Origin of the sequence: Streptococcus sp. sy010 (assembly GCF_007859175.1) — a bacterium.
Lineage (GTDB): Bacteria > Bacillota > Bacilli > Lactobacillales > Streptococcaceae > Streptococcus.
Map to the genome: position 1 here is coordinate 68,998 of NZ_VOHO01000003.1, position 57,671 is coordinate 126,668.

Genomic DNA, 57,671 nt, shown 5'->3' on the forward strand with positions numbered 1-57,671 from the left:
GCTATGATGTTACCGATTCAGTACCAAGCAGCATTACAGCAGCAGACGGTAAGGTCTATGAACTTGTTCAAAAACGTTCAGGTGAATCAAGTGGTCTTCTTACAGAAGGTGAAACTCGAGTAGTTTATGACTATCGTTTGGTACCAGAGCCAACTCCGGAACCAACGCCAGAGCCAACTCCGGAACCAACACCAGAGCCAACTCCGGAACCAACGCCAGAGCCAACTCCGGAACCAACACCAGAGCCAACTCCGGAACCAACGCCAGAGCCAACTCCGGAACCAACACCAGAGCCAACTCCGGAACCAACACCAGAGCCGACTCCGGAACCAACGCCAGAGCCAACTCCGGAACCAACACCAGAGCCGACTCCGGAACCAACACCAGAGCCGACTCCGGAACCAACACCAGAGCCAACTCCGGAACCAACACCAGAGCCGACTCCGGAACCAACGCCAGAGCCAACTCCGGAACCAACACCAGAGCCGACTCCGGAACCAACTCCGGAACCGACACCAGAGCCAACTCCGGAACCAACGCCAGAGCCGACTCCGGAACCAACACCAGAGCCAACTCCGGAACCAACGCCAGAGCCAACTCCGGAACCAACACCAGAGCCAAGCAAATCAACTAAATCAGTTGAAGTTCCGAAGACAAGAACATCGAACTCAAAAACTCCAACAAGTAAAGAAACTCATAATACACAAGTACTACCAAATACAGGTGATACAAGTTCAGTTGCAACAACCTTGATGGGATTGAGTTCAGTGCTAGGATCATTGGGAATGGCTTTACGCAAACGTCGTAAATAACGATTAAAAACGAATTAACAATCTGTTAATTCGTTTTTTTTTGATGAAAAATTTAATTTTTTTCCTTAACCCCCTTGACAAAATGGGGGGGGGGGTGCATGTATAATAGAAATGATAAAAAATAATAAAGGAGATTGATGATGACAAGAGAAGAAAACTTGCCATTTGATAAAGGCTTTTGTCCGACAGGGGTTTATATTACAGCTCCAGATCGATACAGTGTTCATATCGGATTTGCCGAAACATTACCAGTTGACTTAAAAGAAGAACATTATGAGTGGTATAAAGGGAGCTTGGTTTGTCTAGATGGTTTTGACCCTTACGCTTTTCAAAGTCGTGACGAGGTAGATCAACATATTGCAGCAACAGGTGCAAAATTCTGGACGTTTGACACGCTTGAAGATTATCACGCTTATCTCAAAGATGAAGAAGAAAGAGTGAAAAAAGAGCGTAAAATTCTTGAATCAAAATATGGTGTGCCTGTTTCCAAAGTACAGGACAAACATGTAGATTAGAAAAAACACAGAGTGATGATAGCAATTATCATCACTTTTTGTTTTGATTTAGTTGAGAGAAGAACTCAAAATATCCTTAAGATGTTTTTTCTGTGTTAATAGGTACCTCCACCACTCGACGACCAATCTCCTGACTATTCACTTTACCGTGATAAAATTCCGTCAGGCTATCAAGAACATCTTGTATTTTATCCTTATCTAAGTAGAGATGAGTGGTGACATTGACGGAAAAATCTGGATCAAATTCTTGCAGTTCTTGACTTTCTAAAAAGTTGGCAAAGGTCTGATACTGGGGATAGGTCATCTCAATAGCTAACCCTTGTAATTCTTTGACTTCAACCACACCAATTTCTTTGATGGCATGTGCCACACTACCGGCATAAGCCCTAATCAAGCCCCCAGCTCCCAGTTTGATCCCACCAAAATAACGGGTAACAACGGCAACGACATTGGTCAGCCCTTGTTTTTCAAGAACAGTCAGCATGGGAACACCGGCAGTGCCACTTGGCTCACCGTCATCACTAGAACGTTTAATTTCGCTATTTTCCCCAATAATCATGGCAGAGCAGGAGTGGTTGGCCTTGTAGTGTTCCTTTTTGATTTGGCTGATAAACTGACGCCCCTCTTCTTCTGAGTTGATACGTTTCAGATGGCAAATGAAACGTGATTTTTTAATGACTTCTTCACAGATGCTGTCTGCTTTGATTGTTTTGTAATTCTTCATAGGAAAATTTTAACATATTTTACGAATAAATAGACATGAAAGATGTTGCAAATTACTACGGTCGCCTAGTGCCACAAGATGAGCTACCAGTGGAGTTTCTTGGTTTGGCAAAAAGTCTGCCCACTATGTTTAAGCAAAATGGAAAATGGTCGTGTCAACGTTGTCACAGTCGGATTAAAGACAGTTGGAGTTTGCCAGATAAGACCCTTTATTGCAGAGCTTGCCTTGTTTTTGGTCGTCTAGTTAGTGACCAGTTTCTTTATTACCTACCACAAGAGCCGTTTACTAAGGGAGATTTTTTGGTTTGGCAAGGTCAATTAACCCCATATCAAGCTCAGGTATCGGAGGAGCTGCAAAAAGCTATTGATAAAAAAGAAAATATTCTAGTTCATGCAGTGACAGGGGCAGGCAAGACCGAGATGATTTATCGCCCCTTGGCTAGTTTACTCAATCAAGGGAAATCTGTCGCTGTTGTTAGCCCACGGATTGATGTCTGCATTGAGCTTTACCACCGCTTAACACGTGATTTTTCTTGTCCTATTAGCTTACTTCATGGTGAATCAAAAGCCTATGAACGTTCTCCTTTAGTCATCGCAACCATTCATCAACTCTTTAAGTTTTATCAGGCTTTTGACGTGATTATTATCGATGAAGTGGACGCATTTCCTTTTGTTGATAATGATTTTCTTTATCGAGCTGTGGCATTAGCCTTAAAGCCTGATGGTAACAAGATTTTCTTGACAGCAACATCAACCGATAGATTAGATAGAGCAGTTAAAACTGGTCAATTAAGACGTGTTCAGTTAGCTAGACGTTTTCATGATAGTCCCTTGGTTGTACCAAGTCTAACTTGGCTAGACGACCTGCTAGAAAAAATGAAACAAAAGCGTTTACCAAAGAAATTACTTGAGATGATTGAACGACAACAACTAACAAGCTATCCCTTGTTGATTTTCTTTCCTCATATCCAACTAGGGCAAGAATTTTATCGTCTTTTGATAGATTTTTTACCTGATAAAAAAATTGGGTTTGTATCCAGTCAGACACCGGAACGAAAGGACTTGGTTGAGCAGTTTCGACAAGGAAACTTAAATGTTTTAATTTCCACAACCATTTTAGAACGTGGTGTAACCTTTCCTTGTGTCGATGTTTTTGTACTCTGGAGCAATCATAAACTTTATACACGTTCATCTCTTGTGCAGATTTCAGGGCGAGTAGGACGAAGTCAGGAACGTCCTACAGGTCAACTCATCTTTTTTCATAATGGCAAAACTAAAGCGATGGTAGCCGCTATTAAAGAAATTAAAGTCATGAATCAAGTGGGAGGTTTTTGATGCGATGTTTATTGTGTGACGAAGCGTTAAGTTCTTCATTTTCCTTTACAGACTTATTTTTATTAAGACCGTCAAAGACAAATTTGTGCTTCACTTGTAGCAAAGATTTTGTCAGCATTTCAGAAAAACATTGCCCTTCTTGTTATAAGTCAGATATTGCTGAGCTTTGCTCAGATTGCCATGCTTGGCAAGAACAAGGAAAACAAGTAAATCACGTTGCCCTTTATCGTTACAATGATGCCATGAAGGCTTATTTTAGTCAGTATAAGTTTGAGGGAGATTATCTATTGCGAAAGGTGTTTAGTCAAGATATCAAACAAGCTATCAAAAAATATAAGGGTTATGCCTTTCTACCAATTCCACTTAGTCCAGAAGGTCTGAACAAGCGTCGTTTTAATCAAGTGACAGGTTTTCTAGATGAGGCAGGTCTGCCTTATCTGGATCTTTTAGGTAAACATGATAGTATCAAGCAGTCCAGTAAGTCTAGACAGGAACGTTTAGCCAGTCAGCAAACCTTCTATCTCAAAAAAGATAAAGTCTTACCAGACAAGATACTCTTGATTGATGACATTTATACCACAGGAGCTACCTTAGTTTTAGCCAAGCAAGTGCTTTATCAAGCAGGTGTTAGAGACATTAAAACTTTCTCGTTAGCTCGCTAAATTCTTGCCAAAATATTCTGAAAGCGTTATAATAAAACTATAGAAAAGACTGACATAGAAAAGAGGTACTGCTTATGATTAAATATAATGTTCGTGGTGAAAACATTGAGGTTACTGAAGCCATTCAATCCTATGTAGAAAACAAATTAGCAAAGGTTGAAAAATATTTTCATGCAGACCAAGAGTTAACTGCCAAGGTCAATTTAAAGGTTTACCGTGAAAAAACAGCTAAGGTTGAAGTGACGATTCCCTTAGGTAACTTAACCCTTCGTGCTGAGGATATGTCACAAGACATGTACGGCTCGATTGATTTAGTTGTTGATAAGATTGAGCGTCAAATCCGTAAGAACAAAACTAAAATCATGAAAAAGCATCGTGAAAAAGTGGCGACAAGTCAAGTCTTTACACCTGAATTTGTGCAGGAAGTTTCAGAAGACACCACAGAGTTGAAAGTTGTGCGAACTAAAAACCTAGATTTGAAGCCAATGACTTTAGAAGAAGCGTTGTTACAAATGGAACTCTTGGGTCATGATTTCTTTATCTATGTTGATGCAGAAGATGGCAAGACCAATGTGCTTTATCAACGTGAAGATGGTGATGTTGGGTTGATTGAAGCAAAATAGTTGATGAAACAGGCTGTTAAATCAGTCTGTTTTTTCTTGTCCTACTCAGTATTCAAGGTAGGTTTTGCCTTTATTTTATGATATAATAGACTGATTATATTTGAGATGATAGCAAGGAGAAAACTAATGGCAAAGGAATCATTTTATATTACAACACCGATTTATTATCCTAGTGGTAAACTTCATATAGGGTCAGCCTACACGACGATTGCTTGTGATGTTTTAGCTCGCTATAAGCGTTTGATGGGCTACGATGTGTTTTATCTGACAGGTTTGGATGAGCATGGTCAGAAAATTCAAGATAAGGCAAAAGAAGCTGGCTTAGAGCCACAAGCCTATGTTGATCAGATGGCAGCAGGTGTCAAGGAATTATGGCAATTATTAGATATTTCTTATGATAAATTTATCCGAACAACAGATGCCTATCATGAAGAAGTCGTGGGTAAGATTTTTGAACGTTTGTTGGCCCAAGATGATATTTATTTGGGGGAATATTCTGGTTGGTATAGTGTGTCTGATGAAGAATTTTTCACAGAAAGCCAACTTGCAGAAGTCTTTCGTGATGACAATGGTCAGGTGACAGGTGGTATTGCACCGTCAGGCCATGAAGTTGAATGGGTGTCTGAAGAGTCTTATTTCTTACGTCTAAGCAAGTATGCAGATCGTTTGGTTGCTTTTTATCAAGAGCATCCAGAGTTTATGCAGCCAGCAGGTCGCATGAATGAAATGTTGAAAAACTTTATTGAACCAGGCTTGGAAGACTTGGCAGTTTCACGAACAACTTTTACTTGGGGAGTGCCGGTACCATCAAATCCTAAGCATGTTGTTTATGTTTGGATTGACGCCTTGGTCAACTATATCACGGCACTTGGTTATGGACAAGATGACACAAGCCAATTTGAACAATTCTGGCCGGCAGATGTGCACATGCTAGGCAAGGATATTTTACGTTTCCACTCGATTTATTGGCCAATTATCCTTATGGCACTTGATTTGCCAATGCCAAAAAAATTAGTGGCTCATGGTTGGTTTGTCATGCAAGATGGTAAAATGTCCAAGTCAAAAGGCAATGTCGTTTATCCAGAAATGTTGGTTGAGCGTTATGGCTTGGATTCTCTTCGTTACTATCTCATGAGAAGTTTACCCGTAGGCTCAGATGGGACCTTTACCCCTGAAGATTATGTTGGCCGTATTAACTATGAATTGGCTAATGACCTTGGTAATCTGCTCAATCGAACTGTGGCAATGATTAACAAATATTTTGATGGTCAGGTGCCGACCTTTGTCAGTCAAGTGACAGCCTTTGATGCTGACTTGGAAACTTGTGCAGCAGAAGCAATTAAGAACTTCCATGCCTATATGAATGGTGTAAATTATCCAAAGGCTTTGGAAGAAGTTTGGAGCTTGATTGCGCGTACCAATAAGTATATTGATGAAACAGCCCCTTGGGTATTGGCTAAGGAAACTAGTAAAGAAGATGAACTGGCGAGTGTCATGAGTCATTTAGCAGCTAGCTTGCGCGTGATTGCCCACTTGATTGAGCCGTTCATGATGGCGACTAGCCAAGCGGTGATGGAGCAGTTGGGCATGGAGAAAGTGACATCGTTGTCAACTATTAGCCTATCTGATTTGCCAAGTGGTTTGACTGTTGTTGCAAAAGGGACACCGATTTTCCCACGTCTAGACATGGACGATGAAATTGCTTATATTAAAGAACAGATGGCAGCTAACAAACCACAAGAAGAAATCGAGTGGGATCCAGAAAAAGTTGAATTGACATCAAGCAAGTCAACCATTAAATTTGACACCTTTGATGCGGTGGAAATCCGTGTGGCAGAAGTTAAGGCTGTTGAGAAGGTTGAAGGGTCTGATAAATTACTTAAGTTTAGGTTGGATGCAGGAGATGGCGAAGATCGTCAAATCCTATCAGGAATTGCTAAATATTATCCTAATGAACAAGAATTGTTAGGTAAAAAGTTGCAGATTGTAGCCAATCTAAAGCCAAGAAAAATGATGGGCTTGATTAGTCAGGGGATGATTTTGTCAGCCGAACATGATGGCAAATTAACCTTGTTGACTGTTGATGAACAAGTACCTAATGGTAGTGTAATTGGTTAAGGAGAAAAAGATGACCTTTGAAGAAATTTTACCAGGCCTTAAAGCCAAGAAAAAATATGTTCGTACAGGCTGGGCTGGGGCTGAAAATTACGTTCAACTGTTTGATACTATTGAGGTTAACGGTGAGAAATTGGAGGCAACACCTTATTTTCTCATCAATGTTTCAGGGGATGGCGAGGGATTTTCAATGTGGAGCCCTACCCCTTGTGATGTCTTGGCAACAGACTGGGTAGCAGTTGATGACTAAGACGGTATTGGTGACAGGAGTGTCAAGTGGTATCGGCCTTGCTCAAGCCTCTAGTTTTCTAGAACAAGGCTATCGAGTAGTCGGTGTGGATAGGGCCTATGCCCCCAACTTGACAGGAGATTTCCAATTTATCCAACTAGATTTACAAGAGGACTTAGCTCCTCTTTTTCAGCAACTGCCAAGCGTGGATATTCTCTGTAATACAGCAGGGATTTTGGATGACTATCAACCTTTGCTAGCTTGTTCAGAAGAAGTCTTTGAGCAGGTTTTTGCGGTAAATTTCTTTGCAACGCTGAAGTTGATTCGCCATTATCTACCAGACATGATTGAACGAAAAGAAGGCATCATCATCAATATGTGTTCGATTGCTAGTCAGCTAGCAGGTGGGGGTGGTGCAGCCTACACCTCTAGTAAGCATGCCTTGGCTGGCTTGACCAAGCAGTTGGCTTTGGACTATGCCTTGGAGGGAATTCAAGTCTTTGGGATTGCTCCTGGGGCTGTCCAGACAGGCATGACCCAAAGTGATTTTGAAGAGGGCGGCATGGCTGACTGGGTTGCCGAGCAGACGCCGATTGGACGATGGACGCAACCTCAAGAAATAGCAGATTTAACTATGTTTTTAGCCAGTGGCAAGGCACAATCTATGCAAGGACAGATTATTGGGATTGATGGTGGTTGGAGTTTGAAGTAGGAAAAGGAATTTGTTATGACAATAGAAGAAATGATAAGAACCTATCAAGCAATCAATCCTGATTGTGATAGCCACATAGAAGCTTGGCAATTTGGAGCTGAGCCAGATCAATTGGCCCAGTTGGTCTTGGATGGTAAAAAAACAGCAACAGCATCGGCTTATGATGAGTATCTACTTCATGATGAACCGCTTGTCAAGGTCGGCGATCATAGCATTATTTTGAATAGTCAAGATGATCCGGTGTGTATGATTAGAACGACCAAGGTGACCGTCGTTCCTTTTAAGGAGGTATCGGCAGAGCATGCCGACAAGGAAGGAGAAGGTGATCGTAGTCTAGCTTACTGGCGTCAAGTGCATTGGGACTTGTTTAGCCAATGGTTAAAAAATGGTCAGTTGACCTTTACTGAAAATAGTTTGGTCGTTTGTGAAGAATTTGAGGTGGTCTATCGACCAGAAGGAGTATAAATGAAACTAGGAATTTTAGGAACAGGCATGATTGTCAAGGAAGTCTTGCCTGTCTTGGCGGAGATTGAGGGGCTTGAGCTAGTAGGTATCTTATCTACCCCAAGGAGTTTGCCTTTGGCAAAGGAATTGGCACAGACCTATCAACTGCCACTTGCAACCAGTGACTATGAAGAATTTTTGGCAGATGAGCGACTTGATACCATCTATGTTGCCTTGCCTAATCACCTTCATTATGAGTATGCCAAAAAGGCCTTGTTGGCTGGCAAACATGTCATTTGTGAAAAGCCTTTTACCATGACAGCAGACGAATTAGAAGACTTGGTGGTCTTGGCTAAGGAGCGTCAACTCTTGCTCTTGGAAGCTATTACCAACCAATATTTGCCGAATTTCACCTACTTAAAAGAGAATTTACATCAGTTGGGTGAGATTAAGGTCGTGACTTGTAATTACTCTCAGTATTCATCACGTTATGATGCCTTCAAACGTGGCGAGATTGCCCCAGCTTTTGATCCTAAACAAGGTGGTGGGGCTCTTAGAGATTTGAACATTTACAACATTCACTTGGTAGTTGGTTTATTTGGTGCACCGCATAGCGTCCAGTATTTGCCCAACATGGATCAAGGGGTGGATACGTCAGGACTTTTGGTGATGGATTATCAAGACTTTAAGGTGGTGTGTATCGGCTCTAAAGATTCTAGTGCAGCCATTACCTCAACCATTCAAGGGAACAAAGGGTCTTTGGTTGTCAATGGTCCAACCAATAGTCTGCCACAAGTGTCGCTAGCCCTAAATGGTCAGGACATACAGGTGATTAACCAAAACGCAGCTCATCACCGTATGGCAGATGAATTTATCGCTTTCAATGAGATGATTACGACAAAAGATTATCAAAAAGCTCAAACCTATTTGGATCATAGCCGAGCAGTGATGCAGGTGCTAGACCAAGCTGCGTCATCAATGAAAGGTTAATAGATTATCATAAAAAACAGCTCTTATCTCTTATGGAAAGGGCTGTTTTTGCTTGCTTGAGGAAGTCATTTTTGACAAAAACTTAAAACGTTTTTTTCGACTTGTTTGGTGTAGAAAAGACACACGAATAAAAATATCTTGCCCAAAAAGGACAGAAGAGAATGATGAATAAGAGTTTCTTGCCCAAAAAGGGCAGAAGAGAATAACGAACGAAAGAACTTTGCCCAAAAAGGGCAGAAGAGAATGACGAACAAAAGAGCTTTGCCCAAAAAAGGCAGAAGAGAATAACGAACAAAAGTGTCTTGCCCAAAAAGGGCAGAAGAGAATGACGAACAAAAGAACTTTGCCCAAAAAAGGCAAAAGAGAATGACGAACGAAAGTGTCTTTCCCAAAAAAGGCAGAAAAGAATCACGAACAAAAGAACTTTACCCCCAAAAAAATGAACGAATCAATCAGAATCATGATAAGGACTTGTAGAGTAGTTGGTGTAATCGCTTTTATTTTTTTAGAAATTTCTTGGTAGCTATGCTATAATGAACTTGAGATTAGAAAGGCGCATTAGGAATGAAAAAGAAGCAAGTGATTTAACAATCTTTCTCTCCAGTTTTGGCAGTTCAACCTAAACCTTTAATCAATCTTCAAACGTTATTTAACCAAAAACATGAAGCGAGGTTTAATGATTAAAAAGACTTTACTTCTCATCGTTACTGTAAGTTTACTGTATGGCTTATCTAAGCTCTATATCGCCTATAACCTATCGCATTATGCCGGTTATTATGTTCAACAACTATCAAGGAAAAAAGGCACTAATCCAGAATTAGCTTTAGTAGTAGATTATGTTGGTCAGATTAAAGAACCCGATCAAGATAATATTTTCTTTAGATTTAAAGGTCGTGGAACAATCTATAATGTTATACAACAAAATCGAGAACTTGCATTGCTGGCTTATCAAGAAAATGATGATGAATATTATCTAATGTATAGTTTTAATTATAATCAAAAAGGTAACAGTATTTCTGATGATAGTTATTGGTTTAATGAGAAAGGTCAATTTACTTATTATGATCATAGTGAAGAAGGCAATTCATTTCAATCAAAAGATATAAAATATCGAGATAAAGCTAGTCAACTCTCATCAGAAATCATTTCTCCAGTTTTGGCAGTTCAACCTAAACCTTTAATCAATCTTCAAACGTTATTTAACAAACAACATGAAGCGAGGTTTAATGATTAGGTATGTTATGATAAGGCTTCCTAACGCCAGTTGGGAAGTTTTGTTATTAACGAGGAGCAATCTCATGGAAAAATGAGAAGATGACTGAAAATATGATATAATGTAAGAAGTATCTTGAAAGAATGGAAGACTAGTTAGTATGAGTAATTATGCAATCATTTTGGCAGCTGGCAAAGGCACACGCATGAAGTCAGATTTACCAAAAGTATTACATCAAGTGGCAGGAATCAGCATGCTAGAGCATGTGTTTCGTAGTGTATCAGCCATCAACCCTGAAAAAATGGTGACGGTTGTTGGTCATCAAGCAGAGTTGGTACAACAAGTTTTAGGAGAGCAAACCGAGTTTGTTCTTCAAACCGAGCAGTTGGGCACAGGTCATGCGGTTTTAATGGCTGAGGAACAGTTGGCAGCCTTGGAGGGCCAGACCTTAGTCATTGCCGGTGACACCCCCTTAATCACAGGAGAGAGCCTAACAGCTTTGATTGATTTTCATGTTAGTCATAAAAATGTTGCCACTATTCTCACAGCCCAAGCAGACAATCCGTTTGGTTATGGTCGTATTGTCCGTAATCAGATTGACGAAGTGGTTAAGATTGTTGAGCAAAAAGATGCCTCTGATTTTGAGCAACAAATCAAGGAAATCAACACAGGCACTTATGTTTTTGATAACAAACGCCTGTTTGAAGCCTTAAAAAATATCAATACAGACAATGCTCAAGGTGAGTACTATTTGACAGATGTTATTGGTATTTTCAAGGAGGCAGGAGAAAAGGTTGGTGCCTATAAGCTACGTGATTTCAATGAAAGTTTGGGTGTCAATGACCGCCTAGCCCTAGCAACTGCTGAAAAAGTCATGCGTCAGCGTATCAATCAAACCCACATGCTAAATGGGGTGACCTTTATCAATCCAGAAGCGACCTATATTGATATTGATGTGGAGATTGCTGCGGATGTGACACTTGAGGCTAATGTTGTCCTTAAAGGACAGACCAAGATTGCCAGTGAGGCCATTTTGACCAACGGAACGGTGGTAGTTGATTCTGTTATTGGTCAAGGGTCTGTCATCACAAGTTCAATGATTGAACAGTCTCAAGTTGGCTCTGATGTGACGATTGGCCCTTACGCTCATATTCGACCAGACTCAGTTTTGGAAAATAAGGTGCATATCGGTAATTTTGTCGAAGTTAAATCCTCATCAATTGGAGAAAATAGCAAGGCAGGTCATCTGACTTATATTGGCAATGCAGACGTTGGCTCTGATGTCAATATTGGTGCTGGTACTATCACCGTCAACTATGACGGTCAAGGAAAATATGCAACCCATGTCGGCAAGGGAGCCTTTATTGGTAGTCATTCAACTCTCATTGCACCCCTGTCAGTAGGAGATTATGCCTTAACAGCAGCAGGGTCGGTCATTACAGATGATGTGGCTACAGATGCCCTGGCCCTTGGACGTAGTCGTCAGGTAACTAAAGAAGGTTATGCGACTAAGTTCCCACATCATCCCCAACAAAAATAGGGTAACAAGATGGATTTTGAAGAAAAAACAATTAAACGTGAGAGCATTTTTCAAGGTAAGATTTTTGAAGTTGCAGTAGATCTAGTCGAACTTCCTAATGGTCTTGGAAGGAGTCAACGGGAGTTGGTTTTCCATAAGGGAGCAGTAGCCGTTTTAGCTGTGACAAAAGAAGATAAGATTATCTTGGTTAAGCAGTATCGAAAAGCGATTGAAAGGATCTCTTATGAAATCCCGGCAGGCAAGTTGGAACTTGGCGAGGCTCATTCAGAAGAAGCAGCGGCCTTGCGAGAATTGGAAGAAGAAACGGGTTATACAGGTGACTTGACCTTTCTTTATGAATTTTACACGTCTATTGGTTTTTGTGATGAAAAAATTAAACTCTATTTGGCTAATCAGTTGGTCAAAGTAGAAAATCCTCGTCCCATGGATGATGATGAGATGATTGAAGTTTTAGAATTAAGTTATGAAGAGTGCATGGAATTGGTTAAATCAGGGCAATTACAAGATGCCAAGACCTTGATTGCCCTACAATATTATGCCCTTCATCTATGATAAAAGAGGTGAGTAAAATGACTAAAACAAGGTTTTCAGATGATTTTTCAACCCCTAAACAAACAGGTCCAATCAAGAGTCGTCGTCAAGCACAACTTCAACGAAAGAAGTTTCAATCTAAACTCAATCTGATTTTAATGATTGCCTTAATTTTGCTAGGACTCTTGATTTATGCAATTTTGAAATGGTAGGAATAAAGCGATGAAAATAGGAATTATTGCGGCTATGCAAGAAGAATTAAAGGTCTTGGTAGAAGCACTAGATGAAAAGATTACCCAAGAGGTTTTAGGCCATACTTACTATCAAGGGAAACTAGGAAATCATGACGTTGTCTTGGTTCAAAGTGGTGTTGGTAAGGTCATGTCAGCCATGAGTGTTGCTATTTTAGCCGAGAATTTTGGGGTCAAAGCCATTATCAATACCGGCTCTGCTGGAGCGGTCGCTCATGGATTGGCGATTGGAGATGTAGTTGTGGCAACGCAGTTAGCTTATCATGATGTGGATCTTACAGCTTTTGGCTATACCTATGGTCAAATGTCTATGCAACCCTTGTATTTTGATTGTGATCCGTCTTTTGTTAAGACCTTTGAACAAGTTTTGGACAAGCATGAGACAAAGAGTCACCTTGGTTTAATTGTGACAGGAGATAGTTTTATTGCCGGTCAAGATAAAATTGACGTGATTAAGTCACATTTTCCCGAGGTTCTAGCAGTTGAAATGGAAGGAGCAGCTATCGCCCAAGCCGCTTATAGTTGTCACTTGCCTTTTATTGTGGTTAGAGCAATGAGTGACACAGCTGCTCATGATGCTAATATGACCTTTGATGAGTTCATTCAGATGGCAGGTAAACAATCCGCACAAATCTTACTCAGTTTTTTAGAAGTCTTAGCTGAATAAAGCATACCCCCTTTTCTTAAATAGAAAAGGGGGTTATTAACTTATTTATCACCCAAGAAAAAGAAGGGTGGAGTGTATTGGCTAATTTCTTTGAAGCAACGTTTGGCAGCGTCATTATCTTCACAAATAATCAAACAAGTATCATCGCCGCAAATGGTAGCGAGAACGTCAGAAAATTGCATGGCATCAATAATTGAACCGAAAGAAGGAGCTAGACCAGGCAAGGTTTTTAGAATAACCTGATGCTGAACGGGTCTGAGCATGATTAGAGCGTCTTCCATATAAAAACGCAAGCGTTGTTCCCAGTGAGCAGGAGACACGGTATGAATTTCGTAGTGGGAGTTTTCTGAAGCAACTTTGACGAGATTGAGTTCTTTCATATCTCGAGATAGTGTGGCTTGAGTGACCTCCACACCATTACGTTTTAAGGCACGTTGTAATTCCAGTTGGGTATGTATTTTCGTCTCAGAAATGAGGGATCGAATCAATTGGTGGCGGGCATCTTTTTTATTCATTTGAACTTCCTTTCTAAATAAAAGTCTCTCTCATTTTAAGTATAGCAAAGAAAAAATATAAAGTAAACAGAAAACAAAGTCTATACAAAGAAAATGTAAGCGTCAACAAAACTTATATTTTATCAAAAAATCATATTTTTTGTAAAAAATATAAAAATAATCTTGCAAAAAACGAGATGGTTTGGTATGATTATAAAAAAGTTAATTTAGGAGAATAACTATGTCGAAAGATTCTAAGAAATTAGGAGTTTTTGCACTGACAGCCTTAGTCATTTCTTCTTCCATTGGTTCAGGAATTTTTGCCATTCCGACAGATATGGCATCAGCAACTGCACCAGGAGGAGCATTGATTGGTTGGCTAGTAGCAGGTGTGGGGGTTTTGACCCTTTGTTTATCTATTGTTTATATCGGTCAGAAAAAACCAAACTTAGCTGGTATTGTTAGTTATGCTGAGGAGGGATTTGGTCCGTTTAACGGTTTTATCAGTGGATGGGGCTATTGGTTATCTGCTTGGTTGGGAACGGTGTCAGTTGTCATCATGATGATGAAAACTCTCTCTCGCTTACTTCCAGTTTTTGGTAATGGTGATAACTTCTTATCTATTGTGGTTGGTTCGTGTTTACTTTGGTTCTTATGCTACTTGGTTAATCGCGGTGTTGAGAGTGCCATTGTCTTAAATACGATTATTGCAGTTTGTAAGATTGTTCCTTTAGCGCTGTGTATCATTTTGGCCTTTGTCTTTTTTGATATGGATACTTTTATGACAAATTTCTGGGGAACTCAGTCAGGTCAATTTGAATTAGGTAGTGTGGCTAGTCAAGTTAAAAATTCAATGATGACGATTATGTGGGTTTTTGTCGGAATTGAGGGGGCAGCGATGATGTCCGATCGGGCTAAAAATCAATCAGTAGTTGGAAAATCAACAGTTTTTGGCTTGATTAGCTTGGCAATTATTTATGTATCAGCATCGATTTTGCCTTATGGTATTTTAACTCAAGATCAAATTGCCAACTTACCAAGTCCAGCCTTGGGCTATGTCTTTACTAAGGATGTTGGCAACTGGTTTCCTGTAATGGTTAATATCGCCTTGATTATCTCCCTATTTGGTTCATGGTTGTCTTGGATGATGTTGCCTGTTGAAACAACCGCGATTATGGCTCAACGTAAACTTTTATCAGCTAAATTTGCAGAGTTGAATGACAAAGGGGTACCAACCTTCTCGCTAGTCTTTATGACAGCTTTAATTCAAATTTTTATGTTGACGTTGTTGGTTACAGATCAAGCCTATCAATTTGCTTATACGCTTTGTACGGCCTCAATGTTTATTTCTTGGCTTTATGTGGTGCTTTACCAAGTTAAACTAGCTTACCAACATAAAAATATGCCACAGGTAATCCTTGGCTTACTAGGTTCTGCCTTCTTTATTTGGGTAATCTGGGTTGCAGGATTTGATTATGTGTTGCTTTGTTTGATTGCTTACTTAGTAGGTATTGTCTTTTATATTAAAGCACGTCAGGCAGCAGGTGAGAAGAAAATTTTCACAACAGGTGAGTGGTTATTAGTGGCTATTTTAGTCTTAGGTGCCCTTCTTGCCCTAGTTCGTTTGATGACTGGACAAATTATAATTTAATGAAAAAGAGTTTGGTTTTCAAGCCAAGCTCTTTCGCTTAAAATGAAAGGATAAGTTATGGAGATTCAAGCTTTTGGAGTGGAAGAATGGCTAAATGTTTGGGAGAATGATGCTCGCTATGACATTGCGGGTAGTTCGATTGCTTCTTTGACCCTAGATGACATCTTAACGCTTGGCAATCAAAAAGAAAGTCTATTGGAACAACTAGCAGCAAAAACCATGAATTATGGCTGGATTGAGGGATCGCAAGCTTTTAAGGAAGAAGTCGCTAGTTTGTACCGACAGGTCAAGCCTTCTCAAGTCTTACAGACCAATGGAGCGACAGGTGCCAATCACTTAGCTCTTTACGCCCTGATTGAGCCAGAAGACCATGTTGTTTCCCTTTACCCGACCTACCAACAGCTTTATGATATTCCAAAATCTTTAGGATCTGACGTTTCCTTTTGGCACATTAGGGAGGAGCAAGATTGGTTACCATCTTTGGATGAATTACGCCAGTTAATCCGTCCAAACACTAAGATGATTTGTATCAACAATGCCAACAATCCAACAGGGGCGGTTATGGATCGCTCTTTCTTAGAAGAATTGGTTAGTATTGCTAAAGAAGTGGGTGCCTATATCCTATCAGATGAAGTGTATCAACCTTTAGAGAAAGATTTAGACGTGCCTGCTATCGTTGATCTTTATGATAAGGGGATTTCTACCAACAGTTTATCCAAGACTTATTCTGTTCCTGGAGTTCGGATTGGCTGGGTGGTAGCCAATGAAGCAGTAACAGATATTTTTAGAAAATATCGTGACTATACTATGATTTGTAGCGGTGTCATTGATGATTTTTTGGCAGTTCATGTGTTGAAACATCGCGAAACGATTTTATCACGTAATCGTGCTTTGGTGGCTAAAAACTTAGCCATTGTCAAAGACTGGGTGGCAAAGGAAAAACGTGTGTCATTGATTTTTCCACGCCATGTGTCAACCTCGTTCATCAAACTTGATATTCCAGAAGAAACCGAAAAGTTCTGCATTCGTCTATTGAAAGAAAAAGGGGTCTTGCTTGTTCCAGGAAACCGTTTTGACATGCCAGGCTATGCAAGGCTAGGTTATTGTACTTCGACAGACACTCTAATCAAAGGATTAGCAGCCTTATCTGAATTTTTAAGGCAGTATGATTAAAACCAAGTAAGGACTTGGTTTTTCTTTAGCTTTTAAGCCAAAATTTGATATAATAAAATTTATGAGAGTTGTAGCAGGAGAATTTGGTGGCCGTCCCTTGAAAACCTTGTCTGGTCAAACAACACGACCTACCACAGACAAGGTCAAAGGAGCCATGTTTAATATGATTGGGCCTTATTTTGATGGGGGCAGGGTTTTAGATTTGTTTGCTGGTAGTGGTGGCTTGGCTATTGAAGCCATTTCACGTGGAATGAACCAAGCCGTCTTAGTTGAAAAAGACCGCAAGGCTCAGCAAATTATAGAAGCGAATATTCAGATGACTAAACGACAAGCTGCTTTTCAATTGTTAAAAATGGATGCCAATCAGGCTTTAAGTCAATTAACAGGTCAATTTGATCTGGTCTTGTTAGATCCTCCTTATGCTAAAGAAGAAATTGTTAAACAAGTCACGTTATTGGAAGAAAAAGGGCTTTTAACAGAAGAAGTGATGATTGTCTGTGAAACTGATAAGGCAGTAGCTTTGCCAGAAGAATTTAGTCAATTTGGTATTTGGAAACAAAAAATTTATGGAATTAGTAAGGTAACCGTCTATGTCCGCTAAAATAGGTCTTTTTACAGGAAGCTTTGATCCAATTACCAAGGGTCACCTTTCTATTATTGAACGAGCCAGTCAATTGTTTGATAAACTCTATGTAGGACTCTTTTATAATCAAGAAAAAAAAGGATTTTTTGACATTAACCAGCGTCAAATCTTTTTACGAGATAGTCTAGCACACTTGTCTAATGTTGAAGTGATCGTCGCTCAAAACAGTTTAGCAGTTGATGTTGCCAGACAGTTACAGGTGACACACTTGGTGCGTGGTTTACGTCATCAAGCTGATTTAGATTATGAAATGAGCTTGACTTATTTTAATAAGCAATTGGCTCAAGAATTGGAAACTGTCTTTTTCTTGACTGATTTTCAATACCAATATGTGAGTTCTAGTCGGGTGCGTGAACTGATTGCTTTTGAAACAGACATCAGTCCCTATGTTCCCGACCCAGTTTCAAAGAAAGTGAAAAGTAGTTATGAAACGCATCAAAAGATTTAGATGGTGGTTAGGAGTTAGTTTAGTCTTAGCCATCTTGTTTACCTTTTTTTATCCGCTACCTTATTATATCGAAACGCCAGGTGGTGCTTATGATGTACGAACAGCTTTAACAGTAAATAACAAGGATGATGAAGCACAAGGCTCTTACAATTTTACAGCAGTCAGTGTTAGTCGAGCAACGCTTGCCCGTATTTTATATGCCCTAGCGACTCCTTTTAGTGAAATAGCGTCAGAAGAAGGCACAACAGGTGGTTACAGTGAAGAAGAGTTTATGCGGATCAACCAGTTCTACATGGAAACGTCACAAAATGGAGCTATTTACCAAGCTCTAACCTTGGCGAATCAACCAGTTAGTCTAAACTTTTTAGGTGTTTATGTGTTAGATGTTGCTAGTGATTCAACATTTAAAGGCATTTTAAACCTAGCTGACACGGTGACAGGAGTTAATAATCAAACCTTCAAAAGCTCTAGTGAATTGATTGACTATGTTGGTGGTCTTGACTTGGGTGAAACGGTTTCTGTCCAATACACATCAGACGGTAACAAAAAATCTGCCAAGGGTAAGATTATCAAACTATCAAATGGCCGTAATGGTATCGGTATCGGCCTAGTTGACCATACAGAAATTGTGACCGATGTTGATGTTCAGTTTCAGTTGGAAGGGGTCGGTGGCCCAAGTGCTGGCTTGATGTTTACTCTGGCGATTTATGATCAGTTGATTGATGATGATTTGCGTCAAGGACGTGTCATTGCTGGAACAGGGACAATTGAGCAAGATGGTTCAGTTGGCGATATTGGTGGTGCAGCCTTCAAGGTGGCGGCAGCCGATGCGATTGGTGCAGATGTTTTCTTCGTTCCCAACAATCCAGTTGACAAGAATGTCTTAAAGACCTATCCTGATACGAAAACCAATTATGAAGAAGCCTTAGAAGCAGCCCAACAATTAGGAACCAAGATGAAGATTGTTCCTGTTAAAACGGTTCAGGAAGCTATTGATTACTTAAAAGATAATAAATAAGGTTGAGAAAACTCTCAACCTTATTTTAATTAGACTTCTCTAACGGCATAATACTGTCCGCTAGGAGCTTGGAAATTAAAGTTTTTGAAAGGTTGCTCCTGAATCGGGCTGACTTGGGCAGAAACTTCCTTGACCCGAGCATGTAACCCAACCAAATCACTACTTTCAAATAAAATACTTGGCTGATTATCAGCTACCTCTGGTGACATTTTTTCAATAAAAGATAAGTCAAAAACGGTAAAGGTGACAGGAGAGTTAGGCTCGACCTTCATATCAAAGGTTGGGTAGCCCATGATGTCCTCTTTTTCTATAATCACAAAACCAAGTGCCTGCCAAAATGTTTTTTCAGCTAGAACGTCCTTACTGTAAAGCATCAAACTAAATGTACTGTTCATCATCAATCACTCCTTTTTTCTTGATGGTTTATTTTAACATAATGTCATTTTTTTAGATGATAACGGTTGTATTTTTTGAATTAAAATGAATATTTCATAAAAAATCTAAAATAGTTGACAAAATAGGGGGGGGGGTATATTATGTAAGTAAGTGTCTATTATACACAAATTTTATAAAAAGGAGTAGGATAATTGTTTAAAGATAATAAGCATAAGGACACAGCTCAACGTTTCACGATTAAAAAGTTTAAGTTTGGTGCTGCGTCAGTTTTAATCGGTACAGTATTTGCAGTTTTTGCAGGTGCTGCTCAAGCCGAAACAGAAACATCAGTAACTGAAAGTACAACGTCAACGACGCTTGTGTCAGAAACTGAAGTTTCATCTACTGAAGTATCAACAGTAGAAACACCTGTTGTTGCAGAAGAAGTGGTTTCTGAGCCAGTAGCAAACTCAGAAGAAACAGTAGCTTCATCAGAAGTTGCAACATCAAGTGAGGAAGTTTCTGAAGAAAGCAAGTCAGAAACGTCAACATCTTCAGGCGAAGAAACGGCTAAAGAAACGAAAGCAGAAGCAACGCCAACTACAACTTCAGCTTCAACAAGTGCATCAGTTGTGACACCTTCTCGTGTTGTAGCGACCACTTACAAAGTGACTTATACAGATGTTGACACTGGTGTAGTGATTTCCAATGGTCGTAGCAAGTCAACAGTTACTACAACAAGTTTGCCAGTTGAAGAGACCGACAAGGTAACGTTTGAAGTCACTGAGAAAGCGAACATGTCACTGCCAGAATTGACTGGCTACAAGTTGGCAGCAGGTCAAGCCGAGGTTCAAGCAGCCATCATTACTTATGGTGATTCTAAGAGTCGTATCCTCAACTTTAATGTGGTTAAAGAAGATGTAGCAGCTGCAGGTGGTAACAATGATAATGAGCTAGAATTAGCTGGTTTCCGTGCAACTGATTCAACAACGACGACTTCTAGTGATGAGGTTGAAGAGCAAGATACAGGCTTGTATGCAGCAGAAGACAAATTCACCAACAAAGATGGTGTTGTATATGCTATTGATTGGACTACTGGTAGTATCATAGAGATGGATGTCAAAGAAGGTGTTGAAAGTATCATCGCTTCAGGTCTTGATCAGAAGTCTGATATTGGAACCCTCCAAAGTTACATCGACAAATACAAAGCTCTATATGCAGAAGATTATGACAACTATAGCCCTAGAGGTTGGAAATTTAATAGTTTAGGGCTTACTGATAATGGTAAAGAAGCCTATGTTATTTTACATGCTCAAGGAATCAATAGACAAGCAGTAGATTATCCAGTAGCTATAGCTATCTTAAAATTCGATGTAGATAAGGGAGAGTGGACAGCTGTTTCTGACTACAAGTCATGGGATGGAGCAAACCTTATTGATACAAGTAATAACAGTATAACCATGGGAACGGTGGATCCAACGACCGGTCTTTACTATTTTGGTACATCAGAGTTCGGTTATAACCCGTCGTTCTCAGAAGTTATTCCTGCAACTAAAGAAGAGTCAGAAACAGACGAAGCAAAAGCAAAAGCAGATATTATTTTGCGTTTATGGACATATAATCCTGAAACAGGTCAAGTGATTAATGCAGGTTATATCAAAACAGGTATTAATCAATATAATGGTCCAGGAGTGTCCACTAATGGTGACTTTGCTTTTACGCAAGATGGTGATTTAACGATTGTTTTCCGCCCTGCATCTGGTAATTTAGCAACTAACAAATTATCAATTGCATATACAGTTGATGCAGAAACCATCACAGCGGCAGGAACTTCTGGTAGCAAATATAACAAAATCGAAGGTAAACTATCAACACCGTTCTATGTTGCTGATGTGACTAATGGTGTTGGTGTAGATTCAGAGGGTGTTATTTACTATTCTACAGGTTACAGTACGGTTGGTAAAATTGTTCCTCAGGGAGATGGTAATTATACTGCTGAGTCTGCAATTTTCAAAACAAGTTTTACAGAAGATACTTCTGACTTGGCTGCTGTAACTTATCGTGCACCAGGTACAGTTGAAATTACTTATGTTGATATTGACACAGGTGAAACCATCAAGGAAAAAATACAAGATCCAAAAAATGGTAAACGTGGTGACACTTATGATACAACAACAGCAGATAAAAAATTAACAACAATTACAACAACAGATGGTAAAACGTATGAATTAGTACCAGAAGAAACAACTGTTGTAAACCCTGATGGCTCAGAAGGAACTGAAACAGGTCGTTTGAAATCAGGAAAAACTGTAGTATCTTACAAATATCGTGAAGTTAAGGGTGACGTTGTTGTCAATTATGTAGATAAAGAAGGCAACGTTCTTCAAGCACCAGTAGAAGACACGACAGACGCTTCAACTGGCACTGACTACGACACAACCGATAACAAACCAGAAACAATTGTTACAGAATCAGGTAAAACGTATCGTTTGGTCTCTGATTTAACAGAAGGTAACGAAACAGGGACAGTAACTAAAGGTACAACTGAAGTAACCTATGTTTATGAAGAAGTAAAAGGTACAGTAGTTGTTAATTACACAGATACTGAGGGTAATGTCATTAAGTCTCAAGTAACCGATACGCCAGAAAGTTCGACTGGAACTTACTATGAGACAACCGACAACAAACCAGAAACAATTGTTACAGAAGATGGTAAGACTTACCGTCTAGTATCAACAAAAGGTACAGAAAAAGGTAATGTAACCGAAGGTACAACTGAAGTAACTTACGTTTATGAAGAAGTAAAAGGAACAGTAGTTGTTAATTACACAGATACTGAAGGGAATGTCATTAAGTCTCAAGTAACTGACACATCAGAAAGTTCAACTGGCACTGATTACGACACAGCAGACAACAAAGAAACAACCATTACTAAAGATGGTAAAACCTATCGTCTTGTTCCAAGTAAAACTAAGGGTAATGAAACTGGCAAAGTAACTGAAGGCACAACTGAAGTAACCTATGTTTACGAAGAAGTAAAAGGTACAGTAGTCGTTAACTATGTTGATGAAAATGGTAATGTTCTTCAAACGCCAGTAACAGACACAACAAACGTTTCTACAGGTACTGAGTACGACACAACAGACTACAAACCAACAACGATTACTAAAGATGGTAAGACATATGAGTTGGTTAAAGTTGCAGATGATAGTGCTTCTGAAACAGGAACAGTAACTGAAGGTACAACTAAAGTAACTTACGTTTATAAAGAAGTAACTCCAGCGAAGACAGGTACAGTAGTTGTTAATTATGTTGATGAAAATGGTAATGTTCTTCAAACGCCAGTAACAGACACAACAAACGCTACAGAAGGTACTGAGTACGACACAACAGACTACAAACCAACAACGATTACTAAAGATGGTAAGACATATGAGTTGGTTAAAGTTGCAGACGATAGCGCTTCTGAAACAGGAACAGTAACTGAAGGTACAACTGAAGTAACTTACGTTTATAAAGAAGTAACTCCAGCGAAGACAGGTACAGTAGTCGTTAACTATGTTGATGAAAATGGTAACGTTCTTCAAACGCCAGTAACAGACATAACAAATGCTACAGAAGGTACTGAGTATGACACAACAGACTACAAACCAACAACCATTACTAAAGATGGTAAGACATATGAGCTGGTTAAAGTTGCAGATGATAGTGCTTCTGAAACAGGAACAGTAACTGAAGGTACAACTAAAGTAACTTACGTTTATAAAGAAGTAACTCCAGCGAAGACAGGTACAGTAGTCGTTAACTATGTTGATGAAAATGGTAACGTTCTTCAAACGCCAGTAACAGACATAACAAATGCTACAGAAGGTACTGAGTATGACACAACAGACTACAAACCAACAACCATTACTAAAGATGGTAAGACATATGAGCTGGTTAAAGTTGCAGATGATAGTGCTTCTGAAACAGGAACAGTAACTGAAGGTACAACTAAAGTAACTTACGTTTATAAAGAAGTAACTCCAGCGAAGACAGGTACAGTAGTTGTTAACTATGTTGATGAAAATGGTAACGTTCTTCAAACACCAGTAACAGACACAACAAATGCTACAGAAGGTACTGAGTACGACACAACAGACTACAAACCAACAACCATTACTAAAGATGGTAAGACATATGAGTTGGTTAAAGTTGCAGATGATAGTGCTTCTGAAACAGGAACAGTGGCTGAAGGTAAAACTGAAGTAACTTATGTTTATAAAGAAGTAACTCTAGCGAAGACAGTTACAACTTACGTTGATGAAGCAGGTAACACGCTTGCACCTCAAGAAGATGGTAACCAACCATCAAAAACTATCGAAGGTTATGAGTTAGTTAAATCTGTTCCAGATGAGAATGGTAATACTGTTCATACATACCGCCCAGTATCAACCACATCAGTTATCACAACTCACGTTGATGAAGATGGTAATACACTTGCACCGCAAGAAGATGGTACGAAATCATCTAAAGATATTGAAGGCTACGAGTTGGTTAAATCAACAGTAGATGAATCAGGTAATACACAACATGTTTACCGTCCAGTGTCAACTTCAACTACATCAGTTGTCACAACTTATGTTGATGAAGATGGTAATACACTTGCACCGCAAGAAGATGGTACGAAATCATCTAAAGATATTGAAGGCTACGAGTTGGTTAAATCAACAGTAGATGACTCAGGTAATACACAACATGTTTACCGTCCAGTGTCAACTTCAACCACGTCAGTTGTCACAATCTATGTTGATGAAGAAGGTAACACGCTTGCACCTCAAAAAGATGGTAACCAACCATCAGAAACGATTGAAGGTTATGAGTTAGTTAAATCTGTTCCAGATGAGAATGGTAACACTGTTCATACATACCGTCCAGTATCAACCACATCAGTTATCACAACTCACGTTGATGAAGATGGTAATACACTTGCACCGCAAGAAGATGGTACGAAATCATCTAAAGACATTGAAGGCTACGAGTTGGTTAAATCAACAGTAGATGAATCAGGTAATACACAACATGTTTACCGTCCAGTGTCAACTTCAACCACATCAGTTGTCACAACTTATGTTGATGAAGATGGTAATACACTTGCACCGCAAGAAGATGGTACGAAATCATCTAAAGATATTGAAGGCTACGAGTTGGTTAAATCAACAGTAGATGATAAAGGTAATACTGAACATGTTTATCGCAAAGTATCAGAAACAACACCAGTAACAACTTATGTTGATGAAGATGGTAATACACTTGCACCACAAGAAGATGGCACTCAACCATCTCAAAACATTGAAGGTTACGAATTGGTTAAATCTGTAACAGATAAAGATGGCAATACAGTTCATACTTATCGTAAAGCAGTGACACCAATTACTACTTATGTTGATGAAGAAGGTAACACGCTTATCCCTCAAAAAGATGGTAACCAACCATCAGAAACGATTGAAGGTTATGAGTTAGTTAAATCTGTTCCAGATGAGAGTGGAAATACTGTTCACACGTATCGTCCAGTATCAACTACATCAGTTATCACAACTCACGTTGATGAAGCAGGTAACACACTTGCACCGCAAGAAGATGGTACGAAATCATCTAAAGATATTGAAGGCTACGAGTTGGTTAAATCAACAGTAGATGATAAAGGTAATACACAACATGTTTATCGTCCAGTGTCAACTTCAACCACATCAGTTATCACAACTTATGTTGATGAAGCAGGTAACACACTTGCACCGCAAGAAAATGGTACGAAATCATCTAAAGACATTCCAGGTTATGATTTAGTTAAGTCAACAGTTGAAGAAAATGGTAATGTTGTTCATGTCTATCGTAAAACTCCAACAGACGCAGATAAGAACACACCAACAGTTGATAAAGTTGAAGTAACTGAAGGTACACCAATTACAGAGAAAGATATTACAGATAAAGTAACTAATATCCCAGACGGCTCTAAAGTGACTGTTAAGGATCCATCAAGCATCCCAGGTACAGACACGCCAGGTGATAAAGGTACAGTAACTGTAGTTATCGAGTATCCAGATGGCTCAACGAAAGAAGTTGAAGTTCCAGTTGTTGTAACACCGAAGACACCAACCGATGCAGATAAGAACACGCCAAGCGTAGGCGGCGTTGAGGTTGTAGAAGGTACGCCAATTACAGAGAAAGATATTACAGATAAAGTAACTAATATCCCAGACGGCTCTAAAGTGACTGTTAAGGATCCATCAAGTATCCCAGGCACAGACACGTCAGGTGATAAAGGTACAGTAACTGTAGTTATCGAGTATCCAGATGGCTCAACGAAAGAAGTTGAAGTCCCAGTAGTTGTCACACCGAAGACACCAACGGATGCAGATAAGAACACGCCAAGTGTAGGCGGCGTTGAGGTTGTAGAAGGTACGCCAATTACCGAGAAAGATATTACAGATAAAGTAACTAATATCCCAGAAGGTTCTAAAGTGACTGTTAAGGATCCATCAAGCATCCCAAGTACAGACACGCCAGGTGATAAGGGTACAGTAACTGTAGTTATCGAGTATCCAGATGGCTCAACGAAAGAAGTTGAAGTCCCAGTAGTTGTCACACCGAAGACACCAACGGATGCAGATAAGAACACGCCAAGTGTAGGCGGCGTTGAGGTTGTAGAAGGTACACCAATTACAGAGAAAGATATTACAGATAAAGTAACGAATATCCCAGAAGGCTCTAAAGTGACTGTTAAGGATCCATCAAGCATCCCAAGTACAGACACGCCAGGTGATAAAGGTACAGTAACTGTAGTTATCGAGTATCCAGATGGCTCAACGAAAGAAGTTGAAGTTCCAGTAGTTGTCACACCGAAGACACCAACCGATGCAGATAAGAACACGCCAAGCGTAGGCGGAGTTGAGGTTGTAGAAGGTACGCCAATTACCGAGAAAGATATTACAGATAAAGTAACTAATATCCCAGAGGGCTCTAAAGTGACTGTTAAGGATCCATCAAGCATCCCAAGTACAGACACGCCAGGTGATAAAGGTACAGTAACTGTAGTTATCGAGTATCCAGATGGCTCAACGAAAGAAGTTGAAGTCCCAGTAGTTGTCACACCGAAGACACCAACAGACGCAGATAAGAACACGCCAACAGTTGATAAAGTTGAAGTAACTGAAGGTACGCCAATCACCGAGAAAGACATTACGGATAAAGTAACAGGTATCCCAGAAGGCTCTAAAGTGACTGTTAAGGATCCATCAAGCATCCCAGGAACAGATACGCCAGGTGATAAAGGTACAGTAACTGTAGTTATCGAGTATCCAGATGGCTCAACGAAAGAAGTTGAAGTCCCAGTGGTTGTCACACCGAAGACACCAACGGATGCAGATAAGAACACGCCAAGCGTAGGCGGCGTTGAGGTTGTAGAAGGTACGCCAATTACCGAGAAAGATATTACAGATAAAGTAACGAATATCCCAGAAGGCTCTAAAGTGACTGTCAAGGATCCATCAAGCATCCCAAGTACAGACACGCCAGGTGATAAAGGAACAGTAACTGTAGTTATCGAGTATCCAGATGGCTCAACGAAAGAAGTTGAAGTCCCAGTAGTTGTCACACCGAAGACACCAACTCCATCAACAAATGGTACTGGAAATAACGCTTCAACAGCTAACAATGCTAAACCAGCTGCTCCTGCAGTGAAAGCACCAGCTGCTAGCTCATCAACTAAAGCAGCTAATCAAGGTCAAGCATCAGCTAAAGCAAGTGCGAAAATGGAAACTCTTCCTAATACAGGTACTGAAAGCAATGCATCAGCAACTGCAGCAGGTATTGGTATGATTCTTGCAGCTCTTGGCTTTGCAGGTAAACGTCGTCGCAAAGAAGACTAAGCCTAAGGCTTCTAATCTAAGTTAACTACTTACCTAGTTTAGCTTGGTTAGACAAACACCCCTTTCTATTTTAGGAAGGGGTGTTTTAATTATTGCTACATCTAATTTATACTATAATGGCCAGATTAAGATTGTTTTTTCATTTTTTGATATAATAAAAGACAAATGGAGGTACCTAGATGATAAATATCTATAAAAACTATTGGAAAAAATCCCTCGTATTTTCAGGAAAGAGTTCATGGAAAGAGTTACTAATATGTCTCGTAATTACGTTGCTTCTTTTGGCAGTGACTTACCTTATTCCAATTTTATTGCCACCATCTTTGGAAAATCTAGGATCAGATTTATGGGATATATTGACAGCTTTTCTTTTATTTCCAATGATTGCCATGACCGTTCGTGTTTTAAATAAATAATGAGAAAAAAGCAAGTTCATAATAACTTGCTTTTCTATATTGGGAGATAGATCTAATATTGAGGAAGATGACTTATTTGAAAACATAATAATAAAGGCACTTAATTTTTGTTTTAGATTGAATGATTTTAGGATAAATTATATAATATTTTCATGGAAAATATAATGAAAATTGCAGAGCAACTAGCTATTAAAGAAGGTCAGATTAGTCAGGTTTTGAGTTTGGCAAGTGAGGGAAATACTATTCCTTTTATTGCTCGTTATCGAAAAGAAGCAACTGGTAATTTAGATGAAGTTCAGATTAAGGCGATTCTTGATTTGGATAAGACGTTGACCAACTTAGCTGAACGTAAAGAGACAGTTTTAGCCAAGATTGCCGAGCAGGGAAAATTAACTCCTGCCTTGCAAAAAGCTATTGAAGACGCTGAAAAGCTGGCAGACGTAGAAGAACTTTATTTACCTTATAAAGAAAAACGTCGAACCAAGGCAACCATTGCTCGAGAACAAGGTTTGGCAGACTTGACACGTTTGATTTTATTAAATGATCCACAACTTATGACAAAAGCTGAAGACTTTGTTTCCGAGCAAGTTCCTACGGTAGATGCAGCTCTTGAAGGTGCGGTGCATATCTTGATTGAAGCTTTGTCCGAAGACAGTCGTTTACGTTCTTGGACTTATAATGAAATTTTCACTTACAGTTTTCTAAAAACAAGTCTGAAAGATGAGAGTTTGGACGATAAGCAGATTTTTCATATTTATTATGATTTTAGTGAAAAATTAGCAGAGCTCAAGGGATATCGTGTTTTGGCCATCAATCGTGGTGAGAAATTAGGTGTTTTAACGGTTAAATTTGAGCACCATTTAGAGAAAATTTATCGTTTTTACCAATCTCGTTTTAAGGTTTTAAATCGTTATATTGAAGAAGCTGTAGTTAAGGCTGCTAAAAGTAAGATTATTCCAGCTATGGAAAGACGGATTCGTTCGGAGTTGACAGAGAAAGCTGAAGATGGTGCCATTAGTCTGTTTTCAACCAATTTACGCCAATTACTTCTAGTCTCTCCTCTTAAGGATAAGATTGTGCTTGGCTTTGATCCAGCCTTTAGAACAGGTGCTAAATTAGCTGTTGTTGATCAAACAGGAAAGCTTTTAGCAACAGAGGTTATCTACCCTGTTCAACCAGCTGCAGCTAGTAAAATTGAACAAGCTAAAGAACGTCTATCTCAGCTGATTGAGACTTATCAAGTGGATATTATTGCTATTGGTAATGGGACAGCCAGCCGAGAAAGTGAGGCTTTTGTAGCCGAAGTCTTACAAAAACACCTTAACACGTCTTATGTTATTGTCAATGAAAGTGGAGCATCCGTTTATTCTGCTAGTGAGTTAGCTAGAGCAGAGTTTCCAGACTTGACCGTCGAAAAACGTTCAGCTATTTCTATTGCCCGTCGCTTGCAAGATCCACTAGCAGAATTGGTTAAGATTGATCCTAAATCAATTGGTGTGGGGCAATATCAACATGATGTGGGACAGAAGAAATTATCTGAACAATTAGACTTTGTCGTTGAAACGGTGGTCAATCAGGTTGGAGTTAATGTTAATACAGCCAGTTCAGCCCTACTTGCTCATGTGGCAGGTTTGAATAAAACCATTTCTGACAATATTGTGAAATACCGTGAAGCACATGGTCGTTTACGTAACCGTCATGACATTAAAAAAGTCCCTCGCTTGGGTGCCAAGGCTTTTGAACAGGCGGCAGGCTTTTTGCGTATCCCTAATGGTGACAATTTGTTGGATAACACAGGTGTTCATCCAGAATCATATGCTACGGTAACAAAACTGCTTGATTATTTGGGAATTGAACAATTGGATGAGTTGGCAAAAACCAAATTAGCTCAATTAGACATTGATGTTACAGCAGAAAAATTGAATGTGGGTGTTTTAACCTTACAAGATATTATTGCTGATCTGTTAAAACCAGGACGCGATTTGCGAGATGATTTTGCCAGTCCTGTCTTACGTCAAGATATTTTGGAATTGAAAGATTTAAAAATTGGGCAAAGACTAGAAGGAACTGTTCGTAATATCGTGGATTTTGGTGCCTTCGTTGATATTGGTTTACACGATGATGGTTTAATCCATATTTCTGATATGAGTCAGTCCTTTATTAAACATCCAAGCCAAGTGGTTTCGGTAGGTGACATCGTGACGGTTTGGATTAAGAGCATTGATGATAAGCGTGAAAAACTCAATTTAAGTTTGGTAGCTTTAGATGAACCTAACTGATTATGTGAAGCGAGTATCTGAGGAGGATTTTGGTTTGCCTTTTAAGCACGAAGCAAAGTGGAATCCTCGTCTAAGAACAACCGGTGGTCGTTTTTTCTTAACAGATGGTCACTTAGATTTTAACCCTAAAATTTATGAAGCCTATGAGTTAAGTATTTTTCGTCAGATTGTTCGCCACGAGCTTTGTCATTACCATCTCTATTTTCAAGGTAAGGGTTACCGTCATCAAGATGATGATTTTAAACAATTGTTACGATCTGTCGATGGTTTACGTTATACGCCAAGACTGACACCAAAATTATTGTTTTCCTATTGTTGTGATGTTTGTGGGCAGACTTATCATCGTAGGCGACGCTTCAACTTAGAGCGTTACCGTTGTGGCTCTTGTCGTGGTCGATTATTTTTAAAAAATCAGTCTTATGACGGATGATTTTATCATCAAAATAGCCTATAATAAACTCATTAAAAGATGAAAATCCATAACAGGAGGATTTAAGATGACATCTGAATTTTATCGCCTAAGGCAAGGTAAGTTGGTTGCAGGGGTAGTTGCAGGTCTAGCTGATAAATTTGGCTGGGATTTAACCTGGGCACGTCTCTTAATTGGTTTATTTATCTACTTTACTGGTTTTGGTTGGCTGATTTATATCCTTTTAGCTTTAACCCTTCCTTATAAGCAAGAAAAAGAAGAAATGTATTGGCAAGGATCGCGTCAGCGTAAAGAAGCTAAACCAGTTGAAGATGATTAAATGATCAGTAACTTAAAATGAAAGTGTAGGTAGCTGTATGTGGCTGACTAGGCTTTCATTTTTTCTTTTGTTTAAAATATGATAAAATAAGGGTAAGATAAAGGAGATGCTATGACAGTTACGGTACAGATGTTAGTTGACAAGCTCAAACTTGAAGTGATTTCAGGAACAGAAGCAGAGCTCAGCAAGTCTATTATCACCTCGGATATTTCAAGACCAGGCCTTGAGATGACGGGTTATTTTGATTATTATTCGCCAGAACGTATTCAGCTCATTGGCATGAAGGAATGGTCTTATATGAATGCTATGACTTCTGGCAATCGCTATGCGGTTTTGCAAAACATGTTTCAAGAGCAAACACCAGCCATGGTTGTTTCTCGTAAATTAGAGATTCCTAAAGAAATGCTACAAGCAGCCAAGGAAGAAGGGGTAGCTCTTTTGCGTAGTCACTTGCCAACAAGTACCATTTCAGGTGAAATGTCTTGGTATTTGAATTCTTGCTTGGCTGAACGAACTAGTGTTCATGGTGTTCTCATGGATATTTATGGCATGGGTGTCTTGATTCAAGGTGATAGCGGGATTGGTAAGAGTGAGACAGGTCTGGAATTGGTTAAGCGTGGTCATCGTCTAGTAGCTGATGACCGAGTTGACATTTACGCCAAGGATGAAGATACGCTTTGGGGTGAACCAGCAGAGATTTTGCGTCACTTGCTTGAGATTAGAGGGGTCGGGATTATTGATGTCATGAGTCTCTATGGTGCTAGTGCCGTTCGAAATTCTTCTCAAGTGCAGCTGGCTGTTTATCTTGAAACCTTTGAACCGAATAAGGTTTTTGATCGCTTAGGTAATAAAAAAGAAGAAATTGAATTGTCAGGGGTAAAAATCCCATTTATTCGTATTCCAGTTAAGACAGGTCGTAATATTTCCATTGTTATCGAGGCAGCAGCTATGAATTATAGAGCCAAACAGATGGGGTATGATGCCACAGAAACTTTTGAAAATCGCCTAACTCAATTGATTAGCCAAAATGGAGCGAGTCATGATTAGTCCGATTATTTTTGAGTGGGGTCCGTTTATAGTACGTTGGTATGCTGTTTGTATTGTTCTTGGCTTAGTTTTGGCCGTTTATTTAGCGATGAAAGAAGCTCCCTATAAGCAGATTAAGCCAGATGATGTTTTAGATTTAATTCTGTTTGCTTTTCCTGTATCTATTATAGGGGCTAGACTTTATTATGTTGCTTTTCAGTGGGATTATTACCGCCAACATTTAAGTGAAATTCCTGCTATTTGGAATGGTGGCATTGCCATCTACGGTGGACTTTTGACAGGACTTTTATGTGTCTATGTTTTTACTCGTCAGCGTTTTATCAATTTTTTTGATTTTTTAGATATTGCAGCTCCTGGAGTACTTTTAGCACAGAGTCTTGGTCGTTGGGGAAATTTTTTTAACCAAGAAGCTTATGGTAAGGCCGTTGAGAAGCTAACAGGCCTACCAGACTTTATTCGTCAACAGATGTATATTGATGGAAGTTATCGATTACCAACTTTCTTGTACGAGTCTCTATGGAATCTTTTGGGTTTCATCTTGATTATGATTGGTCGTCGTAAAAAAGGATTTTTGAAAAGGGGAGAACCAACCTTTTTCTATCTGATGTGGTATGGTTTGGGGCGTTTTGTGATTGAGGGGATGCGAACAGATAGTTTGATGTGGCTAGGTTTTCGTGTTTCTCAGCTTTTATCACTAGTGTTGGTCTTACTTGGTTTGACCTTATTGATTTATCGTCGTTTAAGATTGGAAATTGAAGATTATTAAAAGGAGTAACAAATGAATTTAGGTGGAATTGCATTATTGATTATTGCTTTAGCGGTAGTTGCTTTGGTGGTGTACTTGATTATCTTATTGAAAAAAGTGTCCCAAACTGTCGAAGAAGTGACTAAAACTATCAACGTTTTAACGTCTGATTTGGACGTGACGTTGAATTTAACCAATGGTTTAATGGCCAAGGCTAATGTCTTGGTTGAAGATGTTAATAGCAAGGTCGCTACCATTGATCCCTTGTTTGAAGCTGTGGCTGATTTATCTGTCAGTGTGTCAGACTTAAACACGCAGGCACGTCAATTCAGTCAAAAAGCTAATAGTTCAACGTCTAATTTAGTCAAAGCTGGTATGGCGAGTGGGGCAACGCGTATGGCAAGTAAATTATTGCGTAAAAAAGATAAAAAAGCTTAGTGGGTATAGAATAGGAGATAAGAGCTATGAGTAAATTTTTTAGAACAGTATTATTTGGCAGTCTAAGTGGTGCTACTGCGGCTTATCTTTTAACGAGTAAGGAAGGCAAGGTCTTACAAAGTAAAGCCAAGAATTTCATTGTAGCTTATCAAGAAAATCCAGAAGCCTATCATGAATTGGTTAAAGAAAAAATTGATTATTATCGTCAACAGATGATCAAAAAAGTTCAATCTTATCAAGAGGATTTGCAAACAACCTTAGATAAAGACGCTGAATTGACGGAGCAAGCAGAAAAGCTACCAGAAGTAAGTGCCTATATTGATGATATTGTCCTTGACTATGATGATATGATTAACAAAAAAAAGTAGCGAAAGATTTCGCTACTTTTAATGTTTCATCGAAAAAATAAAATAAGATAGGGTAGAAGTTAAGGCGGTACTAATTAAGATAGCTAATAGAAAGGCCCAACCAACTCCAATTTCAAGTGAGAGTAGAACAAAGCAAGATAACACAGATAAAATAGAAAAGATTGTAACGCGTGCAAAAAAGACCAGCTCACGAAATTTAGCGCTGTTGCTATTTAATTCTTGAAATTCTCTGTATTTTGGCGAGTAAGAAATTTGTAAGTCTTCTTCAAATTCTTCAATTCTCTGCCGTTTCAAGTTTGCTGGCATTCTAATCTCCTTTGTTAATCTTTTTCATTATACCATAGTATCGAAAATTTGTCATATTAAATCAAAAAAAATTTGCTTATCATGAATTTTTGTTATAATAGGTTACGAATAAATGGTAAAAGGAGGTTTATATGGCAGAGTTCAAATTTGAAATTGTTGAAGAATTATTGGTTTTGTCAACCAATGATAAGGGCTGGAGCAAGGAACTGAATCGCGTCAGCTTTAATGGTGCTGAGCCAAAGTATGACATTCGTTCTTGGAATGCAGATCATAGTAAGATGGGAAAAGGGATTACTCTGACAAATGAGGAATTTAATACCTTATTAGAAGCCTTTCGTTCAAAAAAATAGTCTAGGATTTTCTAGACTATTTTTTTCGTTTTCTTAACCAATCAGCCAAGCTAATCATGAGAAAGGTAATGCCTAAATAGATAAACATCATTTTATTTTTTGATTGTGATAGCAAGCCATACATGATGAAAATAAGGGCAGATAAATTGGTTATTGTTCGATTAGTTTTCATAGGCAATGATTATTTCATGGTTGGGAATAAGAGAACATCACGAATTGATGTGGTATCAGTGAGTAGCATACATAGGCGGTCGATACCGATTCCTAGACCACCTGTTGGAGGCATACCGTATTCAAGGGCTTCGACATAATCATAGTCAATACCAGTTGCCTCATCATCACCCAATTCTTTAGCTTTAGCTTGTGCTTTAAAGCGTTCTAATTGATCAAGTGGGTCATTAAGTTCTGTGAAGGCATTTCCATATTCTTTAGTCATGATAAAGAGTTCAAAACGATCGGTAAAGCGTTTATCTTGGTCATTCATCTTAGCCAATGGTGAAATTTCAACTGGGTGTCCATAGACAAAGGTTGGTTGAATTAAGGTCTTTTCCACAAATTCTTCAAAGAAGGCATTGATGATATGGCCGACGGTAAAGTGTTTCTCAACAGCCACCTTGTGTTCTTTGGCAAGAGCAGTGGCGTCTTCTAAACTCATTTCTTGCCAGAAATTAACGCCAGTTTGTTCCTTAATGGCATCTACCATGTGAACACGTTTGAATGCTTGATGGATATTTAGTTCAGTATCTTGATACTTGATTGGGCCATCTCCCTTGACCTTTTGAGCAACGTGTTGGATAATTCCCTCAGTCAAGTCCATCACGTCTGTGTAGTCATGATAGGCTGTGTAAAGTTCTAGCATGGTAAATTCTGGATTATGGGTTTGGTCAACCCCTTCGTTACGAAAGACACGACCGATTTCATAAACTTTTTCCATACCACCGACAATCAAGCGCTTGAGATGAAGTTCAAGGGCAATGCGCAGCACCATATCCATGCTTAGTGCATTGTGATGGGTATTAAATGGCCTTGCAGCAGCTCCACCAGCTTCATTGTGAAGAACAGGAGTTTCAACTTCTAGATAACCAAGACCATCAAGGTAACGACGGATTTCTGAAATCACACGGCTACGTGTGGTAAAACGATCAAAACTCTCACGATTAGAGATTAAATCCAAATAACGTTTACGATAGATGGTTTCGATGTCAGTCAGGCCGTGGAATTTCTCAGGTAGGGGACGAAGCGCCTTAGACAAATGTGTTAGTTTGGTTGCTTTGATAGAGAGTTCCCCCATGTCAGTACGCATGATTTGTCCTTCAACACCAAGGAAATCACCAAGGTCAGCTTTTTTGAAAATATCATAATTTTCTTCTCCAACCATATCTTTACGAACATAGATTTGTAATTGCCCCTCACGGTCTTGGATATGGGCAAAGCCAGCTTTTCCCTTGCCTCGCTTGGTCATCAGACGTCCAGCGATGATTGCCGTTTGATTAAGTTCTAGTAGGTCTTCTTTACTTTTATCAGCATATTGTGCTTTTAAGCTAGCTGAATCAGCAGTGCGTTCAAATCGTTTACCAAAAGGGTCGATACCTTGTTGGCTTAGTTCATTCATTTTGTCACGACGGACTAATTGTTGGTCGTTTAGTTCTTCAATATGTTCTGTGGACATGTCTTCCTCCAAAAGTTTCTTTCTCTTTTATTCTATCATAAATTGAGCAAAATTTCACAGTAGGATAGCTAAGTTTATATGTTGTAGAGGCCAGTATTATTTTAACTCTAGTAAAAAATCTCCTCTTTTAGAGGAGATTAGTTGGTTAAGGCCAATTCTTCCTTTACTTGAAAATGTGAGGTGTCATTCCAACTTAGGAGTTGGAAATTGACCATGTCTTGACTTTCAAGGATTGTTAGGCTAGCATTGTCCAATCTACCATGGCGTCGAAGTTGAGCTGTGCTATAACCAAGTAGATGGCCGATACCAGCAACTAATGAGGCGCCATGACCAACGATTAGAACGGTGTCGTATTTTTCAGGATCAAGTTGGGTGACAAAATTAGCGATACGCTGAGTGACTTGATAGACACTTTCAGCATCGAAAATGTCGTTGTTGAAACACGAAAGATTGTGGGTGAAGGCATAAATTTGTCGAGGATAAATCGCCTGCATTAGACTAATTTTTTTACCTTCTAGGTTTCCCAACCCCCATTCGCGTAATTGGGGACTAATTTCAATCGGTTTTGGTTGATGGTTTTCTTGGTTAATAAGTTGGGCAGTTTCAAGGGCTCGAGTCAAATCACTAGAAAAAATAGCATCAAAATCAATAGCTCTTAGGTGTTGACCAAGAGCGATAATATCTTCTTTACCATCTTCTAGTAGGCTAGGATTGAGGCTAGCTCCTTGAAAAATACCTTGACGGTTCCAAATGGTTTGACCGTGACGAACAAAGTATATCTTCATGTGGGAAATCTCCTATTTCTTGATATTAGTTAATGTCGTGTATTAAGTCTGCAAATGCTGCTTGAACAAAGTCAGCCAAATCTTGACTATCGATTTGGATAGAACGACCAAGTTCACCAGCAGATACAATGATTTGCCCTAAATTTAGAGCCGTTTGATCAATAAAAATTGGGAAAGGGTGTCGTTGACGAATGCCAATGGGATTGTTAGCACCGTGAATGTAACCCGTTGTCTTTTCCAAGTCCTTCTGTGGAATCATCTGAACCTTTTTATTTTGGGATAATTTAGCTAATTTCTTCTCGGATACCTGAGTCGTTAGCGGCACAAGAGCAATCAAGGTTCCTGTCTTGTCACCTGTTAGAGCTAAGGTTTTGAAAATCCGTTCTTTTTGAATTTCTGTTGGTACTTGCTCGGTTAGGGCATTAAGTGCTAGACTTTGGTAGCTGATTTTTTGCTTGTCTAAAATTTGCTCAACAAGAGTTTTCTTTAATTTGTGTTTTTTACTCATTTGTATTTTTCTTCTAATTTGCTCATCCAAGCTCCAAGTCCTACCCCTGCTAGAAATAGAAGCAGTGAGAGCAAGATTGTGAACCAGTTGATACCAGCGTAAGAAATGGCTTCTTTACTATTTGGCACTGGAATGATAATCAAAAGGGTGCTAGAGAGAACAAGGCCGATGATGAAATGATACACTTTGGAATGATAGTTGGCTAAGGCATAATCCATAGCTTTGGAAAATAGTAATACAGCTAAACCACCACCGATAGCAATGGGAAGAAAGACGCCTGTCAAATCCAAACGTTTGAAGCCATTAAGCATTGGGCTATATAAACCAAGAATGAGTAGTAAGTTAGACGGGCTAAGGCCAGGTACTAAAATACCAAGGGCAATCAAGCTACCAGCCAATATAAAGCTCAAGAAGTTGGCAGGAAGAGTACCGATGAGATTATTTAGATTATAGAGTAAGAAACCAGATAGGACAAAGGTGACCAGTAGAATTAGCCAATCCGTTTGCTGGCGTGGGCTTTTTGAGCTGGCTTCTTGCCAAAGACTAGGTAGAGTACCAATAATTGCTCCAGTAAAGGCCCAAAGAACAGGAACTTGATAATGACTTAGAAGATACTCTAACGGTGCTGAAAAGAGTGCGATTCCAAGAATCCCCCCAATTCCAACAGGTAGGAAAAAGAGGAGATTGTTGACAAAATCTTTAGAGATATGAGCAAGAAAAGAAATAATCTTTTCATAAAGCCCTAAAATTGAAGCCAACACCCCACCTGAAACACCAGGTAAAATAAAGCCAAGAGCGATAATAATTCCCTTAATGAGTCTTGTCAACCAAGATAGCATAGTAACCTCCAAAATAAAAAATGGCATTTATTTCATTATACCATTTTTTAGCTTATTTGGTTGAGTTAAACAGAGAATAGTTTAGGGTTTTTCTTGGATAAAAGTAATAGCACGACACTGACTAGGATAGCAGACGGCAACATGTAGCTGGCATTGTAACTTAGAGAATAGAGCCAAACAGGTGTGCCTTTTGGCGCATAAGCACTATAAAACACAATACCGGCTAGGGTATGGGCAAATAATCTCGCTAGGCTAGCCAAACTCACTCCAAGTAGGAGCCTACCAGTGCTTAGTTTACCTGTATGTTTAAGGTGGACAAGACCAGCTAGTCCAATCATGGCATAAGCGATTGGATAGTCGAGCAAAAATTGCAAAGGACTGAGAAAATAGCCTCCTAAAAAGAGTTGTAGCCCTCCAGCCAAGCCTCCTAAGAATAAGCCTGCAGCTAGGCCATGGCGTAGGGCAAAAATGATAAGAGGGAGCATTCCAAGTGAGATGTTCCCTCCTTGTGGTAGTTGAAATAAGATCAGCTTATCTAAAATCAGAGCAAGGGCAAGTAGTAAGGCACGTTCGGTCACTTTGGTAGATGCTAATGATGACATAAAAAACTCCTTTCTGTGACAGTCAGGAGTTTAAACTTTTAGTCACAATCCCTACGCTAGTGTTAACTAGATCAGGTGTTGAGGATTTCGTCTATGCTAGACGATCTCAGCAAAATGCACTCCTATGTGTCAATCATGATTTAATTTATTAGTTAAAAGTCTATCATGAAAGCCCTTTTTTAGCAAGGGTTTGGCCTAAATAAAAACAACTAAGCTAGAAAATACTAGCTTAGTTGTTGAGTTTGCCAAAGAGTTTTTCATAAATCGCTCTTTGGTTTTTGCTACTAGGAATCTGATTGAGGTCAAGTGCCTTATCAAATCCATTAAGATAACCTTGAGAGGTGTATTGATGTAAATCGTAGCTAAGGTTGGTTTCAGGTAGTGCTTCAAAGTAACCGGAGTCTGTCCCATAGGCGGGGAACCAGACAGCATCAAATTTATCAATCGAGATAGATTGTTCTTGCATGAAGTAAGTCCCAATATAGATGCCAACATTTTTAGCACCAAGGCGTTTTAGCTCTTTACGAAAAGCTTCAACCCCAGCGTCCATATCTTTCATGGTCACTTCTTCCACATCAATCCAGTAGAAAGTAGGGTTATAAGGCGAGGCATTTTTATAGAAGATTTGAGCTTCTTCTTTCATTTCCTTAACGCTTCGTCCTAAGGCGTAACTATAGACGGCAACAGGAACATTACGCTTTTGGAATTCTTGGATATGTTTCTTAAAGGATTTGTCAACCCCAGTAGTGTAGGCGGCATTATTACTGGTAGTAATTTGTGACCCACCAAAAACACGGACAATGGCCCCTGAAATATTTTTCGAAAGAACATCATAATTTATTTCTTCAGGTAGTTGCCAACCAGAAACGTCAATAATTGGATTTAGAACAAGATCATCCTCAGACGAATCAGTTTCTTCTTCATCGCTTGAACGACTAGTCGCTGTTGGAATGGTTTGTTTGGCTAATTTTAAGGTTTCTTTCTGTACTAGAGTAGAATGGATTTTGCCAATTAACAGGATTAGGGTGATCAAGCCGAAGAAAAGAAAGACAACAATTGGTTTAATTTTTCTTCTCATCATTATTTATTATAGCTCAATTCATTAAAAAAATCAAAGCACTTATCTCGAAAGCCTGATTTAAACTTATTCCAGGCATTTCATTTAAGATGAACCAGAGCTTACAAAGTTAACTTGATTTGATAAAATAGAAAAAGAGGTGTTGATATGTCTTTGAAACAATTAAGTCGAGTGGCTGTTTTATCAGCTCTTTGTGTAGTCTTACGTTACTTGTTTGCCCCATTACCAAATGTTCAACCATTAACGGCAATTTTTCTAGTTTTGGCTAGTGTGAATGGTCTAGCAGAAAGCTTGGGTGTCATGGCCATTTCGCTTTTGGTCAGTAGTTTTTTTTTCCTATTTGGTCCGTGGGTCTTTTGGCAAATAGTCTCATTTACTCTGGTCATTTTGTTTTGGCAGTTTTTGATTTTTCCATGGGCCAAGCAGGCGATGGTACTACAAGCTCTTGGGGCAGCGAGTTTGGCTTTTTTTTATGGGATGATGATTGATGGCTTGATGGCACTTTTTTATGGAAGTAACCCTTGGTTGCATATGATAGCAGGGACAAGTTTTAATCTAGTCCATGCTTTATCAACTCTAGTGTGTTATCCGCTTGTTATTCAGATGTTTAGGAGATTTGAAGATGAAAAAATTATTTAGTTTTGTATTGGTGTTATTTAGCTTTTTATTGGTGGCATGCAGGCAGCTAACAGAGCAATCAGTTGAAGAGCCCAATCCACAGTCCAGTCTTGTTTCAGAACAAGTGAGGGTTCAGCTAATTGTGAAATTTGACCAATCAAGTCAGGAAAAAACTCTGACACTTGAAAAAGAAGAAACGATCATGACGATCTTGAAAGCTAATTATGATGTCAAGGAAGTTAATGGTTTTATTACTGCTATTGATGGGGTTGAACAAGATGAGGCGGCCAAAAGATACTGGTTATTCAAGGTTAATGGTCAAATGGCCCCTAAGGGTGCTGATCAGATGGTAGTAAAAGATGGCGATGTGATTGAGTTTTATCAAGAAAGCTTTTAGTGTGCCTTGTGCTAGTATTGTTAAGATGGTATTTTAATTGAAAAAATGGTAAGATAGTCAGTAGGTTTAGCCAATAAAGGAGGCAACTGTGAACATTCCCAAATTAGAAAATTTGAATAGTAAAGAAACCGTTAATGAAGAAGTGGAGCTGTTAACTCGCTTGCTACAAGAAGTTACTAAGGACTTGGTCAGTGAGCGAATTTTTCAGTTAATCCAACGTTTAACAGATTTATCAATAACAGAGAACTATGATCAGCTTGAAAAACTGATTCAGCAAATTGATAACCAAGAGATGATCATGGTGGCTCGCTATTTTTCAATTTTGCCACTTTTAATCAATATTTCTGAAGATGTGGAGTTGGCCTATGAGGTCAATTACTGTAATAATGTGGGGCAAGATTATCAAGGAAAATTATCCTTGATTATGGATGAAGTTGCTCATCATCAAGACGGTCAGGCCATCTTAGAAGCTGCCAACGTCGTACCTGTCTTAACGGCCCATCCAACCCAAGTTCAACGTCGTACCATGTTGGGCTTGACCAATCAAATTTATCTTCTTTTACGTCAGCGACGTGATTTGAGAGAAGGAAGCCTTAATCAAGAAAAATGGCAGCAAGATTTACGACGTCAGATTGAGTTGATGATGCAATCTGATATTATCCGTGAGAAGAAACTTAAGGTTAAAAATGAGATTAGTAATGTCACAGAGTATTACAATCGTTCCTTGATTCCTGCCATTACCAAGTTGGTCAAAACCTATCAAGATTTAGCAAAGGATAAGGGCTTATTACTTGAAAAAGCTAATCCGATTAGCATGGGCATGTGGATTGGTGGTGACCGTGATGGAAATCCTTTTGTAACTGCAGACACCTTAAAATTATCTGCCTTGACACAGGCAGAAGTCATTCTAACTTATTATATGACGATGGTGGATAAACTTTATGACGCCTTTTCCATCTCAACTAATCTGATTCCAGCAAGCTCAGCGGTGGTAGAGTTAGCGAAAAAATCTCAACACACGTCTGAATTTCGTGAAAAAGAGCTTTATCGTCAGGCTTTTTCTTATATCAAAAACAGTCTGCGTCATACGTTGGGATATATTAGTCAAGATCAAAAGGTTGCTCCTTACTATGCCAAGGCTAGCGATTTTAAGAAAGATTTGCTGCTGATTCAATCCTCTTTATTAGAGCACAAGGGACAACATCTTTTGACGGGTGAGTTTTCAGAATTATTGCAAGCAGTAGATGTCTTTGGTTTTTATTTAGCCAGTATCGACTTAAGACAGGATTCGAGTGTTCATGAGTCTTGTGTAGCTGAGCTTTTACAAACAGCAGGCATTGAAGACAATTATAAAGCCTTATCAGAAACTGACAAATGTCAATTGTTATTAACTACCTTAACCCAAGATCCACGCAGCTTATCTTCAAGTCTTTTACCTAAGTCTGAGCAGTTGAAAACGGAATTGGCTATTTTTGACATGGCAAGACAGCTTAAAGATAAGATGGGAGAAGAGATTGTTCGTCAACACATCATTTCTCATTCAGAAAGTGTGTCAGATTTGTTAGAATTAGCTATTCTCTTAAAGGAAGTTGGCTTGGTTGATAAGCAAACTGCCAGAGTTAGAATTGTACCTCTTTTTGAAACCATTGATGATTTGAATAATGCTTATGACATTATGGAGGCTTACTTCAATTTACCGATTGTTAAAACTTGGCTAAAGGACAATCAGCATGACCAAGAAATCATGCTGGGCTATTCGGATAGTAATAAAGATGGAGGCTATCTAGCGTCTGGTTGGACTTTATATAAGGCTCAGCAGGATTTAACCAATCTTGGTGAACAGCATGGTATCAAGGTCACCTTCTTCCATGGTCGTGGAGGGACAGTTGGTCGTGGGGGAGGTCCGTCTTATGATGCGATTACCTCACAGCCGGCAGGTACGATTAAAAATCGTCTTCGTTTGACAGAACAAGGAGAGGTCATTGGTAATAAATATGGTAATCAAGATGCAGCTTATTATCACTTGGAAATGTTGTTGTCAGCGACCCTAAACCGTATGATTAAGGAAAGGCAAACCAAGCCAGAAGATTTAGTTGGCTACCGGCAAATCATGGATGAGATTGTTGCAGATAGTTATCAGACTTACCGCCATCTCGTCTTTGAACACCCACATTTTTATGATTATTTTTTTGCGGCTAGCCCAATTCGTGAGGTATCAAGTTTGAACATTGGTTCTCGTCCAGCAGCTCGTAAAACCATTACTGATATTTCTGATTTAAGAGCAATTCCTTGGGTGTTTTCTTGGTCACAAAATCGTGTCATGCTGCCAGGTTGGTACGGTGTTGGCTCAAGTTTTAAAAAATTTATTGATCAAGACACAGAAAATCTTGGCAAACTACAAAAGATGTATCAAAACTGGCCGTTTTTCAAGAGCTTATTGTCTAATGTTGATATGGTGCTTTCCAAATCTAACATGACCATTGCTTATCAGTACGCACAGCTTTGTCAGGATGAGTCAGTGAAGGAGGTTTATCAACTCCTGCTTAAAGAGTGGGAATTGACGAAGATGATGATTTTGGCAATTGAACAAGAAGAAGACCTCTTGGCTGAAAATCCATATTTAAGAGCAAGCTTGGCTTTTCGCTTGCCTTACTTTAATGTTTTAAATTATATTCAATTGGAACTGATTAAACGTTCGCGTCAAGGGGATCTAGCAAAAGGAGAAGATCATTTAATTCATATTACCATAAACGGAATTGCGACAGGTTTACGTAATTCAGGTTAGGTTAATAGACATTAAGAAGATTAAGGCTTGCCTAATCTTCTTTGTTTTTTCTAGGTAAAGATGATATAATCGAAACTGCAGTTTAGTCGTAAACGGAGGGAACTATGAAAATTGACAAAAAACACCTCTTGAATTATTCCATTTTAATCCCCTATTTGATTTTGTCTATTGTAGGATTGATTGTGGTGTATTCAACAACCAGTGCAACCTTGATTCAATATGGTCTGAATCCTTTTAAGTCAGTCATTAACCAAGGCGTGTTTTGGATCATCAGCCTGCTTGCCATTACCTTTATTTATAAGTTGAAGTTGAATTTTTTGAAAAATTCTCGTGTTTTAAGCCTTGTTATGCTGATTGAGATGGGTTTGTTGCTGATTGCTCGTTTTTTTACCAAGCAGGTCAATGGCGCTCATGGTTGGATTGTACTTGGTCCAATTAGTTTTCAGCCAGCAGAATACTTAAAAATTATTATGATTTGGTTTTTGGCTTTTACTTTTGCCAAACGTCAAAAACTAATCGAACGTTATGATTATCAAGCCCTAACCAAGCGACGCTGGTGGCCGCGCCAATTGTCTGATTTAAAGGATTGGCGATTTTACTCGTTAGTTATGATTTTACTAGTAGCTTCCCAGCCCGATTTGGGTAATGCAACCATCATCGTTTTGACCAGTATTGTCATGTTTTCGATTAGTGGCATTGGTTACCGATGGTTTTCTGCTTTGCTGAGTGTGATTGTCGCAACATCCACCCTTTTTCTAGGCTTGATTTCGCTAGTGGGGGTAGAAACGATTTCTAAAGTCCCAGTTTTTGGTTATGTTGCTAAACGGTTTAGTGCTTTTTTCAATCCCTTCAAAGATTTGACCAATTCAGGACATCAACTAGCTAATTCTTATTATGCCATGAGTAATGGTGGTTGGTTTGGTCTAGGGTTAGGAAATTCTATTGAGAAAAAAGGTTACCTGCCAGAAGCCCAGACAGACTTTGTGTTTTCTATTGTTATTGAAGAGTTGGGCTTGATTGGTGCCGGTTTAATTCTAGCTATTGTATTCTTTTTGATTTTGAGAATTTTATTGGTGGGGATGAAGTCTAACAATGCTTTCAATGCTATGATTTCCTTGGGAGTTGGCAGTATGCTCTTGATGCAGGTCTTTATCAATATTGGTGGGATTTCTGGCTTAATTCCTTCAACAGGAGTGACGTTTCCGTTCTTATCACAAGGGGGAAATAGTGTCCTAGTGCTTTCAGTAGCGATTGGGTTTGTTCTTAATATTGATGCCAGTGAGAAAAGAGAGAGAATCTTCCAAGAAGCAGAAGAGAACTATCATAGTAGAATGTCTGATGAGTACATGAAAGAGCAAGCTAAAATTATTAAATTAAGAGAAGATGATAAAGAGGTTTAGGTTTTATAAAAGCCTAGACTTTTTATTTTTCATAAATAGATGTCAATCAAGGAAAAAAATGATATAATTTATAAAGATAAAAAGAAAGGATAGCGAATAATGGAAGCGCTTAAAAAGATGGCTGGTATTAAAGCAGCAGATTATGTCCATGATGGCATGATTGTTGGTCTGGGTACTGGTTCAACGGCCTATTATTTTGTGGAAGAGCTTGGTCGTCGCGTCAAAGAAGAAGGCTTACAAATTACAGGTGTGACAACGTCTAGTCGGACGAGTGAACAGGCTAAACAACTCGGTATTCCACTAAAATCGATTGATGAAGTGGATCAAGTTGATGTGACTGTTGATGGGGCTGACGAAGTTGATCGTGCTTTTAATGGCATCAAAGGTGGTGGAGCCGCTCTTTTGATGGAAAAGGTGGTTGCTACACCAACTAAGTACTATATTTGGGTGGTTGATGAAACCAAATTAGTTGATCATCTAGGAGCTTTCAAGCTGCCTGTTGAAGTTGTTCGATATGGAGCGGAGCAGGTTTTTCGTCGTTTTGAGCGAGCTGGTTATAAACCGTCATTTCGTCAAAATGGAGATCAACGTCATCTGACCGATATGGGCAACTACATCATCGATCTTGATTTAGGTTTGATTTCAGATCCAGTTGCTTTTGGAGAAGAATTAGACCATACAGTAGGTGTGGTTGAGCATGGTCTGTTCAATGGCATGGTTGATTTAGTTATTGTGGCCGGTCAATCAGGCTTAACGATTTTAGAAGCTAATAAGAAATAAATTTATAGGAGAATAAACATGTCAAAATTTGATCGCATTCATCTAGTCGTCATGGATTCAGTTGGTATTGGTGCTGCTCCAGATGCAGATAAGTTTTTTAACGCTGGTACACCAGATACCGAATCAGACACTCTAGGACATATTTCAGAGCAAGCAGGTCTTAATCTACCACACATGGCTAAGATTGGTTTAGGGAATATTCCACGTGAGGAAGCCTTGGCCACTGTTTCCGCAGAAGCAAATCCAAGTGGTTATGTGACTAAGCTAGAAGAAGTTTCTTTAGGTAAGGATACCATGACAGGTCACTGGGAAATCATGGGACTAAATATCACAGAACCATTTGATACGTTCTGGGATGGTTTTCCAGAAGATATTCTAGTTAAGATTGAAGAATTTTCTGGTCGTAAGGTCATTCGTGAAGCGAATAAACCTTATTCAGGAACTGCTGTCATTGACGATTTTGGACCACGTCAGATGGAAACAGGCGAGTTGATTGTTTACACGTCAGCAGACCCAGTTTTGCAGATTGCTGCCCACGAAGAGGTTATTCCACTAGATGAGTTGTATCGTATTTGTGAATACGCTCGCTCAATTACTTTGGAGCGTCCAACCCTTCTTGGTCGTATTATTGCTCGTCCTTATGTCGGAACACCAGGTCATTTCACACGAACAGCTAACCGTCATGACTATGCTGTATCACCATTTGAACCAACAGTGTTGAATAAACTGGCTGACGCAGGTGTGCCAACTTATTCTGTTGGTAAAATCAGTGACATTTTTAATGCGTCAGGCATTACCAATGACATGGGTCATACTAAATCTAATATGCATGGTGTGGATGTCTTGATTGAAACCTTGAAATTAAAAGAATTTGATCGTGGTTTCTCATTTACCAATCTAGTTGACTTTGATGCCGTTTATGGTCACCGTCGTGATGTCGAAGGCTATCGTGATTGCCTGGAAGAGTTTGATGCTCGCTTGCCAGAAATTATGGAAAATATGCGTGAAAATGATTTGCTCTTGATTACGGCTGACCATGGTAATGATCCAACTTATGCGGGAACTGATCATACGCGTGAGTATGTGCCATTATTGGCTTACAGTAAGTCATTCACAGGAAACGGTGTCTTGCCAGTTGGACATTTTGCGGATATTTCAGCAACTGTAGCTGATAATTTCGGTGTTGATAAAGCTATGATTGGTGAGAGCTTCTTGGATAAATTAGTTTAATAAAAATAAGGAGAAAGAAAATGAGCTTAATGGTTAAAATTAAAGAAACAGCAGCTTTCTTGAAAGAAAAAGGCATGACAGCCCCAGAATTTGGTTTGATTTTGGGTTCAGGCTTGGGAGAATTAGCAGAAGAAATTACGAACTCAATCGTACTTGATTATGCAGAGATTCCTAACTGGGGTCAATCAACAGTCGTTGGTCATGCAGGGAAATTAGTTTATGGCGATTTGGCTGGTCGCAAAGTTTTGGCACTACAAGGTCGCTTCCATTTCTACGAGGGCAACGCTCTTGATGTGGTGACTTTCCCAGTTCGTGTCATGAAAGCTTTAGGATGTACAGGAGTTCTTGTCACTAATGCTGCAGGTGGTATTGGCTATGGTCCAGGAACCTTGATGACAATTTCTGACCATATCAATATGACAGGTCAAAATCCACTCATTGGTGAAAACTTAGATGAGTTTGGCCCACGTTTCCCAGACATGTCTAATGCCTATACCGCTGAATACCGTCAGGTAGCTCATCGTGTGGCAGAAAACTTGGGTGTCAAATTGGATACAGGTGTTTATTTAGGGGTAACAGGTCCATGTTATGAAACACCAGCTGAGATTTTAGCTTATAAGAATATGGGAGCTCATGCTGTTGGCATGTCAACTGTTCCAGAGGTTATTGTGGCAGCACATTCTGGTTTGAAGGTCCTAGGTATTTCAGCGATTACAAATTTTGCTGCTGGTTTCCAATCAGAACTAAATCATGAAGAAGTCGTTGAGGTGACTCAACAAATTAAGGGGAATTTCAAGGATTTAATTAAGGCAATCTTAGCGGAGCTATAATTTTGAGTCTTAAACGAGATGATATTTTCTTGCTTGGCTTGACCATACTCATTGGTGTATTAACAGGCCTTGTTGCCATCGGTTTACATGACCTTTTAAAGATTATTCAAAAACTAGCTTACGGCTATGTGGATGGTCAATTTTTAGTCTTGTCAAGGTCAGTTCCCATTTGGCGACGAGTGGTATCAGTTAGCTTAGGTGGTTTATTAGCAGCTTTGGCTTGGTATTTGTTGCAGAAAAAACAACCCTTGGTTTCGATTAAAGGACAACTAAAGCAAGCAACTTTAGGCAAGCGCCCCTCCTTTTTTCAACATCTTACTCACGCCTTGACTCAAATTTTATTGGTAGGTATGGGTGGCCCTGTTGGCAAGGAAGTTGCGCCTAGGGAATTAGGAGCTTTAATTAGTGGTCAGTTAACCAGTCGTTTTCAATTATCGACTGAAAAGAGAGAATTAATGATTGCGTCAGCCGCGGCAGCAGGTCTATCTGCTGTCTATCAAACTCCGATTGCTAGTTTCTTCTTTCTTTTCGAAGGGATGAAGGCTAAAAAAAACTGGTCAAGTGTTCAGTTGGGTTTGCTGATGATTTTGGTGGCGACCTATACAGCTCGTCTAGGAATTGCCCCTAAGCCGACTTATCAAGTGACTCAACTAACCAATAGCTCATCAACTTGGTTATTAGCTCTTGTTTTAGGTCTGTGTTTGCCACCTTTTGGGCTTATTTTTCGTAACTTGGTTCAGAAAATGGAACAAGAAAGGATTAAAAAGGTTAGCATTTTATGGTGGTTACCTCTTAGTATGATTTTGGTTGCATTTGCTAGTATCTTTTTTCCAGAAATCCTTGGCAATGGTCGTGATACTGTACAAGCAGCTTTTCTTGGTTTAAGTTGGCCCTATGCTTTGTCCTTGTTAATCGTTAAAGGGAGTCTAGTACTTCTGGCTTTGAAAGCAGGAGCTTACGGTGGTACTCTAACCCCAGGGTTTGCCATGGGTTCTTTGATGGGGCTGTTAATTGGTTTATTATTCTTTTTTTGGTTGCCTAATCTTTCTTTGGCTGAAGCCAGTATTATTGGTGCAGGTACTTTTTTATCTGTTTCAATGGCAACCCCTTTAACAGCTATTTTTCTAACCATGACTTTTACAGGTCAAACTTTTCTAACCTTGCCACCGATTTTTTTATCCGTTGGCTTGGCTTGTATGATAACAAAAATAATAAATAATAAAAAATAAGGAGATAAGTATGTCAATTCATATTGGTGCCCAAAAGGGTGAAATTGCAGATAAAATTTTGTTGCCAGGAGATCCTTTGCGTGCTAAATTTATTGCAGAGAATTTTTTGGAAGATGCGGTGTGTTTCAATGAAATTCGTGGTATGCTAGGTTATACAGGAACTTATAAAGGCCATCGTGTCAGCGTTATGGGGACAGGTATGGGAATGCCTTCAATTTCTATTTACGCCAATGAGTTGATTTCTTTCTATGACGTTAAGAAATTGATTCGTGTGGGTACTGCAGGTTCTTTGAATAAGGATGTGCGTGTCCGTGATTTAGTATTGGCTCAAGCTGCTGCAACGACATCTGCTATTATTCGTAATGATTGGCCAGAGTACGATTTCCCACAAATTGCAGATTTTGATTTGTTGGATAAGGCTTATCATATTGCTAAAGATTTGGGCATGACAACTCATGTTGGTAGCGTCTTGTCTGCTGATTTGTTCTATTCTGATTTGGGTGAGAAAAATCTTAAATTAGGTAGTATGGGTGTTAAGGCTGTTGAGATGGAAGCGGCCGCGCTCTACTACTTAGGTGCTAAACATAATGTACAAACTTTAGCTTTGATGACGATTTCTGATAGTTTGATTGATCCATCTCAAGATACCACAGCAGAAGAACGCCAAACTAGCTTTACTGATATGATGACAGTTGGGCTAGAAACCTTAATTGCAGAGTAAATAAAAAAGAGCTTATTTTAGCTCTTTTTTAATAAAATTATCCCATTCACTTTAAGTGATGGGATATTTTATTAACGTAATTAAGGACTCTCCACTTGAGTATCTATGCTACTTTCTTCAATTAGTTCGGTTGAAGAAGTTGCCGTGAGACTAGCTAAGGTTTCTTGAATTTTGAGATAGCTTGGTGCCTGATAAAGCGAAGTAGTTGATTTATTACTGTTGGTACTATAAAGGCTAGTCGATTTATTCCCCATACTCTTCTCAATAGCTTTCAAAGCGTCTAAAGATTTTGTATAAGAAATAGTTGATGTATCAACAGGTTCGATACCACTATCTTTATAGAAACGAAGTAGGTCACCGGTCTGAATGCTGTCGCTGATGCTGAGTTGTAGCTTAGTGGCTTCTTTAATCGCATTAACAGCTTCCAAGGTGCTTTCGTCAGGATTAGTAATTTCTTCTCCCGTTTCTGTTTTGTACAATTTACCAGAATAGCTGGTGTAGTCTGGTGTAACAAAATTACCTGAAGTACGGAAGGTCACAATTTGTTGGTTATCTGGTGAGAGTAAATCTTGTCCTAGTTGGATAAAGTTACGACTGTCAATTCCTAAAACATGTAAGAGAGTGGGAAGGGCGTCAATTTCTCCACCGAAAGTGGAACTGACAAAGCCTTTGTCCATCCCGGGAATATGAATCATATATGGCACACGTTGCAACATGGCATTATCATAGTCTGTCCAAGTTTCTGAATTTTTGTCTAACAATGGAGCTAAGTCTGGATTTCTTGAATTTGAAATCCCATAATGATCGCCATACATGACAATAATGGAATTATCATAAAGTCCAGATGCTTTCAGATAGTTGAAGAACGCTTCTAAGGCAGAATCTAAATAATTCGCAGTAGCAAAATAGCCATTTATGGTTTCATCATCTGTCTTAGCAAGTGGAAATCCCTTTTCATCACCAGTTAGATTTTGATATGGGTAATGGTTAGATACTGTGATAAATTTAGTATAAAATGGTTGCTGCATTCGTTCGAGATATTTGATTGAATCGGCAAACATAACCTTGTCGTTGAGTCCGTATTGGAAAGAATTATCTTTTGTAGGTTTGGACATATAAGACTGGTCGAAGAAGTAGTTGTAGCCCAGTTGTTTATAAACATTATTTCGATTCCAGAACGTTCCATTATTACCATGGAAGACAGCACTGGTATAACCTTCCAAGTCAGCTAAAATTTGTGGTGCAGCTTGTTGTGTATTGTCGCCACCATATTGGACAAAGAAGGAACCTTGATTAAGTCCGAAAAGTGAGGTTTCGATTAGCGTTTCTGAATCAGATGTTTTACCAGCTTTAACCTGATGGAAAAAATTAGCAAAAGAAAAGGTCTGATTAGAGTTGTAAAGTGAGTTAATAAAAGGAGTGACTTCATACTCTTTCTCGTCAACTTTTAGCTGATAGTTGATAAGAAATTGTTGAAAACTTTCTAAATGAATCACAATCACATTACGTCCTTGGGCAATCCCATAATAATCAGGATTGGCTGCAACGGCATGTTGATTAACATATTCTTTAACTTCTTCAATTTTTTCAGGTTTAGCTTCCGAACGAACCTTTTGAGTTTGATAAGTCTGATTGCCATCATAACCTAAGAAAGCAGGCAATCCTAAAGCACGAACAACATAGGTGTTAGAAAAGCCACGTGAGAGTAGTTCAGGACGATCAATTTCAGCCAAAAAAAGATTGACAGAAAAAAGCATAACAGAGAGTGAGGTAACCGCAAAACTCGCCTGTTTAGCAAAAGGCCTAGTATCTTTTTTAATTAGTTGTTTTCTAAATAAATAAACTAAAATGAAAATATCTAAGACATAAAACAAATCCCAAGGGCGAAGTAGGTTGATGGCTGAACTTCCTAGTCCAGCAGAAACCTTGGAACTGGCCATGGCAGTTGTAATGGTAATAAAATCAGAAAACTCTCGAAAATAAATAGCATTAGCAATCAAGATCATGTTCAAGATGGCATAAAGTAGGTATTCAAGAGTATAAAAAAGTTTAGTATTTTTTATATAAAGTGCTAGTCCTAAAAATAGCAGACCAACAGGAATCGGATTGATAAAGGTTAAAAAGAGTTGGTAGAAGTTTTCCAATCCCAAGTTAAAATCAATCTGATAGGCCCACATGCTTTTAATCCAATAAAAGATTAAGAGGGTTAAGACAAATCCGAGACGGGTACTAATAATTTTCAAAAGTGTTTGTAATTGTTTCTTCACAACAAGACGTCCTCGTTATAATTTCCTAATCTTATAAGTAAATCTCTTTCTCATCATTATACCATAATTTCATACTAATCCTAAACAGATAAGCTAAATAGAGTATTCTTCAGTGAGAAAAAGGCCAGATAAGGCTAGGCTTTTCTATTAAAAGACCAAAGGGCTAAAAAATCAATAAAAATAGTATAAAATACTTGCAATTCTGCTACAATTTGATAAAATAGTGGAGTAAAGTTAGACTGTATTGTACCGTCTATCTATAAAATATATTTTATTGGAGGCTTTTCCTAAAATGGCAAAAGAAAAATACGATCGTAGTAAACCCCACGTTAACATTGGTACAATTGGACACGTTGACCACGGTAAAACTACTTTGACAGCAGCTATCACAACTGTTCTTGCACGTCGCTTGCCAAGTTCAGTTAACCAACCAAAAGACTATGCGTCTATCGATGCTGCTCCAGAAGAGCGCGAGCGCGGAATCACAATCAACACTGCACACGTTGAGTATGAAACTGAGTCTCGTCACTATGCGCATATTGATGCCCCAGGACATGCTGACTACGTTAAAAACATGATCACTGGTGCGGCTCAAATGGACGGAGCTATCCTTGTAGTAGCTTCTACTGATGGACCAATGCCACAAACTCGTGAGCACATCCTTCTTTCACGCCAAGTAGGTGTTAAACACCTTATCGTCTTCATGAACAAAGTTGACCTTGTTGATGATGAAGAATTGCTTGAGTTGGTTGAAATGGAAATCCGTGATCTTCTTTCAGAATACGACTTCCCAGGTGATGATCTACCAGTTATCCAAGGTTCAGCTCTTAAAGCTCTTGAAGGTGACTCAGCATTTGAAGATATCATCATGGAATTGATGAACACTGTTGATGAGTACATTCCAGAACCAGAACGTGATACTGACAAACCACTTCTTCTTCCAGTCGAGGACGTATTCTCAATCACTGGTCGTGGTACAGTAGCTTCAGGACGTATCGACCGTGGTACTGTTCGTGTCAACGATGAAATCGAAATCGTTGGTATCAAAGAAGAAACGACTAAAGCAGTTGTTACTGGTGTTGAAATGTTCCGTAAACAACTTGACGAAGGTCTTGCAGGAGATAACGTTGGTGTTCTTCTTCGTGGTGTTCAACGTGATGAAATTGAACGTGGACAAGTTATCTCTAAACCAGGTTCAATCAACCCACATACTAAATTTAAGGGTGAAGTTTACATCCTTACTAAAGAAGAAGGTGGACGTCATACGCCATTCTTCAACAACTACCGTCCACAATTCTACTTCCGTACAACTGACGTAACAGGTTCTATCGAACTTCCAGCAGGTACAGAAATGGTTATGCCAGGTGATAACGTGACAATCGACGTTGAGTTGATCCACCCAATCGCCGTAGAACAAGGTACTACATTCTCTATCCGTGAGGGTGGACGTACTGTTGGTTCAGGTATCGTTTCAGAAATCGAAGCTTAAGAAATTAAGTTCCCAAAGACAATTAGAGTCAGACAACTATAATTGTAACCAGCAGATTATTCTGCTGGTTTTTTGTTTATCACAGATGATTTTATTGGCATCAGAATACAAAAACTCCTAGAGAAAAGTTCTCTAGGAGCTGAATAAATGATATTAATCAGTCATATCTGTCTGTTCTTTTTGAGCAACACTATCATCAGTAAAGACGAGAAAGGCATTAGCGGCAGGATCACTCCCCTTGATATTTGAGAACCAAGTGGCTCCAACACTTTTAGAACCAAGGACTTTAGATTCGGTATAAATATCTGGTTCTCCCCATACTGCAACAACATCAGCATAGCTAGTTCCTAAAGCTAATTCGTTGAAATTAGTCAGCCCGATATTGCTGTCACGTTTGAAAAGAAATCCAGTAATAGCTTTATTAACGACTTTTCCATCAACAAAGGCAACAGAAATTGTGACATCACCATCTGTCCAAGTTAGGTTTTCAGCAGTGACACCATTTATTTCAGTAGTATTCGTAGCTTTGGCTTCACCAAGTAAGTTTTTTACTTCTTCAAGACTTTGTCCCCCATCGCCAGCATTAGAAGAGTCTCCCACCAGGATGCTGTCAAATTTTTGACGCAGTTCAGTATTGACAACGAGTTCTTGACTAGAGCTTGTTGGTTGTTCAGAAGAGCTAATGGTTTCAACGATAGGTGTTTGGCTATTGCTTGATTGTTGGCGACAAGCAGCTAGGCTGATCATGGATAAGAGTGTCAGACCTAACAGAGATATTTTTTTCATAGTTACTGTTACACTTTCTAAATAAGATAAGATGACTATTTAAAGTTAGTCATTTTCTTTATAGACTAGTATATCATAAATTCTGGACATTTGACGGTCTAGCTAGTAAAGATACTGACTTTTAATGCCTAGTAATAAACTGTTGCCAGTTCATTATAATTCAGAATTATATATTATTTTGTGAGATTAGAATTTTTAGCAGTGATATGATAAAATGAGAGGAACTAATCAGAAAGGTAAGAGAAGATGTTAGACCGTTATACTCGTTCAGAGATGAAAATGATTTGGAGTGAGGAAAATAAATATCAAGCTTGGCTAGAAGTTGAACTTTTGGCGGCAGAAGCTTGGGCAGAATTAGGAGAGATTCCTAAAGAAGATATCAAGCAACTCAGACAAAAGGCAACATTTGATATAAAACGTATTTTAGAAATTGAAGAAGAAACACGTCATGACGTGGTTGCTTTTACACGAGCTGTGTCAGAAAGTTTGGGAGAAGAAAGTAAGTGGATTCATTATGGTTTAACATCAACTGATGTCGTTGACACGGCTTATGGTTATCTTTATAAACAAGCTAATGACATTATTCGTAAAGATTTAATTAACTTTATTGATATTATTGCAGATAAGGCACGCGAGCATAAATTCACCATTATGATGGGACGTACTCATGGAGTCCATGCGGAACCAACAACTTTTGGTCTAAAACTTGCAACTTGGTACAGTGAGATGAAACGTCAGCAAGCGCGTTTTGAACGAGCGGCTAGAGGGATTGAAGCGGGGAAGATTTCAGGAGCTGTGGGTAATTTTGCTAATATTCCCATGTTTGTTGAGGATTATGTGTGCCAAAAATTAGGAATTCAACCACAAGATATTTCGACTCAAGTGCTACCTCGTGATTTGCATGCTGATTATTTTGCTGCTTTAGCAGGTATTGCGACCTCGATTGAGCGTATGGCAACGGAAATTCGAGGTCTTCAAAAGTCTGAACAACGTGAAGTGGAGGAATTTTTTGCTAAGGGACAAAAAGGTAGCTCTGCCATGCCCCACAAACGTAATCCGATTGGTTCGGAAAACATGACAGGTTTGGCACGAGTTGTTCGTGGTCACATGATGACAGCCTATGAAAATGTTGTTTTGTGGCATGAACGAGATATTTCTCACTCGTCAGCTGAGCGTATTATTGCTCCAGATACAACCATTTTAATCAACTATATGCTTAATCGTTTTGCGAATATTGTTAAAAACTTGACAGTTTTCCCAGATAATATGAAACGTAATATGGAGTCAACTTTTGGTTTAATTTATAGTCAGCGTGTTTTATTAGCCTTGATTGATAAAGGAATGACTAGAGAGGAAGCTTATGATTTAGTCCAACCCAAGACTGCTTACGCTTGGGATCATCAAGTGTCATTTAAGTCGTTATTGGAATCAGATAACAAGATTACTAGTCTATTAAATCAGCAAACATTAGATGACTTGTTTGATCCGAGTTACTACACGAAACGTGTCAATGCCATTTTTGAGCGTTTAGGTTTGACTAGTAAATAATATTGTCAAATTTTTTAGAAGTGGCGCCATTGATTTGAAAAATATTACGAATAAATAGATAGAAGTTGATTTAACAAGCATGTTAAATCTTTGTATCAAAATTGTAATTATTTTTTGGTAAAATTTCAAACAAATATTTAAATATAGGAGATTTTAATGAGAAACCGTCAAGAAACTAGCCAAAAGTTCAGTATTAAAAAATTTAAATTTGGTGCGGCATCTGTTTTAATCGGTGTGGTTTTTGCCTCTTTTACAGGCACTGCTCAAGCTGACACAGAAACGGTGTCTAGTGGAGAAACCTTGAATGTCCAATCTGAAGCTTCACAAAGTGTAGAAGCAAGTACTCAGGCATTGGATAGCTCACAAAGTGACTCAGTTGTGACAAGTATCGAAGTTGAATCAACGACAACTGTTCAAGTCGAAACGACAACTTCTGAAGCAGTAGAAAAAGAGTCGACCATTGATACTTCAGTAAGTCCTACCATCGTTAGTAATCCAGCTAGTGAAAACACGACTCCAACGATGACAACAGTTGAAGAAACTGCTTCTGCGTCACAAGGGAATTATGCTGTGACTAATAAGGTTGTTTACTTGGACGCAGGTCATGGTGGTGTAGATCCAGGGGCAGTTTATAATGGAACTAAGGAAGCTGATTTAACCTTATCCATTTATCAATTAGTTAAAAATCAATTAGAAGATGCAGGTTATGTTGTGGAATCGTCAAGAACCTCAGCTGCATCTGTTGGTCTGTTGGAACGTTCTGCAGATGCTAATGATACGAATTCAGATATCTTTGTTAGTATTCATATCAATGCTTCGGCAACTCCATCAACTGCGGGAGTGGAAACTTACTGGTATGCTCCAGATTCTAATTATCCATCTCAGATGAATTCTCGTTATCATGTTGATGTTGAGCGTTTGAAACGAAGTGCCTATTTAGCTGAATCTATTCAAGCGGCGACTGTTTCTAAAACAGGGGCTAATGATCGTGGTGTGCAAAGAGAAACCTTTGCGGTTTTAAGAGAAACAACAGCACCGGCAGTTCTCGTTGAAGTGGGCTATTTGTCAAATCCTTCTGAACGTGCTAAATTGGTTACCGATTCTTATCAACAAGAAGTAGCTTCTGCTATTGTGGAAGGAATTCTGAATTATTATCAAAATTATAATCAAGGTGGTCAAGCAGCGACGTCATCTAAAAACGTCTCAAATAGTTCGACATCTAATGTCACCAATACGACACCAACAAAAGTTCCATCAAGTAGTCTCTCATCAAGTGGGACTTATGAATTTAAAACACGCACAGGTGTTAAAAATGAAGCGAAGTTGTCAAGTGAAGATTTGGCATATTATGAAGTAGGTCAAACAGTTAATTATGATAAGGTAGTGTCATCAGAAGGTTATAACTGGTTGAGCTATGTTTCTTATAGTGGTAATCGTCGTTATGTCCCAGTAGAGAAAGTGTCATCATCAAGTACTAGCCCATCTACTGCAACGACACCAAGTTCTTCAACAACACCGGTTAAGACGGATTCTGCTAAGGTAGAAACATCACAATCAGCTACAAGTAATCTATCATCAAGTGGAACTTATGAATTTAAAACACGCACAGGTGTTAAAAATGAAGCGAAGTTGTCAAGTGAAGATTTGGCATATTATGAAGTAGGTCAAACAGTTAATTATGATAAGGTAGTGTCATCAGAAGGTTATAACTGGTTGAGCTATGTTTCTTATAGTGGTAATCGTCGTTATGTCCCAGTAGAGAAAGTGTCATCATCAAGTACTAGCCCATCTACTGCCACGACACCAAGTTCTTCAACAACACCAGTTAAGACGGATTCCGCTAAGGTAGAAACATCACAATCAGCTGCAAGCAATCTATCATCAAGTGGAACTTATGAATTTAAAACACGCACAGGTGTTAAAAATGAAGCGAAGTTGTCAAGTGAAGATTTGGCATATTATGAAGTAGGTCAAACGGTTAACTACGATAAGGTAGTGTCGTCAGAAGGTTACAACTGGTTGAGCTACGTTTCTTACAGTGGTAATCGTCGTTATGTCCCAGTAGAGAAAGTGTCATCATCAAGTACTACCCCATCTACTGCCACGACACCAAGTTCTTCAACAACACCGGTTAAGATGGATTCCGCTAAGATAGAAACATCACAATCAGCTGCAAGTAATCTATCATCAAGTGGGACTTATGAATTTAAAACACGCACAGGTGTTAAAAATGAAGCGAAGCTATCAAGTGATAATTTAGCCTATTATGAAGTAGGTCAAACGGTTAACTATGATAAGGTAGTGTCATCAGAAGGTTATAACTGGTTGAGTTATGTTTCTT

Annotated in this window: 55 protein-coding genes and 1 riboswitch (1 of these 56 running past the window's edge); of the genes, 42 read left to right on the forward strand and 13 right to left on the reverse strand. The window is 39.0% G+C overall.

Features of this window, described 5'->3' with window-relative positions; all coding sequences use genetic code 11:
• Both FRX51_RS05850 and FRX51_RS03680 read left to right on the forward strand, forming a co-directional pair.
• Nucleotides 1–812, forward strand: an 812-nt coding sequence (locus tag FRX51_RS05850) for an LPXTG cell wall anchor domain-containing protein (protein WP_222430693.1), incomplete at its 5' end; no start/stop codon positions are given.
• Nucleotides 813–952: 140 nt separating this feature from the next.
• A complete protein-coding gene (locus tag FRX51_RS03680) occupies nucleotides 953–1,327 on the forward strand; it encodes a hypothetical protein (RefSeq protein WP_146495945.1) in 375 nt (124 codons plus the stop codon).
• A gap of 76 nt (nucleotides 1,328–1,403) precedes the next feature.
• Here the strand turns inward: FRX51_RS03680 and FRX51_RS03685 are convergent, their stop codons facing one another.
• Nucleotides 1,404–2,051 (reverse strand): YigZ family protein, encoded by a 648-nt coding sequence (locus FRX51_RS03685; protein ID WP_146495946.1) that lies wholly within the window; start codon nucleotides 2,049–2,051, stop codon nucleotides 1,404–1,406.
• A gap of 35 nt (nucleotides 2,052–2,086) precedes the next feature.
• Between FRX51_RS03685 and FRX51_RS03690 the strand changes: the two genes are divergently transcribed.
• From FRX51_RS03690 to FRX51_RS03745, 13 genes are all read left to right on the forward strand, one after another.
• A complete protein-coding gene (locus FRX51_RS03690) occupies nucleotides 2,087–3,385 on the forward strand; it encodes a DEAD/DEAH box helicase (protein ID WP_146495947.1) in 1,299 nt (432 codons plus the stop codon).
• Complete coding sequence (locus FRX51_RS03695) at nucleotides 3,385–4,047, forward strand: ComF family protein (protein WP_146495948.1); 663 nt, start codon at nucleotides 3,385–3,387, stop codon at nucleotides 4,045–4,047. The genes FRX51_RS03690 and FRX51_RS03695 overlap by 1 nt, the downstream gene beginning before the upstream one ends.
• Nucleotides 4,048–4,121: 74 nt before the next feature.
• A complete protein-coding gene (gene hpf / locus FRX51_RS03700; protein ID WP_146461813.1) occupies nucleotides 4,122–4,670 on the forward strand; it encodes a ribosome hibernation-promoting factor, HPF/YfiA family in 549 nt (182 codons plus the stop codon).
• A gap of 126 nt (nucleotides 4,671–4,796) precedes the next feature.
• Nucleotides 4,797–6,788: a methionine--tRNA ligase gene (metG, locus tag FRX51_RS03705; RefSeq protein WP_146495949.1), complete on the forward strand. Its 1,992-nt coding sequence runs from the start codon at nucleotides 4,797–4,799 to the stop codon at nucleotides 6,786–6,788.
• 10 nt (nucleotides 6,789–6,798) lie between these two features.
• Entirely contained in the window at nucleotides 6,799–7,035 is a 237-nt protein-coding gene (locus FRX51_RS03710; RefSeq protein WP_146495950.1) for a DUF2829 domain-containing protein, read from the forward strand.
• Complete coding sequence (locus tag FRX51_RS03715) at nucleotides 7,028–7,726, forward strand: 3-oxoacyl-ACP reductase (protein ID WP_146495951.1); 699 nt, start codon at nucleotides 7,028–7,030, stop codon at nucleotides 7,724–7,726. Before FRX51_RS03710 ends, FRX51_RS03715 begins: the two co-directional genes overlap by 8 nt.
• 15 nt (nucleotides 7,727–7,741) lie before the next feature.
• Nucleotides 7,742–8,191: an ASCH domain-containing protein gene (locus tag FRX51_RS03720; RefSeq protein ID WP_146495952.1), complete on the forward strand. Its 450-nt coding sequence runs from the start codon at nucleotides 7,742–7,744 to the stop codon at nucleotides 8,189–8,191.
• On the forward strand, nucleotides 8,192–9,160 hold the full coding sequence (locus tag FRX51_RS03725) for a Gfo/Idh/MocA family protein (protein ID WP_146495953.1): 969 nt from the start codon (nucleotides 8,192–8,194) through the stop codon (nucleotides 9,158–9,160).
• 661 nt (nucleotides 9,161–9,821) lie between these two features.
• Nucleotides 9,822–10,394, forward strand: a complete 573-nt coding sequence (locus FRX51_RS03730) for a hypothetical protein (protein ID WP_146495954.1) — start codon at nucleotides 9,822–9,824, stop codon at nucleotides 10,392–10,394.
• Nucleotides 10,395–10,533: 139 nt separating this feature from the next.
• On the forward strand, nucleotides 10,534–11,913 hold the full coding sequence (gene glmU / locus FRX51_RS03735) for a bifunctional UDP-N-acetylglucosamine diphosphorylase/glucosamine-1-phosphate N-acetyltransferase GlmU (protein ID WP_146495955.1): 1,380 nt from the start codon (nucleotides 10,534–10,536) through the stop codon (nucleotides 11,911–11,913).
• Nucleotides 11,914–11,922: 9 nt separating this feature from the next.
• Complete coding sequence (locus tag FRX51_RS03740; RefSeq protein WP_146495956.1) at nucleotides 11,923–12,465, forward strand: NUDIX hydrolase; 543 nt, start codon at nucleotides 11,923–11,925, stop codon at nucleotides 12,463–12,465.
• Between the two features lie 17 nt (nucleotides 12,466–12,482).
• Nucleotides 12,483–12,656 carry a hypothetical protein gene (locus FRX51_RS05820; RefSeq protein ID WP_186603348.1) on the forward strand — a complete coding sequence of 58 codons (174 nt, stop codon included), beginning with the start codon at nucleotides 12,483–12,485 and terminating at the stop codon, nucleotides 12,654–12,656.
• Between the two features lie 10 nt (nucleotides 12,657–12,666).
• A complete protein-coding gene (locus FRX51_RS03745; RefSeq protein WP_146495957.1) occupies nucleotides 12,667–13,362 on the forward strand; it encodes a 5'-methylthioadenosine/adenosylhomocysteine nucleosidase in 696 nt (231 codons plus the stop codon).
• Nucleotides 13,363–13,403: 41 nt separating this feature from the next.
• On the opposite strand, the gene FRX51_RS03750 is transcribed toward FRX51_RS03745, so the two are convergent.
• A complete protein-coding gene (locus tag FRX51_RS03750) occupies nucleotides 13,404–13,877 on the reverse strand; it encodes an arginine repressor (protein WP_146495959.1) in 474 nt (157 codons plus the stop codon).
• Nucleotides 13,878–14,097: 220 nt separating this feature from the next.
• Between FRX51_RS03750 and arcD the strand changes: the two genes are divergently transcribed.
• The 5 genes from arcD to FRX51_RS03775 all read left to right on the forward strand — a co-directional run bounded on the left by arcD (nucleotide 14,098) and on the right by FRX51_RS03775 (nucleotide 18,789).
• Complete coding sequence (arcD, locus tag FRX51_RS03755; RefSeq protein ID WP_146495960.1) at nucleotides 14,098–15,507, forward strand: arginine-ornithine antiporter; 1,410 nt, start codon at nucleotides 14,098–14,100, stop codon at nucleotides 15,505–15,507.
• 57 nt (nucleotides 15,508–15,564) lie between these two features.
• A complete protein-coding gene (locus tag FRX51_RS03760) occupies nucleotides 15,565–16,680 on the forward strand; it encodes an aminotransferase (protein WP_146495962.1) in 1,116 nt (371 codons plus the stop codon).
• 61 nt (nucleotides 16,681–16,741) lie between these two features.
• The gene (rsmD, locus tag FRX51_RS03765) at nucleotides 16,742–17,281 is read left to right on the forward strand and encodes a 16S rRNA (guanine(966)-N(2))-methyltransferase RsmD (RefSeq protein WP_261379149.1); all 540 of its coding nucleotides are present in this window, start codon (nucleotides 16,742–16,744) and stop codon (nucleotides 17,279–17,281) included.
• Nucleotides 17,271–17,771: a pantetheine-phosphate adenylyltransferase gene (gene coaD, locus FRX51_RS03770; protein ID WP_146495967.1), complete on the forward strand. Its 501-nt coding sequence runs from the start codon at nucleotides 17,271–17,273 to the stop codon at nucleotides 17,769–17,771. The genes rsmD and coaD overlap by 11 nt, the downstream gene beginning before the upstream one ends.
• Nucleotides 17,749–18,789, forward strand: a complete 1,041-nt coding sequence (locus FRX51_RS03775; protein ID WP_146495968.1) for a SepM family pheromone-processing serine protease — start codon at nucleotides 17,749–17,751, stop codon at nucleotides 18,787–18,789. Before coaD ends, FRX51_RS03775 begins: the two co-directional genes overlap by 23 nt.
• A 29-nt stretch (nucleotides 18,790–18,818) precedes the next feature.
• Here the strand turns inward: FRX51_RS03775 and FRX51_RS03780 are convergent, their stop codons facing one another.
• Entirely contained in the window at nucleotides 18,819–19,187 is a 369-nt protein-coding gene (locus FRX51_RS03780) for a glyoxalase (RefSeq protein ID WP_146495971.1), read from the reverse strand.
• 189 nt (nucleotides 19,188–19,376) lie between these two features.
• Here FRX51_RS03780 and FRX51_RS03785 point away from each other — a divergent pair, with 189 nt between their 5' ends.
• The 9 genes from FRX51_RS03785 (at nucleotide 19,377) to FRX51_RS03825 (ending at nucleotide 33,113) form a co-directional block, all read left to right on the forward strand.
• Nucleotides 19,377–27,071: a MucBP domain-containing protein gene (locus tag FRX51_RS03785; RefSeq protein WP_146495973.1), complete on the forward strand. Its 7,695-nt coding sequence runs from the start codon at nucleotides 19,377–19,379 to the stop codon at nucleotides 27,069–27,071.
• Nucleotides 27,072–27,250: 179 nt separating this feature from the next.
• Nucleotides 27,251–27,487: a hypothetical protein gene (locus FRX51_RS03790; RefSeq protein WP_146495975.1), complete on the forward strand. Its 237-nt coding sequence runs from the start codon at nucleotides 27,251–27,253 to the stop codon at nucleotides 27,485–27,487.
• A 152-nt stretch (nucleotides 27,488–27,639) separates the two neighbouring features.
• The gene (locus FRX51_RS03795) at nucleotides 27,640–29,766 is read left to right on the forward strand and encodes a Tex family protein (protein ID WP_146495977.1); all 2,127 of its coding nucleotides are present in this window, start codon (nucleotides 27,640–27,642) and stop codon (nucleotides 29,764–29,766) included.
• Nucleotides 29,753–30,196, forward strand: coding sequence for a SprT family protein (locus FRX51_RS03800; protein ID WP_146495979.1), 444 nt, complete (start codon nucleotides 29,753–29,755; stop codon nucleotides 30,194–30,196). The genes FRX51_RS03795 and FRX51_RS03800 overlap by 14 nt, the downstream gene beginning before the upstream one ends.
• Before the next feature lie 67 nt (nucleotides 30,197–30,263).
• Nucleotides 30,264–30,515: a PspC domain-containing protein gene (locus tag FRX51_RS03805; RefSeq protein WP_146495981.1), complete on the forward strand. Its 252-nt coding sequence runs from the start codon at nucleotides 30,264–30,266 to the stop codon at nucleotides 30,513–30,515.
• Between the two features lie 111 nt (nucleotides 30,516–30,626).
• A complete protein-coding gene (hprK, locus tag FRX51_RS03810) occupies nucleotides 30,627–31,562 on the forward strand; it encodes an HPr(Ser) kinase/phosphatase (protein ID WP_146495983.1) in 936 nt (311 codons plus the stop codon).
• The gene (lgt, locus tag FRX51_RS03815) at nucleotides 31,555–32,328 is read left to right on the forward strand and encodes a prolipoprotein diacylglyceryl transferase (RefSeq protein ID WP_146495985.1); all 774 of its coding nucleotides are present in this window, start codon (nucleotides 31,555–31,557) and stop codon (nucleotides 32,326–32,328) included. The genes hprK and lgt overlap by 8 nt, the downstream gene beginning before the upstream one ends.
• 12 nt (nucleotides 32,329–32,340) lie before the next feature.
• Nucleotides 32,341–32,745: a DUF948 domain-containing protein gene (locus tag FRX51_RS03820; RefSeq protein WP_146495987.1), complete on the forward strand. Its 405-nt coding sequence runs from the start codon at nucleotides 32,341–32,343 to the stop codon at nucleotides 32,743–32,745.
• Nucleotides 32,746–32,771: 26 nt separating this feature from the next.
• Nucleotides 32,772–33,113 carry a YtxH domain-containing protein gene (locus tag FRX51_RS03825; protein WP_146495989.1) on the forward strand — a complete coding sequence of 114 codons (342 nt, stop codon included), beginning with the start codon at nucleotides 32,772–32,774 and terminating at the stop codon, nucleotides 33,111–33,113.
• A gap of 18 nt (nucleotides 33,114–33,131) precedes the next feature.
• Here the strand turns inward: FRX51_RS03825 and FRX51_RS03830 are convergent, their stop codons facing one another.
• Nucleotides 33,132–33,419, reverse strand: a complete 288-nt coding sequence (locus FRX51_RS03830) for a DUF3270 family protein (RefSeq protein ID WP_146495991.1) — start codon at nucleotides 33,417–33,419, stop codon at nucleotides 33,132–33,134.
• A gap of 131 nt (nucleotides 33,420–33,550) precedes the next feature.
• On the opposite strand from FRX51_RS03830, the gene FRX51_RS03835 reads away from it, so the two are divergent.
• Complete coding sequence (locus FRX51_RS03835) at nucleotides 33,551–33,769, forward strand: YdbC family protein (protein WP_146495993.1); 219 nt, start codon at nucleotides 33,551–33,553, stop codon at nucleotides 33,767–33,769.
• A gap of 16 nt (nucleotides 33,770–33,785) precedes the next feature.
• Here FRX51_RS03835 and FRX51_RS05825 read toward each other — a convergent pair whose 3' ends face one another.
• The 7 genes from FRX51_RS05825 to FRX51_RS03865 form a co-directional block, all read right to left on the reverse strand.
• Nucleotides 33,786–33,941 carry a hypothetical protein gene (locus FRX51_RS05825; RefSeq protein WP_186627104.1) on the reverse strand — a complete coding sequence of 52 codons (156 nt, stop codon included), beginning with the start codon at nucleotides 33,939–33,941 and terminating at the stop codon, nucleotides 33,786–33,788.
• A 9-nt stretch (nucleotides 33,942–33,950) separates the two neighbouring features.
• Nucleotides 33,951–35,438, reverse strand: coding sequence for a lysine--tRNA ligase (lysS, locus tag FRX51_RS03840; protein ID WP_146495995.1), 1,488 nt, complete (start codon nucleotides 35,436–35,438; stop codon nucleotides 33,951–33,953).
• Nucleotides 35,439–35,575: 137 nt separating this feature from the next.
• The gene (locus tag FRX51_RS03845; RefSeq protein WP_146495997.1) at nucleotides 35,576–36,223 is read right to left on the reverse strand and encodes a histidine phosphatase family protein; all 648 of its coding nucleotides are present in this window, start codon (nucleotides 36,221–36,223) and stop codon (nucleotides 35,576–35,578) included.
• 25 nt (nucleotides 36,224–36,248) lie between these two features.
• The gene (locus FRX51_RS03850) at nucleotides 36,249–36,731 is read right to left on the reverse strand and encodes an aminoacyl-tRNA deacylase (RefSeq protein ID WP_146496000.1); all 483 of its coding nucleotides are present in this window, start codon (nucleotides 36,729–36,731) and stop codon (nucleotides 36,249–36,251) included.
• Nucleotides 36,728–37,570, reverse strand: a complete 843-nt coding sequence (locus FRX51_RS03855; protein WP_146496115.1) for a DUF368 domain-containing protein — start codon at nucleotides 37,568–37,570, stop codon at nucleotides 36,728–36,730. The genes FRX51_RS03850 and FRX51_RS03855 overlap by 4 nt, the downstream gene beginning before the upstream one ends.
• Before the next feature lie 65 nt (nucleotides 37,571–37,635).
• Complete coding sequence (thiT, locus tag FRX51_RS03860; RefSeq protein WP_146496003.1) at nucleotides 37,636–38,172, reverse strand: energy-coupled thiamine transporter ThiT; 537 nt, start codon at nucleotides 38,170–38,172, stop codon at nucleotides 37,636–37,638.
• Between the two features lie 31 nt (nucleotides 38,173–38,203).
• A riboswitch (TPP riboswitch) is annotated at nucleotides 38,204–38,306 on the reverse strand.
• 95 nt (nucleotides 38,307–38,401) lie between these two features.
• Nucleotides 38,402–39,250 (reverse strand): glycoside hydrolase family 25 protein, encoded by an 849-nt coding sequence (locus tag FRX51_RS03865; protein ID WP_146496005.1) that lies wholly within the window; start codon nucleotides 39,248–39,250, stop codon nucleotides 38,402–38,404.
• Nucleotides 39,251–39,397: 147 nt separating this feature from the next.
• On the opposite strand from FRX51_RS03865, the gene FRX51_RS03870 reads away from it, so the two are divergent.
• The 9 genes from FRX51_RS03870 to deoD all read left to right on the forward strand — a co-directional run bounded on the left by FRX51_RS03870 (nucleotide 39,398) and on the right by deoD (nucleotide 49,240).
• On the forward strand, nucleotides 39,398–39,889 hold the full coding sequence (locus tag FRX51_RS03870) for an ECF transporter S component (protein WP_146496007.1): 492 nt from the start codon (nucleotides 39,398–39,400) through the stop codon (nucleotides 39,887–39,889).
• A complete protein-coding gene (locus tag FRX51_RS03875; RefSeq protein WP_146496009.1) occupies nucleotides 39,873–40,265 on the forward strand; it encodes a DUF4430 domain-containing protein in 393 nt (130 codons plus the stop codon). Before FRX51_RS03870 ends, FRX51_RS03875 begins: the two co-directional genes overlap by 17 nt.
• An 88-nt stretch (nucleotides 40,266–40,353) precedes the next feature.
• The gene (gene ppc, locus FRX51_RS03880) at nucleotides 40,354–43,050 is read left to right on the forward strand and encodes a phosphoenolpyruvate carboxylase (RefSeq protein WP_146496011.1); all 2,697 of its coding nucleotides are present in this window, start codon (nucleotides 40,354–40,356) and stop codon (nucleotides 43,048–43,050) included.
• Between the two features lie 104 nt (nucleotides 43,051–43,154).
• On the forward strand, nucleotides 43,155–44,450 hold the full coding sequence (ftsW, locus tag FRX51_RS03885) for a cell division peptidoglycan polymerase FtsW (RefSeq protein ID WP_146496013.1): 1,296 nt from the start codon (nucleotides 43,155–43,157) through the stop codon (nucleotides 44,448–44,450).
• A gap of 99 nt (nucleotides 44,451–44,549) precedes the next feature.
• The gene (gene rpiA, locus FRX51_RS03890) at nucleotides 44,550–45,230 is read left to right on the forward strand and encodes a ribose-5-phosphate isomerase RpiA (RefSeq protein ID WP_146496015.1); all 681 of its coding nucleotides are present in this window, start codon (nucleotides 44,550–44,552) and stop codon (nucleotides 45,228–45,230) included.
• An 18-nt stretch (nucleotides 45,231–45,248) separates the two neighbouring features.
• Nucleotides 45,249–46,460, forward strand: coding sequence for a phosphopentomutase (locus FRX51_RS03895; RefSeq protein WP_146496017.1), 1,212 nt, complete (start codon nucleotides 45,249–45,251; stop codon nucleotides 46,458–46,460).
• 20 nt (nucleotides 46,461–46,480) lie between these two features.
• A complete protein-coding gene (locus FRX51_RS03900; RefSeq protein ID WP_146496020.1) occupies nucleotides 46,481–47,290 on the forward strand; it encodes a purine-nucleoside phosphorylase in 810 nt (269 codons plus the stop codon).
• A gap of 2 nt (nucleotides 47,291–47,292) precedes the next feature.
• Nucleotides 47,293–48,519, forward strand: a complete 1,227-nt coding sequence (locus tag FRX51_RS03905) for a chloride channel protein (protein WP_186627106.1) — start codon at nucleotides 47,293–47,295, stop codon at nucleotides 48,517–48,519.
• Between the two features lie 10 nt (nucleotides 48,520–48,529).
• The gene (deoD, locus tag FRX51_RS03910) at nucleotides 48,530–49,240 is read left to right on the forward strand and encodes a purine-nucleoside phosphorylase (RefSeq protein ID WP_146496024.1); all 711 of its coding nucleotides are present in this window, start codon (nucleotides 48,530–48,532) and stop codon (nucleotides 49,238–49,240) included.
• 80 nt (nucleotides 49,241–49,320) lie between these two features.
• On the opposite strand, the gene FRX51_RS03915 is transcribed toward deoD, so the two are convergent.
• Nucleotides 49,321–51,507, reverse strand: a complete 2,187-nt coding sequence (locus FRX51_RS03915) for an LTA synthase family protein (RefSeq protein ID WP_146496026.1) — start codon at nucleotides 51,505–51,507, stop codon at nucleotides 49,321–49,323.
• A gap of 292 nt (nucleotides 51,508–51,799) precedes the next feature.
• Here FRX51_RS03915 and tuf point away from each other — a divergent pair, with 292 nt between their 5' ends.
• Nucleotides 51,800–52,996, forward strand: coding sequence for an elongation factor Tu (gene tuf, locus FRX51_RS03920; RefSeq protein ID WP_146461598.1), 1,197 nt, complete (start codon nucleotides 51,800–51,802; stop codon nucleotides 52,994–52,996).
• A gap of 153 nt (nucleotides 52,997–53,149) precedes the next feature.
• Here tuf and FRX51_RS03925 read toward each other — a convergent pair whose 3' ends face one another.
• Entirely contained in the window at nucleotides 53,150–53,782 is a 633-nt protein-coding gene (locus tag FRX51_RS03925) for a DUF3862 domain-containing protein (protein ID WP_146496028.1), read from the reverse strand.
• A gap of 246 nt (nucleotides 53,783–54,028) precedes the next feature.
• Here FRX51_RS03925 and purB point away from each other — a divergent pair, with 246 nt between their 5' ends.
• Both purB and FRX51_RS03935 read left to right on the forward strand, forming a co-directional pair.
• A complete protein-coding gene (gene purB / locus FRX51_RS03930; RefSeq protein ID WP_146496030.1) occupies nucleotides 54,029–55,330 on the forward strand; it encodes an adenylosuccinate lyase in 1,302 nt (433 codons plus the stop codon).
• Nucleotides 55,331–55,486: 156 nt separating this feature from the next.
• Nucleotides 55,487–57,671, forward strand: the 5' portion of a protein-coding gene (locus FRX51_RS03935; protein ID WP_146496032.1) for an SH3 domain-containing protein. Its footprint extends 1,259 nt past the window's final position; only the first 2,185 of its 3,444 coding nucleotides appear in the window; it begins with the start codon at nucleotides 55,487–55,489; its stop codon lies beyond the right edge, outside the window.

Excerpts from the sequence above, each read along its gene's own strand:
- FRX51_RS03680 (WP_146495945.1), top strand. The coding sequence starts at position 953 with ATGACAAGAGAAGAAAACTTGCCATTTGATAAAGGCTTTTGTCCGACA.
- FRX51_RS03685 (WP_146495946.1), bottom strand. The coding sequence starts at position 2,051 with ATGAAGAATTACAAAACAATCAAAGCAGACAGCATCTGTGAAGAAGTC.
- FRX51_RS03690 (WP_146495947.1), top strand. The coding sequence starts at position 2,087 with ATGAAAGATGTTGCAAATTACTACGGTCGCCTAGTGCCACAAGATGAG.
- FRX51_RS03695 (WP_146495948.1), top strand. The coding sequence starts at position 3,385 with ATGCGATGTTTATTGTGTGACGAAGCGTTAAGTTCTTCATTTTCCTTT.
- hpf (WP_146461813.1), top strand. The coding sequence starts at position 4,122 with ATGATTAAATATAATGTTCGTGGTGAAAACATTGAGGTTACTGAAGCC.
- metG (WP_146495949.1), top strand. The coding sequence starts at position 4,797 with ATGGCAAAGGAATCATTTTATATTACAACACCGATTTATTATCCTAGT.
- FRX51_RS03710 (WP_146495950.1), top strand. The coding sequence starts at position 6,799 with ATGACCTTTGAAGAAATTTTACCAGGCCTTAAAGCCAAGAAAAAATAT.
- FRX51_RS03715 (WP_146495951.1), top strand. The coding sequence starts at position 7,028 with ATGACTAAGACGGTATTGGTGACAGGAGTGTCAAGTGGTATCGGCCTT.
- FRX51_RS03720 (WP_146495952.1), top strand. The coding sequence starts at position 7,742 with ATGACAATAGAAGAAATGATAAGAACCTATCAAGCAATCAATCCTGAT.
- FRX51_RS03725 (WP_146495953.1), top strand. The coding sequence starts at position 8,192 with ATGAAACTAGGAATTTTAGGAACAGGCATGATTGTCAAGGAAGTCTTG.
- FRX51_RS03730 (WP_146495954.1), top strand. The coding sequence starts at position 9,822 with ATGAAGCGAGGTTTAATGATTAAAAAGACTTTACTTCTCATCGTTACT.
- glmU (WP_146495955.1), top strand. The coding sequence starts at position 10,534 with ATGAGTAATTATGCAATCATTTTGGCAGCTGGCAAAGGCACACGCATG.
- FRX51_RS03740 (WP_146495956.1), top strand. The coding sequence starts at position 11,923 with ATGGATTTTGAAGAAAAAACAATTAAACGTGAGAGCATTTTTCAAGGT.
- FRX51_RS05820 (WP_186603348.1), top strand. The coding sequence starts at position 12,483 with ATGACTAAAACAAGGTTTTCAGATGATTTTTCAACCCCTAAACAAACA.
- FRX51_RS03745 (WP_146495957.1), top strand. The coding sequence starts at position 12,667 with ATGAAAATAGGAATTATTGCGGCTATGCAAGAAGAATTAAAGGTCTTG.
- FRX51_RS03750 (WP_146495959.1), bottom strand. The coding sequence starts at position 13,877 with ATGAATAAAAAAGATGCCCGCCACCAATTGATTCGATCCCTCATTTCT.
- arcD (WP_146495960.1), top strand. The coding sequence starts at position 14,098 with ATGTCGAAAGATTCTAAGAAATTAGGAGTTTTTGCACTGACAGCCTTA.
- FRX51_RS03760 (WP_146495962.1), top strand. The coding sequence starts at position 15,565 with ATGGAGATTCAAGCTTTTGGAGTGGAAGAATGGCTAAATGTTTGGGAG.
- rsmD (WP_261379149.1), top strand. The coding sequence starts at position 16,742 with ATGAGAGTTGTAGCAGGAGAATTTGGTGGCCGTCCCTTGAAAACCTTG.
- coaD (WP_146495967.1), top strand. The coding sequence starts at position 17,271 with ATGTCCGCTAAAATAGGTCTTTTTACAGGAAGCTTTGATCCAATTACC.
- FRX51_RS03775 (WP_146495968.1), top strand. The coding sequence starts at position 17,749 with ATGAAACGCATCAAAAGATTTAGATGGTGGTTAGGAGTTAGTTTAGTC.
- FRX51_RS03780 (WP_146495971.1), bottom strand. The coding sequence starts at position 19,187 with ATGATGAACAGTACATTTAGTTTGATGCTTTACAGTAAGGACGTTCTA.
- FRX51_RS03790 (WP_146495975.1), top strand. The coding sequence starts at position 27,251 with ATGATAAATATCTATAAAAACTATTGGAAAAAATCCCTCGTATTTTCA.
- FRX51_RS03795 (WP_146495977.1), top strand. The coding sequence starts at position 27,640 with ATGGAAAATATAATGAAAATTGCAGAGCAACTAGCTATTAAAGAAGGT.
- FRX51_RS03800 (WP_146495979.1), top strand. The coding sequence starts at position 29,753 with ATGAACCTAACTGATTATGTGAAGCGAGTATCTGAGGAGGATTTTGGT.
- FRX51_RS03805 (WP_146495981.1), top strand. The coding sequence starts at position 30,264 with ATGACATCTGAATTTTATCGCCTAAGGCAAGGTAAGTTGGTTGCAGGG.
- hprK (WP_146495983.1), top strand. The coding sequence starts at position 30,627 with ATGACAGTTACGGTACAGATGTTAGTTGACAAGCTCAAACTTGAAGTG.
- lgt (WP_146495985.1), top strand. The coding sequence starts at position 31,555 with ATGATTAGTCCGATTATTTTTGAGTGGGGTCCGTTTATAGTACGTTGG.
- FRX51_RS03820 (WP_146495987.1), top strand. The coding sequence starts at position 32,341 with ATGAATTTAGGTGGAATTGCATTATTGATTATTGCTTTAGCGGTAGTT.
- FRX51_RS03825 (WP_146495989.1), top strand. The coding sequence starts at position 32,772 with ATGAGTAAATTTTTTAGAACAGTATTATTTGGCAGTCTAAGTGGTGCT.
- FRX51_RS03830 (WP_146495991.1), bottom strand. The coding sequence starts at position 33,419 with ATGCCAGCAAACTTGAAACGGCAGAGAATTGAAGAATTTGAAGAAGAC.
- FRX51_RS03835 (WP_146495993.1), top strand. The coding sequence starts at position 33,551 with ATGGCAGAGTTCAAATTTGAAATTGTTGAAGAATTATTGGTTTTGTCA.
- FRX51_RS05825 (WP_186627104.1), bottom strand. The coding sequence starts at position 33,941 with ATGAAAACTAATCGAACAATAACCAATTTATCTGCCCTTATTTTCATC.
- lysS (WP_146495995.1), bottom strand. The coding sequence starts at position 35,438 with ATGTCCACAGAACATATTGAAGAACTAAACGACCAACAATTAGTCCGT.
- FRX51_RS03845 (WP_146495997.1), bottom strand. The coding sequence starts at position 36,223 with ATGAAGATATACTTTGTTCGTCACGGTCAAACCATTTGGAACCGTCAA.
- FRX51_RS03850 (WP_146496000.1), bottom strand. The coding sequence starts at position 36,731 with ATGAGTAAAAAACACAAATTAAAGAAAACTCTTGTTGAGCAAATTTTA.
- FRX51_RS03855 (WP_146496115.1), bottom strand. The coding sequence starts at position 37,570 with ATGCTATCTTGGTTGACAAGACTCATTAAGGGAATTATTATCGCTCTT.
- thiT (WP_146496003.1), bottom strand. The coding sequence starts at position 38,172 with ATGTCATCATTAGCATCTACCAAAGTGACCGAACGTGCCTTACTACTT.
- FRX51_RS03865 (WP_146496005.1), bottom strand. The coding sequence starts at position 39,250 with ATGAGAAGAAAAATTAAACCAATTGTTGTCTTTCTTTTCTTCGGCTTG.
- FRX51_RS03870 (WP_146496007.1), top strand. The coding sequence starts at position 39,398 with ATGTCTTTGAAACAATTAAGTCGAGTGGCTGTTTTATCAGCTCTTTGT.
- FRX51_RS03875 (WP_146496009.1), top strand. The coding sequence starts at position 39,873 with ATGAAAAAATTATTTAGTTTTGTATTGGTGTTATTTAGCTTTTTATTG.
- ftsW (WP_146496013.1), top strand. The coding sequence starts at position 43,155 with ATGAAAATTGACAAAAAACACCTCTTGAATTATTCCATTTTAATCCCC.
- rpiA (WP_146496015.1), top strand. The coding sequence starts at position 44,550 with ATGGAAGCGCTTAAAAAGATGGCTGGTATTAAAGCAGCAGATTATGTC.
- FRX51_RS03895 (WP_146496017.1), top strand. The coding sequence starts at position 45,249 with ATGTCAAAATTTGATCGCATTCATCTAGTCGTCATGGATTCAGTTGGT.
- FRX51_RS03900 (WP_146496020.1), top strand. The coding sequence starts at position 46,481 with ATGAGCTTAATGGTTAAAATTAAAGAAACAGCAGCTTTCTTGAAAGAA.
- deoD (WP_146496024.1), top strand. The coding sequence starts at position 48,530 with ATGTCAATTCATATTGGTGCCCAAAAGGGTGAAATTGCAGATAAAATT.
- tuf (WP_146461598.1), top strand. The coding sequence starts at position 51,800 with ATGGCAAAAGAAAAATACGATCGTAGTAAACCCCACGTTAACATTGGT.
- FRX51_RS03925 (WP_146496028.1), bottom strand. The coding sequence starts at position 53,782 with ATGAAAAAAATATCTCTGTTAGGTCTGACACTCTTATCCATGATCAGC.
- purB (WP_146496030.1), top strand. The coding sequence starts at position 54,029 with ATGTTAGACCGTTATACTCGTTCAGAGATGAAAATGATTTGGAGTGAG.